The 57,246-nt window shown below is 38.1% G+C and carries 62 protein-coding genes (1 of these 62 only partly in view); 38 read left to right on the top strand and 24 right to left on the bottom strand.

The features are described 5' to 3' along the window. Together HB912_RS08955 and HB912_RS08950 are read left to right on the top strand one after the other, a co-directional pair. Nucleotides 1-648 carry the 3' portion of an alpha/beta hydrolase gene (locus tag HB912_RS08955; protein ID WP_185373923.1) on the top strand. Its footprint begins 96 nt before the window's first position, so only the last 648 of its 744 coding nucleotides appear in the window; the start codon falls outside the window, past its left edge; the stop codon is at nt 646-648. Nucleotides 649-906: 258 nt separating this feature from the next. Further along, the gene (locus HB912_RS08950; RefSeq protein ID WP_185373921.1) at nt 907-1,686 is read left to right on the top strand and encodes a carbonic anhydrase; all 780 of its coding nucleotides are present in this window, start codon (nt 907-909) and stop codon (nt 1,684-1,686) included. 59 nt (nt 1,687-1,745) lie between these two features. Here the strand turns inward: HB912_RS08950 and HB912_RS08945 are convergent, their stop codons facing one another. Continuing rightward, the gene (locus HB912_RS08945) at nt 1,746-2,711 is read right to left on the bottom strand and encodes a cation diffusion facilitator family transporter (RefSeq protein ID WP_185373919.1); all 966 of its coding nucleotides are present in this window, start codon (nt 2,709-2,711) and stop codon (nt 1,746-1,748) included. A gap of 216 nt (nt 2,712-2,927) precedes the next feature. On the opposite strand from HB912_RS08945, the gene HB912_RS08940 reads away from it, so the two are divergent. From HB912_RS08940 to HB912_RS08925, 4 genes are all read left to right on the top strand, one after another. Continuing rightward, the gene (locus tag HB912_RS08940) at nt 2,928-3,152 is read left to right on the top strand and encodes a DUF896 domain-containing protein (protein ID WP_185373917.1); all 225 of its coding nucleotides are present in this window, start codon (nt 2,928-2,930) and stop codon (nt 3,150-3,152) included. Nucleotides 3,153-3,294: 142 nt separating this feature from the next. Continuing rightward, complete coding sequence (locus HB912_RS08935; RefSeq protein WP_185373915.1) at nt 3,295-4,230, top strand: ribose-phosphate diphosphokinase; 936 nt, start codon at nt 3,295-3,297, stop codon at nt 4,228-4,230. A gap of 20 nt (nt 4,231-4,250) precedes the next feature. Next, nucleotides 4,251-5,009, top strand: coding sequence for a tyrosine-protein phosphatase (locus tag HB912_RS08930; RefSeq protein ID WP_036073049.1), 759 nt, complete (start codon nt 4,251-4,253; stop codon nt 5,007-5,009). Nucleotides 5,010-5,102: 93 nt separating this feature from the next. Next, entirely contained in the window at nt 5,103-5,948 is an 846-nt protein-coding gene (locus HB912_RS08925) for a DUF72 domain-containing protein (protein ID WP_185373913.1), read from the top strand. A gap of 55 nt (nt 5,949-6,003) precedes the next feature. Here HB912_RS08925 and HB912_RS08920 read toward each other — a convergent pair whose 3' ends face one another. Together HB912_RS08920 and HB912_RS08915 are read right to left on the bottom strand one after the other, a co-directional pair. Then, a complete protein-coding gene (locus HB912_RS08920) occupies nt 6,004-6,375 on the bottom strand; it encodes a DUF1634 domain-containing protein (protein ID WP_185373911.1) in 372 nt (123 codons plus the stop codon). After that, a complete protein-coding gene (locus HB912_RS08915; protein ID WP_036073044.1) occupies nt 6,376-7,215 on the bottom strand; it encodes a sulfite exporter TauE/SafE family protein in 840 nt (279 codons plus the stop codon). A gap of 147 nt (nt 7,216-7,362) precedes the next feature. Here HB912_RS08915 and HB912_RS08910 point away from each other — a divergent pair, with 147 nt between their 5' ends. The 4 genes from HB912_RS08910 to HB912_RS08895 are packed head-to-tail and all read left to right on the top strand — an operon-like array spanning nt 7,363 to nt 11,153. After that, nucleotides 7,363-8,748, top strand: coding sequence for a bifunctional metallophosphatase/5'-nucleotidase (locus tag HB912_RS08910; RefSeq protein ID WP_185373909.1), 1,386 nt, complete (start codon nt 7,363-7,365; stop codon nt 8,746-8,748). Further along, on the top strand, nt 8,745-9,044 hold the full coding sequence (locus HB912_RS08905; RefSeq protein WP_185373907.1) for a YutD family protein: 300 nt from the start codon (nt 8,745-8,747) through the stop codon (nt 9,042-9,044). The genes HB912_RS08910 and HB912_RS08905 overlap by 4 nt, the downstream gene beginning before the upstream one ends. A gap of 2 nt (nt 9,045-9,046) precedes the next feature. Then, nucleotides 9,047-9,811, top strand: coding sequence for a TIGR01457 family HAD-type hydrolase (locus HB912_RS08900; RefSeq protein WP_185373905.1), 765 nt, complete (start codon nt 9,047-9,049; stop codon nt 9,809-9,811). A gap of 55 nt (nt 9,812-9,866) precedes the next feature. Beyond that, nucleotides 9,867-11,153 (top strand): CNNM domain-containing protein, encoded by a 1,287-nt coding sequence (locus HB912_RS08895; protein WP_185373903.1) that lies wholly within the window; start codon nt 9,867-9,869, stop codon nt 11,151-11,153. 39 nt (nt 11,154-11,192) lie between these two features. Here the strand turns inward: HB912_RS08895 and HB912_RS08890 are convergent, their stop codons facing one another. The 3 genes from HB912_RS08890 to HB912_RS08880 form a co-directional block, all read right to left on the bottom strand. After that, a complete protein-coding gene (locus HB912_RS08890) occupies nt 11,193-11,771 on the bottom strand; it encodes an LOG family protein (RefSeq protein ID WP_185373901.1) in 579 nt (192 codons plus the stop codon). Nucleotides 11,772-11,791: 20 nt separating this feature from the next. Next, nucleotides 11,792-12,292 carry a phosphatidylglycerophosphatase A family protein gene (locus HB912_RS08885; protein WP_185373899.1) on the bottom strand — a complete coding sequence of 167 codons (501 nt, stop codon included), beginning with the start codon at nt 12,290-12,292 and terminating at the stop codon, nt 11,792-11,794. A 73-nt stretch (nt 12,293-12,365) separates the two neighbouring features. After that, complete coding sequence (locus HB912_RS08880) at nt 12,366-12,602, bottom strand: NifU family protein (protein WP_036073031.1); 237 nt, start codon at nt 12,600-12,602, stop codon at nt 12,366-12,368. 170 nt (nt 12,603-12,772) lie between these two features. Between HB912_RS08880 and HB912_RS08875 the strand changes: the two genes are divergently transcribed. The 3 genes from HB912_RS08875 to HB912_RS08865 all read left to right on the top strand — a co-directional run bounded on the left by HB912_RS08875 (nt 12,773) and on the right by HB912_RS08865 (nt 16,870). Then, entirely contained in the window at nt 12,773-13,102 is a 330-nt protein-coding gene (locus tag HB912_RS08875; RefSeq protein WP_036073029.1) for a YuzD family protein, read from the top strand. A 49-nt stretch (nt 13,103-13,151) separates the two neighbouring features. Next, nucleotides 13,152-13,385, top strand: coding sequence for a YuzB family protein (locus HB912_RS08870; RefSeq protein WP_036073026.1), 234 nt, complete (start codon nt 13,152-13,154; stop codon nt 13,383-13,385). Between the two features lie 281 nt (nt 13,386-13,666). Beyond that, nucleotides 13,667-16,870: an Ig-like domain-containing protein gene (locus tag HB912_RS08865; protein WP_185373897.1), complete on the top strand. Its 3,204-nt coding sequence runs from the start codon at nt 13,667-13,669 to the stop codon at nt 16,868-16,870. Between the two features lie 88 nt (nt 16,871-16,958). On the opposite strand, the gene HB912_RS08860 is transcribed toward HB912_RS08865, so the two are convergent. Next, nucleotides 16,959-17,708 (bottom strand): LytR/AlgR family response regulator transcription factor, encoded by a 750-nt coding sequence (locus HB912_RS08860; protein ID WP_185373895.1) that lies wholly within the window; start codon nt 17,706-17,708, stop codon nt 16,959-16,961. Nucleotides 17,709-18,038: 330 nt separating this feature from the next. Here HB912_RS08860 and HB912_RS08855 point away from each other — a divergent pair, with 330 nt between their 5' ends. Genes HB912_RS08855 through HB912_RS08785 form a run of 15 tightly spaced genes read left to right on the top strand, consistent with a single transcriptional unit; the run spans nt 18,039 to nt 32,244 of the window. Beyond that, on the top strand, nt 18,039-18,689 hold the full coding sequence (locus HB912_RS08855; RefSeq protein WP_185373893.1) for a Crp/Fnr family transcriptional regulator: 651 nt from the start codon (nt 18,039-18,041) through the stop codon (nt 18,687-18,689). 13 nt (nt 18,690-18,702) lie between these two features. After that, on the top strand, nt 18,703-19,131 hold the full coding sequence (locus HB912_RS08850; RefSeq protein WP_185373891.1) for a DUF4352 domain-containing protein: 429 nt from the start codon (nt 18,703-18,705) through the stop codon (nt 19,129-19,131). A gap of 29 nt (nt 19,132-19,160) precedes the next feature. Beyond that, nucleotides 19,161-20,411 (top strand): glycosyltransferase family 4 protein, encoded by a 1,251-nt coding sequence (locus HB912_RS08845; RefSeq protein ID WP_185373889.1) that lies wholly within the window; start codon nt 19,161-19,163, stop codon nt 20,409-20,411. Further along, nucleotides 20,408-21,721: a UDP-glucose dehydrogenase family protein gene (locus HB912_RS08840; RefSeq protein ID WP_185373887.1), complete on the top strand. Its 1,314-nt coding sequence runs from the start codon at nt 20,408-20,410 to the stop codon at nt 21,719-21,721. The genes HB912_RS08845 and HB912_RS08840 overlap by 4 nt, the downstream gene beginning before the upstream one ends. Before the next feature lie 12 nt (nt 21,722-21,733). Further along, nucleotides 21,734-22,336, top strand: coding sequence for a sugar transferase (locus tag HB912_RS08835; RefSeq protein WP_036073016.1), 603 nt, complete (start codon nt 21,734-21,736; stop codon nt 22,334-22,336). Continuing rightward, a complete protein-coding gene (locus HB912_RS08830) occupies nt 22,302-23,000 on the top strand; it encodes an acetyltransferase (protein ID WP_185373885.1) in 699 nt (232 codons plus the stop codon). Before HB912_RS08835 ends, HB912_RS08830 begins: the two co-directional genes overlap by 35 nt. Nucleotides 23,001-23,020: 20 nt before the next feature. Further along, nucleotides 23,021-24,535 (top strand): murein biosynthesis integral membrane protein MurJ, encoded by a 1,515-nt coding sequence (gene murJ / locus HB912_RS08825; protein WP_185373883.1) that lies wholly within the window; start codon nt 23,021-23,023, stop codon nt 24,533-24,535. A gap of 13 nt (nt 24,536-24,548) precedes the next feature. Then, nucleotides 24,549-25,823 carry a glycosyltransferase gene (locus HB912_RS08820; protein WP_244964466.1) on the top strand — a complete coding sequence of 425 codons (1,275 nt, stop codon included), beginning with the start codon at nt 24,549-24,551 and terminating at the stop codon, nt 25,821-25,823. A 6-nt stretch (nt 25,824-25,829) separates the two neighbouring features. Further along, nucleotides 25,830-26,999 carry a glycosyltransferase gene (locus tag HB912_RS08815; protein WP_185373882.1) on the top strand — a complete coding sequence of 390 codons (1,170 nt, stop codon included), beginning with the start codon at nt 25,830-25,832 and terminating at the stop codon, nt 26,997-26,999. Beyond that, nucleotides 26,992-27,657 (top strand): YveK family protein, encoded by a 666-nt coding sequence (locus HB912_RS08810; protein ID WP_185373880.1) that lies wholly within the window; start codon nt 26,992-26,994, stop codon nt 27,655-27,657. Before HB912_RS08815 ends, HB912_RS08810 begins: the two co-directional genes overlap by 8 nt. A gap of 15 nt (nt 27,658-27,672) precedes the next feature. After that, entirely contained in the window at nt 27,673-28,338 is a 666-nt protein-coding gene (locus HB912_RS08805; protein ID WP_185373878.1) for a polysaccharide biosynthesis tyrosine autokinase, read from the top strand. Continuing rightward, the gene (locus tag HB912_RS08800; protein WP_185373876.1) at nt 28,328-29,695 is read left to right on the top strand and encodes an O-antigen ligase family protein; all 1,368 of its coding nucleotides are present in this window, start codon (nt 28,328-28,330) and stop codon (nt 29,693-29,695) included. The genes HB912_RS08805 and HB912_RS08800 overlap by 11 nt, the downstream gene beginning before the upstream one ends. Next, nucleotides 29,676-30,431: a Two component regulator three Y domain-containing protein gene (locus tag HB912_RS08795; RefSeq protein ID WP_185373874.1), complete on the top strand. Its 756-nt coding sequence runs from the start codon at nt 29,676-29,678 to the stop codon at nt 30,429-30,431. The genes HB912_RS08800 and HB912_RS08795 overlap by 20 nt, the downstream gene beginning before the upstream one ends. 8 nt (nt 30,432-30,439) lie before the next feature. Further along, entirely contained in the window at nt 30,440-31,207 is a 768-nt protein-coding gene (locus tag HB912_RS08790) for a DUF6270 domain-containing protein (protein WP_185373872.1), read from the top strand. After that, entirely contained in the window at nt 31,204-32,244 is a 1,041-nt protein-coding gene (locus HB912_RS08785; protein WP_185373870.1) for a CgeB family protein, read from the top strand. The genes HB912_RS08790 and HB912_RS08785 overlap by 4 nt, the downstream gene beginning before the upstream one ends. A 51-nt stretch (nt 32,245-32,295) precedes the next feature. Here HB912_RS08785 and HB912_RS08780 read toward each other — a convergent pair whose 3' ends face one another. Together HB912_RS08780 and HB912_RS08775 are read right to left on the bottom strand one after the other, a co-directional pair. Further along, nucleotides 32,296-32,916 carry an SDR family oxidoreductase gene (locus tag HB912_RS08780; RefSeq protein WP_185373868.1) on the bottom strand — a complete coding sequence of 207 codons (621 nt, stop codon included), beginning with the start codon at nt 32,914-32,916 and terminating at the stop codon, nt 32,296-32,298. 476 nt (nt 32,917-33,392) lie between these two features. Next, nucleotides 33,393-34,388 (bottom strand): NAD(P)/FAD-dependent oxidoreductase, encoded by a 996-nt coding sequence (locus HB912_RS08775; RefSeq protein ID WP_036072997.1) that lies wholly within the window; start codon nt 34,386-34,388, stop codon nt 33,393-33,395. 438 nt (nt 34,389-34,826) lie between these two features. Between HB912_RS08775 and HB912_RS08770 the strand changes: the two genes are divergently transcribed. Then, entirely contained in the window at nt 34,827-36,038 is a 1,212-nt protein-coding gene (locus tag HB912_RS08770) for an NAD(P)/FAD-dependent oxidoreductase (protein WP_185373866.1), read from the top strand. Nucleotides 36,039-36,149: 111 nt separating this feature from the next. On the opposite strand, the gene HB912_RS08765 is transcribed toward HB912_RS08770, so the two are convergent. The 3 genes from HB912_RS08765 to HB912_RS08755 all read right to left on the bottom strand — a co-directional run bounded on the left by HB912_RS08765 (nt 36,150) and on the right by HB912_RS08755 (nt 38,172). Then, nucleotides 36,150-37,010: a PhzF family phenazine biosynthesis protein gene (locus HB912_RS08765; protein ID WP_185373864.1), complete on the bottom strand. Its 861-nt coding sequence runs from the start codon at nt 37,008-37,010 to the stop codon at nt 36,150-36,152. Nucleotides 37,011-37,170: 160 nt separating this feature from the next. Then, nucleotides 37,171-37,611, bottom strand: a complete 441-nt coding sequence (locus HB912_RS08760) for a hypothetical protein (protein WP_185373862.1) — start codon at nt 37,609-37,611, stop codon at nt 37,171-37,173. Nucleotides 37,612-37,692: 81 nt separating this feature from the next. Then, complete coding sequence (locus HB912_RS08755) at nt 37,693-38,172, bottom strand: divergent PAP2 family protein (protein WP_425324771.1); 480 nt, start codon at nt 38,170-38,172, stop codon at nt 37,693-37,695. 104 nt (nt 38,173-38,276) lie between these two features. Between HB912_RS08755 and menI the strand changes: the two genes are divergently transcribed. Beyond that, nucleotides 38,277-38,651, top strand: a complete 375-nt coding sequence (gene menI, locus HB912_RS08750; protein WP_185373858.1) for a 1,4-dihydroxy-2-naphthoyl-CoA hydrolase MenI — start codon at nt 38,277-38,279, stop codon at nt 38,649-38,651. 40 nt (nt 38,652-38,691) lie between these two features. Here the strand turns inward: menI and mnhG are convergent, their stop codons facing one another. From mnhG to HB912_RS08710, 8 genes are all read right to left on the bottom strand, one after another. After that, nucleotides 38,692-39,273 carry a monovalent cation/H(+) antiporter subunit G gene (gene mnhG / locus HB912_RS08745; protein ID WP_036072989.1) on the bottom strand — a complete coding sequence of 194 codons (582 nt, stop codon included), beginning with the start codon at nt 39,271-39,273 and terminating at the stop codon, nt 38,692-38,694. Next, nucleotides 39,257-39,544 carry a Na(+)/H(+) antiporter subunit F1 gene (locus HB912_RS08740; protein WP_036072987.1) on the bottom strand — a complete coding sequence of 96 codons (288 nt, stop codon included), beginning with the start codon at nt 39,542-39,544 and terminating at the stop codon, nt 39,257-39,259. Before HB912_RS08740 ends, mnhG begins: the two co-directional genes overlap by 17 nt. After that, complete coding sequence (locus HB912_RS08735; protein ID WP_185373856.1) at nt 39,541-40,020, bottom strand: Na+/H+ antiporter subunit E; 480 nt, start codon at nt 40,018-40,020, stop codon at nt 39,541-39,543. Before HB912_RS08735 ends, HB912_RS08740 begins: the two co-directional genes overlap by 4 nt. A 4-nt stretch (nt 40,021-40,024) precedes the next feature. After that, on the bottom strand, nt 40,025-41,509 hold the full coding sequence (locus HB912_RS08730; protein ID WP_185374144.1) for a Na+/H+ antiporter subunit D: 1,485 nt from the start codon (nt 41,507-41,509) through the stop codon (nt 40,025-40,027). Beyond that, entirely contained in the window at nt 41,502-41,849 is a 348-nt protein-coding gene (locus HB912_RS08725; protein ID WP_036072981.1) for a Na(+)/H(+) antiporter subunit C, read from the bottom strand. The genes HB912_RS08730 and HB912_RS08725 overlap by 8 nt, the downstream gene beginning before the upstream one ends. Nucleotide 41,850: 1 nt before the next feature. Further along, entirely contained in the window at nt 41,851-42,273 is a 423-nt protein-coding gene (locus tag HB912_RS08720; protein ID WP_036072978.1) for a Na(+)/H(+) antiporter subunit B, read from the bottom strand. Continuing rightward, nucleotides 42,260-44,674, bottom strand: a complete 2,415-nt coding sequence (locus tag HB912_RS08715) for a Na+/H+ antiporter subunit A (RefSeq protein ID WP_185373854.1) — start codon at nt 44,672-44,674, stop codon at nt 42,260-42,262. The genes HB912_RS08720 and HB912_RS08715 overlap by 14 nt, the downstream gene beginning before the upstream one ends. A gap of 168 nt (nt 44,675-44,842) precedes the next feature. After that, on the bottom strand, nt 44,843-46,051 hold the full coding sequence (locus HB912_RS08710) for a lmo2377 family MFS transporter (RefSeq protein WP_185373853.1): 1,209 nt from the start codon (nt 46,049-46,051) through the stop codon (nt 44,843-44,845). A gap of 227 nt (nt 46,052-46,278) precedes the next feature. On the opposite strand from HB912_RS08710, the gene HB912_RS08705 reads away from it, so the two are divergent. Beyond that, complete coding sequence (locus HB912_RS08705; RefSeq protein ID WP_036072971.1) at nt 46,279-46,866, top strand: peptidylprolyl isomerase; 588 nt, start codon at nt 46,279-46,281, stop codon at nt 46,864-46,866. Between the two features lie 40 nt (nt 46,867-46,906). Here the strand turns inward: HB912_RS08705 and HB912_RS08700 are convergent, their stop codons facing one another. Continuing rightward, on the bottom strand, nt 46,907-48,262 hold the full coding sequence (locus HB912_RS08700; RefSeq protein ID WP_185373851.1) for an aspartate kinase: 1,356 nt from the start codon (nt 48,260-48,262) through the stop codon (nt 46,907-46,909). Between the two features lie 215 nt (nt 48,263-48,477). Here HB912_RS08700 and HB912_RS08695 point away from each other — a divergent pair, with 215 nt between their 5' ends. Next, nucleotides 48,478-48,789, top strand: a complete 312-nt coding sequence (locus tag HB912_RS08695; RefSeq protein ID WP_036072966.1) for a PTS sugar transporter subunit IIB — start codon at nt 48,478-48,480, stop codon at nt 48,787-48,789. A gap of 110 nt (nt 48,790-48,899) precedes the next feature. Here HB912_RS08695 and HB912_RS08690 read toward each other — a convergent pair whose 3' ends face one another. From HB912_RS08690 to HB912_RS08680, 3 genes are all read right to left on the bottom strand, one after another. Next, on the bottom strand, nt 48,900-49,580 hold the full coding sequence (locus HB912_RS08690) for an ABC transporter ATP-binding protein (RefSeq protein WP_185373849.1): 681 nt from the start codon (nt 49,578-49,580) through the stop codon (nt 48,900-48,902). Then, nucleotides 49,580-50,683 carry an ABC transporter permease gene (locus tag HB912_RS08685; protein ID WP_185373847.1) on the bottom strand — a complete coding sequence of 368 codons (1,104 nt, stop codon included), beginning with the start codon at nt 50,681-50,683 and terminating at the stop codon, nt 49,580-49,582. The genes HB912_RS08690 and HB912_RS08685 overlap by 1 nt, the downstream gene beginning before the upstream one ends. A gap of 169 nt (nt 50,684-50,852) precedes the next feature. After that, nucleotides 50,853-52,022 carry a MalY/PatB family protein gene (locus tag HB912_RS08680; RefSeq protein WP_185373845.1) on the bottom strand — a complete coding sequence of 390 codons (1,170 nt, stop codon included), beginning with the start codon at nt 52,020-52,022 and terminating at the stop codon, nt 50,853-50,855. 164 nt (nt 52,023-52,186) lie between these two features. On the opposite strand from HB912_RS08680, the gene yugI reads away from it, so the two are divergent. The 6 genes from yugI (at nt 52,187) to HB912_RS08645 (ending at nt 57,080) form a co-directional block, all read left to right on the top strand. Further along, complete coding sequence (yugI, locus tag HB912_RS08675) at nt 52,187-52,537, top strand: S1 domain-containing post-transcriptional regulator GSP13 (protein WP_185373843.1); 351 nt, start codon at nt 52,187-52,189, stop codon at nt 52,535-52,537. 451 nt (nt 52,538-52,988) lie between these two features. Further along, entirely contained in the window at nt 52,989-53,231 is a 243-nt protein-coding gene (locus HB912_RS13395; RefSeq protein WP_185373841.1) for a cysteine peptidase family C39 domain-containing protein, read from the top strand. Between the two features lie 107 nt (nt 53,232-53,338). Continuing rightward, nucleotides 53,339-53,638 (top strand): bacteriocin immunity family protein, encoded by a 300-nt coding sequence (locus HB912_RS08660; RefSeq protein WP_185373839.1) that lies wholly within the window; start codon nt 53,339-53,341, stop codon nt 53,636-53,638. A gap of 767 nt (nt 53,639-54,405) precedes the next feature. Continuing rightward, entirely contained in the window at nt 54,406-54,831 is a 426-nt protein-coding gene (locus tag HB912_RS08655) for an NUDIX hydrolase (RefSeq protein ID WP_036072953.1), read from the top strand. Between the two features lie 72 nt (nt 54,832-54,903). Next, nucleotides 54,904-56,256 (top strand): glucose-6-phosphate isomerase, encoded by a 1,353-nt coding sequence (locus HB912_RS08650; protein ID WP_185373837.1) that lies wholly within the window; start codon nt 54,904-54,906, stop codon nt 56,254-56,256. Nucleotides 56,257-56,321: 65 nt separating this feature from the next. Next, complete coding sequence (locus tag HB912_RS08645) at nt 56,322-57,080, top strand: DeoR/GlpR family DNA-binding transcription regulator (RefSeq protein WP_036072951.1); 759 nt, start codon at nt 56,322-56,324, stop codon at nt 57,078-57,080. Nucleotides 57,081-57,246 lie beyond the last annotated feature (166 nt).

Genomic DNA, 57,246 nt, shown 5'->3' with positions numbered 1-57,246 from the left:
GGCGAACATTTAGCTGAAAATGGCTATACGGTTTATGCGCCGAACTTTCGAGGTCACGGAGATGAGCCGGCGCTGTTTTTGAAGACAACGCCTGATATGTGGTACGAAGATGCGGTTTCAGGTTACACTTTTTTAGAAAAAGAAGGATATCATGAGATTGCTATTGTTGGTGTCGCGATGGGTGGCGTTTTCGCTCTTCGAATGGCGGAGTCTTTTTCGCCAAAAGCGATCGTTCCTTTATGCGCGAACGTAAACAAAAAAATGCGTTACATCCCAGTTGGAAAATATTTGATGAAGCAGTTGCGTAAAGAAGGCATTTCAGGTGATGAAGCGGAAGCGATGCTGAAAAGCTATGAACCTGAAATCAACACAATGGCAAATGCGCGATCGGATTTTTATAAGCAGGTTGCAAAAGATATTGAAAAAATCAAAGTTCCAACAATGATTGGCCAAGGTTGCCAAGATGAGGAAATTGAAGCGGATGACGCAAATTATATTTTTAAACACATTCATACGCCAGATAAACAGCTTTGTTTCTACCAAAGTAGCGGACATGATATCGTGAATGATGGAGAAAAAGATATTTTGGAAGAAGACGTGGTTTATTTCTTGGACGATTTGAACTGGTTTGAAGAAGAGGTTATTTAATTAAGATTTGAAGCATTAGCCGATGGATGGCTAGTGCTTTTTTTGTTTCTTGAAAGGTAATTCAAGTAAACAAGTTGAGAAAAATGATAGATATAGGCAATTTTTTTGATTATAAGCAAATTATTTGCTTCATGTCAAGTGTTAGTTTATATGCAAAAGCGATAGTTTTTTCTTTTTTTTTAATATTTTATCCATAGCTTTTTTAATATCTAAGCGGTATAGTATTGACGCAATAATAAATTTTGAGGAGGAAATATTTTGAAAAAAGCAACACTTGTAGCAGCGTCTGTTCTTTCGTTTTCGCTTCTTTTTGCAGGTTGTTCAAATGATGATACTGCAAAAAAATCAAGCGCAAATAATGAAAACAAAACAGAAAAGAAAGCCAAGGCAAAATCTGAGGACCATCTTGATTATAATGATCAAAAAGGATGGGAGTTCGAAGCGGGGGATTCACAATCTCCGATTAATATTGAAACGGCAAAAACGGAACAAATGAAAGATGAGGGAAAAATCGAACTGAATTACAGCAAAACAGTTGTGGATGAGGTGGATAATGGCCATAGCATACAAGTTGATGACACTGGTTCGGCTGTTATTGACGGACGGAAATTTGATTTAGAGCAATTTCATTTCCATGCTAAAAGTGAGCATACTGTAAATGATAAGCATTATCCGATTGAAGTACATTTTGTGAATCAAGCGCAAGATGGACGGTTAGCAGTTATTGCCGTTTTCTTTAAGGAAGGAAAAGAGAATGCTGCTTTTCAAACAGTTTTAGATAATATCAAGGCTGGTGAGAAAGCAGATGTAGCAGATGAAGTCAATGCTACTCAAATGATCCCAGCTAATAAAACCTATTACCATTACATTGGTTCCCTCACAACGCCGCCACTTTCTGAAAATGTAGAATGGTATGTCATGAAAAATCCAGTTGAAGTCTCGAAAGCGCAGATTGTAGCATTTAATAAATACTATGATTCAAATAATCGTAAGATACAACCGCTTAATGGACGAACAGTCTTGGAGCATATTGAATAAATGAAAAAAGCCATGACTGCAAAGCAGTCATGGCTTTTTTGGAGGGTGGAGATGATAAGTTAGCGACCATCACCATATTGCCAGTCAAGTGTATTGTCAACTTCGTCAAAAGTGATGACAACATCAGAAACTCCTTTGATTTTAAGAACATCATCTTCAATTCTATCTCGAATGTCATCAATTTCAGCGAGTGTTAAAGTGGTATCCAGCTCCACTTCGGCATCGACATGGAAAGTATCGCCTTCTTTGATAACGGTCAAAACTTGAATATCTCGTACATCTGGGTCTGACATAATCCTTTGTCCGACTTGGAGGTTCATGCCTTCATCAGATTTTCCAATTGCCCCACCTGCATTATCAAGGAAAACTTCACCAACGACGATGAACATGAGAAGACCAATCAAGATTGAAGCGATTCCTTCTGCTTGATGGAAAGGCGTAAAGTGGGAAATAACAACAGCAATCGCAGCAAGTAAACCGCCAGCGGTTGCAACGGAATCTTCCATAAAAACGAGTTTTGTCGCTGCTTTAGCCGATTTTAAATTACGCACGGCAGCAGGAATGATCTTAAATCCAGAGGCTTCTTCACCAGACTCGGCAACAATTTCTCGCATGGCTTTTAAAAGAACTGTAGATTCAAGTGCCGTACAAGCAAGTAAAACGATCAAATTGATCAGAAAACCAGTAGATTCGGCTGGATGAAAAATATGGGATATCCCTTCTTTTACTGTCTCATAGGCCATAATGCCGACGACAATGACCGCAAAGAGCAATACGAGATTAACAATTCGACCAAAGCCTTTTGGAAACTTTTTTGTAGGTCGCTTTTTACTAAGCGCAGAGCCTGTGAACACAAAGAGTTGGTTCGCCGCATCTCCCAAGCTGTGAAGCGTTTCAGCAAACATGGCAACGTTTCCTGTAAAAAAATAAGTTATTCCTTTGACGAGTGAGACGATTCCATTTACAATAGCCGCGGTGAGAGCAGAGGTGTTTCCGTGCTTGAGTAGTTGAAAAAACTCTTTCAAGTTCATTCCTTCTTTCGACTGGTTTTAAATCATATTTTTTATTTTAGCACGAAAAGTCACCAGACTAAAATTTTATGAAATAAATTACAAGAATAACGCTAAATTTTATTATTTCTGCTTAAAAAGCCTTAAGTAAACTGGTTTGACTTTTTTTGACCAATGTGTTATGATTTCCGTAGTTACTTACAAATAGTAACTAATAAGAGGAGGGATCACATGAAAGAACTGTTGGCAAAAATCAATAACTATGCTGCAAAGCAAAAGAAAGGCGAGCTAACGGCGAGCGAAAAAGAGCATCAAGCTGAACTTCGCAAAGAATATTGTGCGATGATTCGCGGAACTGTTCAAGACAATTTGCATCATGTGACCATCATTGATCCGCTTGGCGATGATGTGACACCGCAAAAGTTAAAAGATATAAAAGCCGAATTAAATGCTTAAATGAAAATAAATGTGTGGTAAAGGACTCTCTAACAGGTTTTAGAGAGTCTTTTTTAAAACTTATAACCAAACTCATTGCGGCGAGCTGTTTCGTTTTATATAATAGAGCTAGATGAATTGTTACATTTGAAAGGAGATCAAAATGTCGAATGAAATGAGGCTTTTTTCAGTAACGAATGAACGCCCGCTTGCACAAAAGATTTCTGAAAAACTAGATGTACCACTTTGCGAAGTTGATCTGCAAAAATTCAGCGATGGCGAAGTGAAGGTAAACATTGGTAGAAGTGTCCGGGGGATGAACTGTTACGTTGTTCAATCAATGGATGCCAATGTAAATGAACGGATTATGGAAATGCTTATTATGGTTGATGCACTAAAGCGTGCTTCTGCCGCTTCTATCACACTTGTGATTCCATATTATGGTTATTCGAGACAAGACCGAAAAGCCAGAAGCCGTGAACCGATTACGGCAAAATTGATTGCAAATCTTTTGCAGGAAGCAGGTGCAACAAGACTCATTTCAGTAGACTTGCATGCAGCCCAAATTCAGGGATTTTTCGATATCCCAATTGATCATGTTTCGGCTGTTCCACTTCTTTCTGATCATCTTGAAGAAAAATATAGTAACGAAGATGTTGTTGTCGTTGCTCCAGATCATAGCGGGGTTGTTCGTGCGCGCCGAGTAGCTGACAAACTTCATGCTCCGATTGCGATTTTGAACCGGAAACCACGTCCGAATGAACGGGAAATTTCATCCGTCATTGGTGAAGTAAAAGGAAAGCTTGCAATTGTCGTAGATGACATTATTGACACGGCTTACCGGGCAACCACTTCTTGCGATAAGTTGCTTGAAGAGGGGGCAGAAAAAGTTGTGATGTGCGCAACACATGCCGTTTTGGCAGGCCAGGCAGCAGAGCGGCTGAATGAATCGAGAATTAGTGAAATTGTGCTGACCGATTCGATTGATATATCAGAAGGAAAATTGGATGATAAATTAACAATGATTACCATCAGTGATTTACTTGCGCAGGCCATTAGAGGCGTGCAGGAAAATAAATCGCTTCATCCGCTTTTTTAAGGTGAAGGAGGTTTTACAAAATGATTGATATTCACTGCCATCTTTTAAATGGAATCGATGATGGTCCCAAAGAATTAGTAGACAGCTTGATAATGGCAAGACAAGCTGTTGATCAAGGCTATACAGATGTCATTGCAACGCCACATCACTTGAAAGGGCGTTTCTCGAATCCAGGTGATGAGGTCAGAAAACGGGTAGAAGATTTAAATACCAAACTCGTGGAGGAAAATATTCCGCTAGTTGTCCATCCAGGGCAGGAAGTGCGTCTCCATGGCGAAATGCTTGAGAATCTGGCAAATGGGTCTGTATTAACGCTTGCGGACTCCAAATATATTTTAATTGAATTTCCAACAGAATCTGTGCCGTTTTTCGCACAAGAATTGTTTTTTAATTTGCAGATGAAGGGGTATATTCCGATTATTGCTCACCCCGAGCGAAATGTGGAAATTCGAAAAAATTATGAAGTATTGTACAGGCTTGTAGAAGGCGGTGCGCTGGCGCAACTGACTTGGGGAAGCTTTGCTGGTGTACTGGGCAAGAAAATTAAAAAGTTCAGCGACCAGCTACTTGAAGCGAACCTCGTACATTTTATGGCGACAGACGCCCATTTTTACGAAGGGCGCTCAATGGAAGTAGACCAAGCGGTACAAAGCTTAAAACAAAACATTGGGGTAGAACAAGCGGATTTGCTTTTAGAAAATGCGAGACTTGTTTTGCAAAATGAGCAAATTGATTTTGATGAGCCGACAGAAATAAAGAAACGATTTTTCTTATTCTAGAAAAGAGAACGGATTTTTCCGTTCTCTTTTTTTGAGTCGCTTTTTAAGATGCGCTATAATGAAGAAAAGGTTTGCAAGGAAGGTGGGAAAACGATGATCACAATTGGACTAACGGGCTGGAGCGATCATGATACGTTGCAGTTGTCTTCTAAGCATAAACTTGCCGATTACGCGGCTCATTTTCCACTTGTTGAAGTGGATACAAGTTTTTATGCGATCCCTTCTCCGAAAACGACAGCCAATTGGGCAAGTGGCACGCCAGATGTGTTTCGGTTTGTGGTGAAAGCATTCCAAGCGATGACGATGCATAAAGAATGGAAAGATTATTATGATTCAGAAATAGAAATGTACCGTTGCTATATGGATGCGATTGCGCCAATTAGTGAATCGGGGAAACTCAAAGCGATTTTATTTCAATTTCCGCCATTTTTTAATTGTACAAAAGAAAATGTTCAGTATTTGCGGCATGTGAAAGAGCAGATGGGCGATTTGCCAGTTTCGATTGAATTTCGGAATAGTAGCTGGTATAGTGATACAAATTATGAAAAAACGCTAGCGCTACTGACTGAACTTGGATTCATTCACGTGGTTGTCGATGAGCCGCAAATTGGAACACGGAGTGTTCCAATTGTGCTCCGGGCGACGAATCCCGACGTGACGCTTGTGCGACTTCATGGCCGCAATCAATATGGCTGGATGAAAGCGAATAGTCCTGAATGGCGGGAAGTGCGTACGCTGTATCGCTATAATGCGGAAGAAATCGCGGAATGGGCCGATTATATCAAGCATCTCGGAGAGCATTCAAAAGAAATTGTAGTGATTTTTAATAATAACAGCGGCGGGGATGCGGCTGACAATGCGAAGGCACTTCAGAAAGAATTAGAGATTCATTTTGATGGTCTAGCTCCCATGCAAATGGATTTGTTTTCGGAGTTTTAAATGATTAGAAAAAGCCAGGTGGAAAGTAGCTCCATCTGGCTTTTCTATGCTATACTCACCCTTTTCCAATTAAAAAACTAATGACGAGAATGACGAGGACGATGCCTGTGATACCGACGTAAAGGTAATCTTTTTCTTTAAGAAAGGTAAAGAGCGAGACGACTACACGGAAAACAGGTGTTAAAATGAGGCAAAATAGTCCGAACATGATCACGGCAAAGGGTTTAAGTTTGACGAGTCCCGAGAAAATGCTTGCGAGTGTAGTCGGGTAAGTAGTTCCGGGATAGCCACTTGAGCCGGTTGCGATATAAAGAATGAGACCGAGGATGATGATGGCTGCGCTCACGATGACGCCAATGCGAAGTAAGCCGCCAACTACGGCTTCGACTTGATACATTTCTTTATCTTTGCTTTTTTTAGTGTTCATTTAAACCCACCCCAATCCTTCAAGAATCATTTGTAAGGCAACGTAGAGCAAGACGGGGATGAAGACGAGGCGGATGACTTTGCTTTTTAAGCGCTGCATCACTTTTGTACCTAATGTTGCGCCAATTAAGACGCCGATTGCAACGGGAGCAGCGATTGTTGGGTCAATGTCGCCTTTAAAGAGATAGACGGTTGCGCTTGCCGCAGCCGTAACGCCCATCATGAGATTGCTTGTGGCACTTGAGACTTTGAGCGGAAGTTTCATGAAGACGTCCAGTGCCATGACTTTGAACGCGCCGCTTCCAATACCAAGAAGTCCGCTTGCGATTCCTGCCCCGTACATCACTCCGAACCCTGCTGGCACGTTAGCGACTTCGTAGGGGACTTCTTTGCGTAATGCTTTGTCATAGTAACTGTCGTGAAGTTTAAGTTTGGTTGCGATTGGGTCAGGTTTGACGTTTTGTGGGAATTCTGAACCGACTTTTTTAATCATATTAAAGGCGGAATAAAGGAGTAAGAGCCCGAAAATTATGTAGAGTGCTGTTGCGGAAAGTAGTCCGCCAATGAAAGCACCAGTGATTGCCCCGAGCGTTGTCGCGATTTCAAGAAACATTCCGGCCCGAAGATTCGTGATCCGGTCTCTAATGTAGGCGATTGCTGAGCCACTACTTGTTGCGATAACGGAGATAATGCTGGCCCCAATCGCATACTGGATGTCGATGCCGAAAATAAGGGTTAGGGCTGGCGTCATGATGATGCCTCCACCAAGTCCAAGAATGGAGCCAATGATACCCGCGAATATGGCAATCAAGAGGATTTCAAGTGTTTGTGTGATATCCAAGAATTGATCACTTCCTTCTCTCTATTTGTCTTTTTATCATACGCCAAAAAGAACGACTTGAAAAGTAGAATTTGACTTTGTTGCGTGTCAAAATGGAAATTTTAAGCTACAATAGAGAAAGTAAATGCTTTTTTAGGGGATGCTTTTATGAAACAGTTAACAATTTGGCATACAAATGACATCCATAGCCATTTGGAACATTGGCCAAGAATATCTTCTTTTTTAAAAGCAAAGAAGAAGCGGGCACAAGAAACGGGAGAAAATGTTTTGTTTTTCGATATTGGCGATTTTTTAGACCGCGTTCATCCACTTACGGAAGGAACTGCTGGTAAAGCGAATGTTGAACTTCTAAATGAGCTGCCCTTTGATGCTGTAACCATTGGAAATAATGAAGGTACAACGCTTTCGCATAACGGATTAGAAACGCTCTATGATCGAGCCAAGTTTCCTGTCGTCTGTGCGAACATTTATGGAAATCCAGAACGAACGAAGCGAACAGACTGGGCAGTTCCGGGCGTTTATAAATACGAAGCGGGTTTGAAAATTGCTGTTTTAGGTGCAACCGCAGCATTTAGAGAGTATTATGAATCGCTTGGTTGGGGAATCGAAGAACCCATACAGGCGTTAAGACGAGAACTAGCGGGGCTTGATGCTGATACCGATTTGATCATTCTACTTTCACATTTGGGTTTGCAGTTTGATGAGCAAATCGCTGTTGAGTTACCTGAGATTGATGTCGTTTTAGGCGGACACACACACCATTTGCTTGAGACGGGCAAACAAGTTGGCAAAACACTGCTCGCGGCGGCTGGAAGATGGGGCGAATACGTTGGTGAAGTGACGCTCACTTGGAATGATGCTTGTGAATTAAGCGAGAAAAAAGCAAGGGTTCATGAGACGTCTAAGTTAGCCCCGCCGAAAGATGAAGCTGAACAAATTCAGGGCTTTTTTCAAAAAGGAAAAGAAGAGCTTTCTGATGTAATTGTGCACTTGCCAGAAAAAATTGAAACGAACTGGTTTGGCGACTCTAGCATCGCAGAGATCTTATACGCGGCCGCGACAGAATGGGCGGAAGGAGATGCTTTCCTGACGAATGCGGGCATTTTTATGACAGATATTGGACCGGGAGATGTGACAGCCTTTGATGTGCACCAGCTCTTGCCGCATCCGCTCAATTTAATTGCCGTAACGCTTTCTGGAAGCGAACTTGAAGTGTTGATCCATGAGATTATTCGTAAGCGAGATGAGCTTAAGGAACTGCCACTTCGAGGTTTTGGTTTTCGCGGCGAGGTATTTGGTTCTGTGCTTATGAAACGTGCTAGCTTTGATACGATTCACGGGATTCCACTTTGGGATGGCGAGCCGATTTCAGCCTTTCGAAAATACCGAATTGTGACGCATGATACGTTTGTGTTTGCGCCATTTTTCCCGATTATTAAACAAAGTAGTGAAAAGGAAGTTTATACACCGGAGCTTTTACGAGATATTTTTGCATGGAAGCTGAAACAACTGTACGGGGAGGAAAAAGAATGATTACGATTCAAGGTCAGGAATACGAGTTGATGGAAGACTATCGCGAGTGTTTTGATGAAGAAAAACTGAATGAGCGTTTTAGTGATATCTTATTGCGGTATGATTATATTGTAGGCGATTTTGGGTATGAACAGCTTCGTTTGAAGGGCTTTTTTGAGGATCAAAACAAAAAAGCAGCTTACGACAATAAAATTAGCACATTAAAGGAATATTTATATGAATACTGTAACTTTGGCTGTTCTTATTTTGTTTTAAAGAAAGTAAAACAAGCAGGAAAGAAAGAGAAGGGCGAGTAATTTTGAAAAAGTATCAAGCGTATTTTATTGATTTAGATGGAACAATGTATCATGGGGATCGCGTTATCCCGGAAGCAATTGCGTTTATCCAGAAGTTAAATGAACTTGAGATCCCGCATTTATTTGTCACAAATAATTCTACGAAGACGGGCGAACAAGTTGCGCAAAAGTTAAACAAGATGGGGATTATGGCACGGCCGGAGGACGTTTTTACGTCTTCAGATGCAACGGTTTCCTATATGCTCGAGCAAAATCAAGTGAAAACAGTGTACCCAATCGGTGAAGTGGGACTAAAACAGGTTCTTGCAGAAAATGGTTTTGAAGTTGAAGAGGAAAATCCACAATATGTGGTTGTTGGTATGGATATGCAGCTGACTTATGAGAAATTAGCGAAAGCAGTGCTTGCGATTCGGCGCGGGGCAACGTTTGTTTCGACAAATGCTGATGCAGCGATTCCAACAGAGCGAGGGTTACTTCCTGGAAATGGTTCGATTACAGCGCTTGTCTCGGTGGCAAGTGAAACGAAGCCTGTTGTGATCGGAAAACCCGAGCGTGTGATTATGGATCAGGCTCTTGCTCGTTTGGGGGTAACGAAAGACGAAGCGATTATGGTGGGCGATAATTATGAAACAGACATTTCTGCAGGAATTCATTCCGGAATGGATACGTTGCTCGTTTTGACTGGTTTTACAACTCGTCCGGCCTTGCAGCAAAAAACGGTTCAACCAACTTATGTTGTAAATGATTTAACAGAATGGGAATTTTAGAAAGCACTTGTGAGGTGCTTTCTTTGTTCTAGTTTGTAAGAAGGAAGGGAAGAAAGTGGAAATATTGAATGATCTTTTTGTTGTCGTGTTGATTATCGGGACTGCTTTTTTCGTGGCTTCTGAATTTGCGATCGTTGCCATTCGGAAACCTACTGTGAAAAGTCTTGTTGAATCAGGCGATAAGCGAGCTCATTACGTCCAAAAAATCACCGCCAATATGAATGATTACCTTGCTGCTTGTCAGCTTGGAAATACGCTTGCCGCTCTCGCGATGGGGTGGGTCGGCGAAGATACAATGCGCGGTTGGTTGGAGCCAGTCTTTGCACTTCTTCCGCTTCCAGCTTCAGTGGAAGGTCCCGTTTCCATTTTTGTTTCCTTTATTTTGATCACTTTCTTAAATGTCGTTTTAGGAGAGCTTGCACCAAAAACATTGACGATTCAAAGTACGGAAAAAGTCGCCTTACTGATTGCTCGGCCGTTAGTTTATTGGTATTATTTTACGTTTCCTCTCAACTGGATACTCAATCATTCAGCTAATTTCATTACGCGACTATTTGGCGCGAAAGAAAATGTGGATACGGATCAGATGACGCCGACGGAGCTGAAAATTATTTTTGAAGATAGTTACAAACAAGGACTTTTAAATCCGCAAGAATTTAAATACATGAAAAATATTTTTAAATTAGGCGATGTTCCAGCGCAAGAAGTAATGATTCCGCGAATGGAAGTGATCGCAATTGATGAAACTGCGACGGTGCTCGACTTGCTAAAACTTACTTCCAAGCACACGTATCATATTTTTCCAGTGACGACAGATCATGATAAAGATAAAATCGTAGGAATTTTGCAAGTCAGCAGTGTTATGGCGGGGCTTGGAGTGGACCAAACGATTTTAAATCAGTCCATCAAACCATTTGTTCGTACAGGAATGGAAGTTTTTGAGGGAACGATTTTGGAAGAATTAATTGTAAAAATGCAGGAAAAAGGGGAATCGTTTGTAATTTTGACGGATGAATACGGCGGGACTTCAGGCATCACGACAATTGAAGATATTATGGAGATTATTGTGGGCGATTTAGAAGAAGTTTCCGGTCCAAAAGGAATTCGTAAAATCGGGAAAAATCACTTTGTTATTTCAGGAAGCGAGCCACTTGTGAGTGTGGAAGAAGTACTGGGATTTGAACTGGAAAGTGCGGGTGTACATACGCTATCTGGCTGGCTATTTTTGCAAAACTTCAATATTGATACAGGAGATGTAGTTGAGCAAGATGGCTGGACTTTCAAGGTTCAGTCGATGAATAAAAACTCCGTTCGCCAAGTAGAAGTGAAGAAAATACGGTGATCGAAAAAGCAGTGGAGCCTCCCGGGCTCCACTGCTTTTTCAGTCAGTTTTTCTTTTTTGATAAGTTTTGGGCTTGTTTGGTTTAAAGTTCGCGATAAAGTCTTCTATTTCAGGAAGCGAATCGCTGAATAAAAACTGCTCCCGAGCCGCTTCCGTCAAAAAGTCTGCTGTAACCATTTCGTCAAAAAAAGAGCGAAGCGGCTCATAATACCCATCCACGTTATAAAGGATGCACGGATTTTTATGCACGCCGATTCTACCAAGAGAGATCACTTCACTAATTTCTTCGAGCGTCCCTGGGCCGCCAGGTAGGGCGATATAAGCGTCCGCAAGCTCCATCATCGTTTTCTTGCGCTCATACATGTCTTTTGTTTGAATGAGTCTTGTAAGCCCGCGGTGTGCGATTTCGCGTTTCTCAAGAAATGTAGGCATCACCCCGTAAGCTGCAGCCCCGTGAGAAAGTACTGTATCCGCCACGACACCCATCAAGCCAACATTCCCGCCCCCATAAACGAGTGTGTATTCATTTTCTCCAATCCAGTTACCGATTTTTTCAGCACTTTCTTGATAAATTTTCTTCGCGCCAAAAGCCGATCCACAATAAACCGCAATTTTCATATTCAGAATTCCCTCCTTGTTTACTGCACAATATCGTCGTGATAGCTATGTGCGAGTCGACTAGCTGCTGCAGCGGCAATAGCGCCCACGATATCATCCAGAAAGGTGTGAACATTGACGCCATCGTGCTCATTTAATTTAGCTAAAATTCCTGGTTTAACTTTGTCAATGTAACCATAATTTGTGAAGCCAATGGATCCATAGACATTGACGATGGACAAGGCCAAAATTTCGTCCACCCCGTATAAGCCCTCATCTTCAGAAATAATATTTTGAAGGGGCTGTTCAAGATCACCCTTTTCTGCCATTACATCTAGTTGAATGCCAGTTAAAATCGCATTTTGAACTTCTCTTTTACGAAGCACATGTTCCACATTTTTCCGGCAGACTTCAAGTTTCAGTTCAGGATGATATTGCTTTTGCAAGAAAAGAACAAGATCCGCGATATCATCTATTGAAACGCCACGTTCTTTTAGCCAACTACGTGCTTTTTTTTCTAAAATACTTTGTTTTTCAACCATCAAAAAACCTCCTCTAAGGCGAACCTTTCAATTAAAAATAACGCGACGAACTTCGCCGCGTCTCTTATGCTAATTAATAAACCTGAACAACTTCTTTAAAACCGAATATTTTTTCAGCGAGTGTCAGCTCAATCCCCATTTTTAAAGTCATATCTGAGCTTGGACATGAAACACAAGCACCAAGCAAGCGGATTTTTACGATACCGTCTGGCGTCACCTCGATAAGTTCATAATCGCCGCCGTCACGCAGTAAATATGGCCGAAACTTCTTCAGCGCTTTGTCCACTGAATCAAAACTGATTTCTTCCATACAAAACGGACTCCTTTAAATAGAATATAACTCATTATAACACAGCTTTCAGTCATTGTGAAAAAGACGAACCTGTTCTGCAAGAATAAAATTCCTGTGAGTGACTACACAAACAATAAACTCGATTTTTCAATTGATATTGGTTACAATGGGCTTGAGGTGAGGAAGCGATGGAAAAACAAGTAAAATTGTATGTCTATGGTTCCACAGTAATCTGTGCAAGTTGTGTTGGTGCACCGTCTTCCAAAGAAACTGAAGAATGGCTCCGAGCTGCAATTGGACGGAAATTTGCGGATCAGCCATTTGAAGTTGAGTATGTCGATATTTACGATCCCGAGCAAACGAATCCTGAGGTTCGTGAATTAGCAAGAAAAATTGTTGACGAGGATTATATGTATCCCGTTGTGGCAGTAGATGGCGAAATTATTGCGGAAGGGAATCCGCGGCTTAAAGATATCTATCAAGTGATGACTGACCGAGGTTACGAGGCAACGATGTAAGAATAGCTAAGCACGCGTACCTTTCCGAAGATTAGAAGGGAAGTAAGAAATGAATCCAATTGTGGAATTCTGCGTCAATAATCTGGCGAGCGGTTCGCAGGAAGCTTTTGATAAGTTGAATGAAGATCCAAATCTTGACGTGGTGGAATACGATTGTCTGACGTATTGCGATTTATGCGCGATGAGTTTATTCGCACTTGTCGATGGTGAAGTGGTACGTGGGGAAACGCCAGATGAACTCGTGAAAAATATTTATCAATTTATTGAGGAAAATCCGATTTGAATAACAAAGTTGGATAGGAGAATCTCACATAAATGGTTGACCAGTTATTAAATTTCATGACTGGTCTTTTTTTGTAGAAATTTACTAATAAAATTTTTGTCATTATCGTGAAAAATGAGAAAAAAAAAATCTAAATTGTAGTCAAGTAAACAAAAAAAGTTAAAAAAAAATATTTCGTATGCTGTAAGATTAGTATTAGAATAGTGAATAGTTAATGAAGGGAAGAAAGGAGAGTAAAAAAATTCACTATACAAAATATTTGCGTAATATAGGAGGAAAAAATGAAAAACAAAGAAATTTTAAAAAAAGGTGCAGTGGCTCTTATTGCGTTTAATGTGATTGCTTCAACATCTGTGACATCATTGTTATCCACAACTGCAAGTGCAGCTACAACAACTGAAAAAACAACTGCAAGTGCGCGTTCAACTGTTGTAACGCCAGTAAATTTACTCAAGAATCCCGGCTTTACACCAAACGCACTAGGGTTTGATGATTGGACCCCCGCTTATGATGATACAGTAATTACGGGCGGAATGAGCAAGGACAATTCGGGTTATTTTATTTTTGGAATAAATAAAGCTACTGTGGGGTCCGAATCTGGCGGCTTGCGTTTTTGGTCTGCTGGAGGAAAAGGAACACTTACACAAAAAGTGCATGTGATTAAAGGAGAGACCTATCGTTTAAGTGCTGTCGTAAAAGATGTTGGTGGATTCTTAGATGCAGGTGCAGACTTTTATTATAAAGTTGGAACTGAAGAAACCCGTGTGGCGGCCAAGAATGTTGGAGATCTTAACTATGATTATACTGCCACTGAAACAGGAGATATCGATGTAACTGTTGGGATGCTAAGAGGTGGGAATTTTCTTGGTACAAATTCAGCAGCTATGTCGCTAACAAACCTAGAGTTTAAGAATACGGATGTAACGCCACCAGCTGCACCGACCATTAATCCCATCTACACAGATGCAAATCTTGCTACTGGTAAAGCAGAGCCAAATTCGACAGTTATTTTAACAACTGAAGATGGAGAGAGTGTTAAAGGAAGTGTAGATGCGGATGGTAATTATTCTGTCCAACTCCCTCGTCAAATTATGGGACATATTGTTACAGTTGCAAACCAAGATATTGCAGGAAACATTAGTGATTCGACAACTTCTTTACCTGTAAGACAAGGAGAATTAAGCGAGCCAGTAATTAATAAAGTGACTAATGCAAGTACAACCGTTAGTGGAGAAGCGGATTTAGCTGTTAATGTTAATGTCAAAGTGATCAAAGAAGATGGTACAGAAAAAGCTTATGTAGGAAATACAGATACTAAGGGACATTTCTCAATAGAAATTGCTAAACCTGAATATGGAGATAAAGTACAGGCTGTGACTTCTGGGAATGGTAAAGTGAGCCCTACAGGTGAAGTAACAGTCAGCGATGCAATTAAGCCATCGGCTCCTATCGTTGAGGATCTTTATACAGATACAGTTGAACTTAAAGGTCAAGGAACTGCGGGAAATAAAATACAAGTGACATTACCATCAGGTGCTTTAGATCCAGTTTCAGTTGCTGCTGATGGCTCATTTAAGATTGCTATTCCAGCACAGGAAGAGGGAGCAGAGATTAGTATAGCTCAAATCAAACCTTCTGGATTAAAAGGCGATGCAACGGTTAAAACAGTACAGCCTGGTGATTTACCACAACCAATTATTAAAGAAGTAACGGATCAATCTACAAAAATTGAAGGTACTGCAACGCCAAATGCTGATTTTAGAATTATTGTAAAGGATAAAGAGGGAACAGCAGTTTCAAATCCATATATTGGAACAGTAGATTCAACAGGTAAATTCTCAATCCTAGTAGATAAATTGTCTTCTGACTATACCATTACAATGACTTTAACAAAAGGTGATCAAGTAAGTAAGCCAAAAGTTATTGAAGTGAAAGATGTAACAGCACCAGAAGCACCAGTAGTCAATGCAATTTCAGCAGATGATAAAGTAATTACAGGTACTGGTGAAGCAGGAGCAAAAGCTATTGCGAAAGTGAATGATCAAGAAATTGGACACGCAACAGTTGGGGCTAATGGACAATTCCAAATTGCGATTCAACCACAAGCTGAAAATGCTGTTGTGAGCGTTGTTCTTGAAGATGCAGCGAAAAACACATCGGCTGCTGTAAGTAAAACTGTTACACGTTCTACTAAATTTGATTTAACGGTTCCAGAAACATTAAATGTTGGTACAAGTACATTCAGTGGTACATTTGGTGCAGGCATTTCGAAAGTACGTCTTTTTGTGAATGGTGTAGTTGTTTCTCAAGCTGCGACATCAAATGGAACTTATACATTTGAAAATGTAGATAAATTTGTCGTTTCTGCAACAGATAAAGTAGAAGTTGTAGGGGTTGACAGCAAGTATGCAACGGTGAAACGAGTAGAGGTCAATGTAAAGGGTAACCTAACCAAGGTCTTGACACCAGATACGTATGGCTATGGAACGAGCAAATTGACAGGTAAATATGAGGATAGTGCTTATAAAATCCGTCTGTTTGTTAATGGAGAAATTAAAGCTCAGGCGACAATGGATTCTGCAACACATACGTTTACATTTAACAATGCAGCAAGTTTAATTACAAGTCCAACAGATAAAGTAGAAGTTGTTGCAGTAAATAAACAATATGCGGAAATCTACCGTACGGATGTTACAGTTGAAAATTCTGCAGCGAATACACTTACTGTACAGCCGTATGAAATGGGAAGTACTACATTAACAGGAACATACGGAACAGGAATTTCGAAGGTACGTTTAGTTGTTGATGGAAAAATTGTTTCCCAAGCAATCAACGATAATGGCACATACACATTCAATAATGTGGATAAGTTAATCACGTCAAATCAAGCGAAAGTGGAAGTTGTGGCTGTTAACTCTATTTATCAAGAAATTGGCCGTAAGGATGTTCAGCTAAAAGGTGTATTATATACGTTAACTGCAAATGCTTATAATGCAGGTGATCAAATGCTGAGCGGGACGTACGGTGAAGGGATTTCAAAAGTTCGTTTGTTTGTGAATGGTGTTGTTAAGGCTCAAGCGAGCATGGATGAAGCGGCACACACGTATACATTTAATAATGCGTCAAGTTTTATTTTAAGTCCAAATGATACAGTAGAACTTGTAGCGGTTAATTCACAATATAAAGAAGTGAAGAGAATGACTATCAATGTCATTAATGCAGCTGAATTAAATGGACTTGTAGTGAATGAAGGTAATTACAAGTTAGGTACGGATACTTTAAGCGGCACATATGGTACTTTAGGAGTTAAAGTTAGACTGTTTGTAAATGGAGTAGTAAAAAAACAAGCTAACACTGCTGATGGTGAGTTTACGTTTAATAATTTAAAAGCATTAAATATTGCTTCAGGAGATAAAGTAGAACTAGTACTTGTCAATTCTCTTTATCAAGAAATTAACCGTATCTCAGTTGATGTGGTTGAATAAAAAATAATATCTGGATAAACAAAGAAAGGAAGAATTTGAGACGGAAATCGAAAATTCTTCCTTTTTGTTTAATTTTCAGTTGAAACTTTTAACCTGTTAGATGGTTAAGCAATTTGTTAATGATTTTTTTACTAGCATATAATTCATAACCATAATTAAAATGAATAATACCGAGTTTCCGATCAATTGAAGTAATTTCATCCGTATTAATAATAAAAGATTTTAAATTTGTGTAGAAATTGTTTTCATCAAATAATAATTTTAGTGCACTAATTTGATAACGGACACTGTGTGTATGGTTCTTTAGATGAATCAATGAATAATTTTTACTACCAGCTAAAGTTTGGATAAAGATAATATCCTTCTTAGGCAAAAAAAGCTGTTCAGAACCATTTTTTAATATGATATTATCCGTGAATGCATGCTTTTCTATTTGTTGAATTTTTTCAAAGATTAGTTGAATTTGCTCGGCAATACTGTCAAGATTGTCAGGATCCTTAATGAGGTAGCCTGAGGGGAGGATATGGCGATTGACGATTTCTAAGCTCTTATCTTGATGAAAAGTGATGAAGTAAATATAACATTGATGGTTTTTTTTTCGAATCTTTTCAGCAATATCAATCCCGGATAGTGCTTCATTTAAATCAATATCAAGAAAATAAATATCATTATCCATGATGACATGTGTATCCATTTGATTTACGAAATTGTAAATATCAAAAGTTGTATGCATCCTGTATCGAATGTTAAGTTTTTCAGCAGAAGTTATGACACTTTGCTCAATAAACTCTCTGTGTAGAAAATTGTCTTCAACCAAGTAAATATTAACTTTACTCATTCCTTTCCCAAAAGTACTAAAATTGTAAATCAAAGGAGTAAAAAAAGAGAACTGTTATTTTACAATGTATTTATACCATGCTTAATGGTAAAAAACAACCTAACAAGTTCTTAAGATTAAGAGAGTTGTCTGTTCTGAAAGAAAACGATTAAAAGGGAAATATGAAATTTTGAGAATTCAAAATTGATTTTTAATGGTAGTTTTACCCTTCACTTAGTCTAGAAGTGGCATTTTTGTGAAGAGATTTATCTTTTTGTAGTTTTTGTTACACTTCGAACTATTCTTTCATAAATAGCTTTTAGATATACTAATTATAGGAGGATAATAGTTATGGATTTTTTAAGTTTACATGAAAAAGTCACAGAGCATAATAATTTCTCGCATTTTTTGTTAAATAAATTTGAGTATAAAGAAATTGACTTAGGCAAAAGGGCAACGTATAGTGTTGAATCCAATGAATTTATTATTATAATGGGTGGGTTATTAGTTAAAGAAAACTGTAACCGGATATCGAAAATACGCCAGTATAGTTTTGATTTAGAAGGAGATTTTATTTTCAACTTAGAAGACGATGAGACATGCTATTTAGATAATATTAAAGACTGTCGCATTGCAGTGCTCGATAAAAATATAATTTTTGATATGTTGGAAAAAGATGGTCTACTTGTTCACTTGTTTTTAGAGAAATATTTGAAGGCAGAGGAAGATATGGATTTTCTAAAGCTTCATTTTTTAAATTCAAATAAACGAATCATCCATAGTATGTTGCAAATTTCTAGACTTAATCAACAAGCTTTTAAGTTGCCTCATTTGATATTTCCAAAAGAAATCAAGCTGACTAATTTAGCTAAATATTGTAATTGTAACAGAGTTACAGTATCAAGATTATTGAGTAAGTTAAAAAATGAAAACTACATTTTCGTAGAAGAAGAAGGGTTAATGATCCCAGAAGAAAGTATTAGTGATTTATTAGATATGTAAAAGGAGCGATTTTATGAAGAAGATAGGACTAATAGTAAGTCTAATGTTCATGCTGGTTATTTTGGTAGCTTGTGGGGGGCATACGCAATCAAAAAATATAGAAAGTAAAAAAACAAAGTCATGGGAAATTACACCTACTGAAATTGAAGTGAAAGAAAGTTCAAAAAAAGGAAAAAATGAACTCGTAATTTCGTATAAAGCAAAAAATATTTCCAAAAAAGAGCAAGGGATTGTTGCAGCAGATTTCTTCTTGTCAGATAATGATGAACATTATTTTTATGCGAAAGGTAGCCTGAAAAATATTAATGAAGTTGTGAAGCCAGGAAAAGAGGTAGAAGGAAAAGGATATTATATTATTTCCAAGGATTTGAAAAATGCTGATTTAATATACAGCCCAGTTAATACAAAGGAACGAGCAATTTGGAAAAATCTAACATTTTAAAATATACATGAAAAGGGCGGGTTGAATAAATGAATATCCTATATTTGCATCAATACTTTGCTACCTTATCTTCATCCACTTCCATTAGAAGTTTTGTTTTTACGAAGAGGCTTGTTGAGAGTGGACATAAAGTTACAGTTATCACAACCGATGCATTTATGAAACAAGAACAACCATACAAAATAGTAGAAGATGTAAAGTATTATAACATCAGAGGTATAGAAATATTAGCTATTGATAGTTGTTACAGTAATTTTCTGAATAAAAAAGAACGAATAAAAGAATTTTTGGAATTCATGAAAAAGTCAGAGAGTATTGGTGGGAAATTAAGTGGTATTGATTTGATATTTGCTACATCAACACCTCTAACAATAGGTATTCCAGCCATGAAATTAAGTAAGAAATTAGATGCCCCATTTGTTTTTGAAGTACGCGATTTGTGGCCAGAAGCTCCAATTCAAATGGGTTATATAAATTTTAAACCTCTCCAACATTTTCTACGTCTTGTAGAAAAGCGAATCTATAAAAAAGCAGAACATGTAGTTTGCTTATCGCCAGGTATGGCAGATGGAGTATGCTCGAGAGGTATTGCGGAAGAAAAAGTTACGGTTATTCCCAATTTAGCAGATTTGGAACTTTTTTCAGAAGAAAATATCGATCAAGAATTTAAGCAGGAGATTGTAGAGGAGTTTGGTCTTAAAGATAAATTCATTGTTACTCATATTGGAGCAATGGGAGTAGCAAATGGCTTACATTATTTATTAAATGCAGCAGAGCATATCCAAAATCGAGGTATTCAAGAAATTAAATTTCTCATTGTAGGGAGTGGGAAAACGAAACCATCACTTGTTGCTGAAAGTAAGAGGAGGAATTTACAAAATATAATATTTATTGACAGTATTGAAAAAAGTGATGTTCCTACCTATTTAGACTTGGCAAATATTACAATCACAAGTTTTTTACCAAAACCGATTTTAGCTACAAATTCTCCAAATAAATTTTTTGATGCTTTAGCAGCTGGAAAACCAATTATCGTCAATTCAAATGGTTGGACAAAAAATATCGTTGAAGAACAAGAGATTGGCTACTATGTTGATGCAGAAAAACCAGAACAGCTAGCCGAATTGTTAATCGAACTAAAGGATAAAAAAGAGTATTTGAAAAGTTTAAAAGAAAAAATAAAAAATCTAGCTAAAATGCAGTATAGTGCTGATGGAGCAGTTGCTAATTTAGCTAAGATTTTTGGACGAGTTACTAAGGAATGGAGTGGGAAAAGATGAATATTTCTATTGTTGGTACAGGCTACGTTGGCCTAGTAACAGGTGTGGGGTTAGCAGAAATTGGTCATCATGTTACTTGTATCGATATTGATGAAGAAAAGATAAGGAAATTAAAACGGGGGATTTCGCCTATTTATGAACCAGGTATTGAATCTTTAATTTTAAAAAATATTTCTGAAGGAAGATTAGACTTTACTGCCTCTTTTGCCGAAGGTGCTCGTTTGGCTGATGTTGTTTATCTTGCTGTTGGGACACCCACTGGAATCGATGGACAAATTGATATGACCTATTTTAATAAAGCAGCGAGTGAAATTGCTGAAGTGATTATTCATCCAACGGTAGTAGTTATTAAAAGCACAGTGCCAGTCGGAACAAATGCTTCTTTGCAAAAACTGATGGATAAAAAAGCGAAGCATAAAGTATCGGTTGTTTCAAATCCAGAATTTTTGCGAGAAGGTATGGCACTTCGCGATTTATTTGAAGGAGATCGAATTGTAATTGGGGCAGAGAATGAAGAGTCAATCCAAATAATGGAAAGAATCAATTCTCCATTCAATATTCCAGTGGTTGCAACAAGCTCTAAAAGTGCAGAACTCATTAAATATGCATCGAATGCATTTTTAGCTACAAAAATTAGTTTTATCAATGAAATTGCTAATCTATGCGATCGTGTGGGTGCAGATATTCAGGAAGTGAGCTTTGGAATGGGGCTCGATAAACGGATTGGTAGTCAATTTTTACAGGCTGGGATTGGTTACGGCGGTTCTTGTTTTCCTAAAGACACGTTAGGATTACTGCAAATTGCGAAAGAATCAGACATGGATTTTCCGCTTTTACAAGAAGTTATTCAAACGAATTCTAGACAGCAAAAAATTCTTGTTAAAAAGTTGTTAGCAAAGCTCGACACGGTTAAAGGAAAGAAAATCGCGATTCTCGGGATTGCATTTAAACCAAACACGGATGATGTTCGAGAAGCGCCCGCGTTAAAAATTATGGGAGAGCTATCAAATCAAGGTGCGATTATTTACGCCTATGATCCAGTTGTAAAAAAACATAGTAGTGCTTTGCCACAAAATATTAGGGTAGTAGATACGATTGAGGATGCGCTCAATCAAGCGGATGCAGCACTTATTGTAACAGAATGGGAAGAAATTAAAGCACTACAAGCAAAAGAATTTAAAAAATGGATGAAACACCCGGTTGTATTTGATGGTAGGAATTGTTTTGATCCAGACGAGATGCTTCGACTGGAGGTCAATTATCAATCAATTGGACGCGGAGGAGAGCAAAAAGTATTGATTTTAAAATAAAGGAGAGGAATTATGAGAGGCAAAACTTATTTATGGGTGAAGGCGATAGTAGACCGTATAATGGCTGTAGCTTTTTTAGTAGTTCTAGCAATACCGCTTATTTTTCTCACTTTATTTTTAGCTTGTTACTACCGAGGAAATCCATTTTATACTTGTGAACGAGCAGGGCTTGCGGGACGCTCATTTAGACAATATAAGTTTAAGTCTATGTACGATGATGTTTTGGGGGAAGAAAGCGGAGAAAAACAACGCATTAGCCCTGTTGGACAAATTTTAAGAGAGTGGAGCATTGACGAAATCCCGCAACTTATAAATATTTTAAAGGGAGATATTAGTTTTATTGGGCCACGTCCGCTTACAAGTGATTATATGGCTTTGTATACGGAGGATGAAAAAAGACGGCTTGAGGTGAAGCCAGGCCTTACTGGTTTAGCACAAGTGAATGGACGGAATACAATTAGTTGGAAAAAGAAATTTATGTTAGACGTTCAATATGTAAATTCTATTTCATTTTGGATAGATATCAAAATTCTATTTCGAACCATTCGAGTTGTCCTTTTAAGGGAGGGGATTGATCAAAATGAAACCATTACAGCAGAACGATTCAAAGGATAAAAAAAATCTTGTAATTATCGGATGTGGGTCACAGGGGAGAATGCTAAAAAATATGATCGAACAGTATGATCTTGGTTACCGATTTTTAGGTTTTTTAGATGATCAAATTGAATTTCCTTCTAAAAAAGGGGAAACATTTGAAGCTCCCTTAGAGTATAGCGAATTCTTGCTTCAAGAGGAAATCTATTTTGTTCTAGCTATTGGAAAAGTTGAAGATCGGTTTCAGATAGTTAGGAGATTGCCTGCTATTCCCTTAGAACGCTACGCGACAATTATTCATCCACATGCTTATGTTGACCAAACAGCGGAAATTGGTGCAGGAACATATATTTCAGCAAATGCAGCGATTATGCACGGGGTTAAAGTAGGACATCATACGAGTGTTTTGACAGGAAGCATCATTGAATACGAATCCCAAATTGGCTCTTTTGTGAATATTTCGCCAAACGCTACTTTATGTGGGAATGTTAATGTGAATGATGTATCTTTTATTGGTGCAGGCTCTTCCATTATTCAGGGGCTTACAGTCGGGAAGAGAAGCTTAGTTGGAGCAGGTGCGACAGTTATCCATGATATAGCTCCCGATTCTCTTGCGATTGGAACGCCAGCGGTAGCCAAATCTCGCAAAAAAGAACTGGATTTATTCAATGCTTATAATATCTAAACGGGAAGATTGTGATTAATTTGCCGAAAGCCAAAGTAATACATGTTTTTTACAGTGTAATTGTTTTCACAGTAGGCATTCAGATTTTATCGATGTTGCGAACAGCATTGCTCGCAAAGCAATTTGGTGTTTCAAGCGAGATGGATGCTTTTAATCTTGCCAACTTAATGATGGTAGCAATTGTCAATATTGGAGGAGCCGCTATTCCCACAGTTGTTATTCCATTTTTGACAAATATATCGGATGAACGAATACCAGAAGCAAGAAGAGTATTGAATTCCTACCTTGTAACAATTCTATCTGTAAGCGCGTTTTTCTTGTTACTTGTTTATCTAATTGGCTTTATCAGTATGGAGTACTTTCAATGGAAGGTAGACAAACCATTTTATTATATGACCTATTTACTAACCTTCATTATGGGGGTTGGGCAATTATTTAGAATGTACTCATGGCTTCAGATCTCAAATTTAGAGGTTGAAGGGAAATTTATTTGGATCAAAGTAGCAGGATTTGTTGCAGCGCTTTCCAACTTGTTATTTCTTCTAATTTATAGCTCACAATTAACTATATATCAAATTGCTATTTCTGTGGCCATTTCATTTTTGATTGAGGCAGTACTACTTGCATGTTCTAACCGAAAATGGGCATTCAATTTTTCGTTTTCTTTTCGTTCAGAGGAATATAGGCGTTTAATACGTCTCACCCTTCCGTCTCTATTTGGTTCTATTCTTTATCAAGTAACAATCTTACTACCTAATCTATTAGGAAGTTATTTTGGGACAGGTTACATTTCTATGATGACCTATGCGAATCAAATTGTAAGCATTTTTCAAGTATTGTTGGTCACGAATCTGTTATCCATGATTTATCCGAATCTGAGCAGAAATTTTCAACAGTCTATCCAAGTTGGAAAAACGAAATTTGTTCAGTATTTGAAGTTACTAGTTTTATTAATTCTCCCTGTTGTTGCTGGAATGCTCGTATTAGGACAAGAAGTTATTAGTCTATTATTTGAACGGGGAAGTTTTGATAGTACATCAAGCGTTCATGTCTTTCAATTTCTTTTTTTCTTAATGCTGAGCCTTCCATTTATAGCATTTAAAGAATTAACTTTTAAGATATTTTACAGCTTGGGAGATACAGTTACTCCTGTTGTAAATAGTACGTTAGCAATCATTTTCCAAGTTTTGTTTTTACTCGTAGGTGTCTTAAAAATGGGTGTTATTACACTAATGATTTCCCCATTAGTTGTAGCCTTGTTTGCACTTTTTCTAGCAGTTATTGTATTAGCCAAAAAAATGTCTTTCAAATATGAATTTATCGTAATTGCCAAGGAGACAGGGAAAGTTGCTCTAAATGCTGTCATCATGGCATGTATTGTATATATTGCGAAAGGAATGATTGTTTTTTCATCAGAGATTATCAATTTAGGAATTTATGTAATTATTGGTGTGATCACCTACGGATTACTCACAACGATCACGGATTTTAAATTTGTTCGAAAGTTTTTGCTAGGAAAAGGAAAAATGGAGTAAAGGAGAGGGATAAATGATTGCAAATGAAAGAGAAGATTTATATATTTCGGAAAATAAAGTGGAAAAACCGATGAAAGTATTGTTTTTTATTTCCAGCTTTCCAAAGCTCTCAGAGACTTTTATTTTAAATCAAATAACTGGACTGATTGATCATGGAGTTGATGTAGAGATTCTCGCTTGGAATAAAGCAAAAAATAAGAAGGATCATCAATCTGTTTTAGAGTATAATCTGCTTTCGAAAACAACGTTTCTTGATATTCCATCAAAAAAAGGAATACGAATTTTAAAGGCTACTATATTGTTTATGAAATTGTTTTTCAGGAATAAAAAAGTAGCATTAGAAACTTTGAAGTGGAGAAAATACGGACAAATGTCTTCGTCATTGCGTTTGCTATATAGTGCCCCTTATTTTCTTTCACGCAAACAGGCAGATGCTGTCGTAATTCATTATGGTCCCAATGGAAATATCGCCAATTTTTATAGAAAGTTAGGGCTTCTGGATGAACGGGCAATGGTTTTTTTTCACGGTCAAGATATTACCTCTTTTGTGAAAAAATGGGGGAAGATGGTCTATAATGATTTATTCGCTAGTGATATAAAATTGTTGCCTATTAGTTCTTATTTTGCCGAGAAACTACAAAACTATGGTGCGAGCAGAGAAAATATTGCTGTTCATCATATGGGTATCAATACTGATGAATTTAATTATCAACCTTCACTAAAACAAAATTCGCTCCGATTTTTGACAATTGGAAGATTAACGGAGAAGAAAGGGATGGAGACGGTTATTCATACGATGGCACTTTTAAAAAGCCGTTTATCTGTACCATTTCATTTGGATATATTAGGTGATGGAGAACTGAAAAAAGAATTGCTCAAACTGATTGATGAGTTGCAGGTTAATGATGTTGTAACACTTCATGGAGCACAAACTCAAACAGTTGTCAAAGAGACTGTTGAAAAGGCTACTGTAGTTATTCAGTTAAGTAAAAAAGCTCAAAATGGAGACATGGAAGGGATTCCAATGGTATTGATGGAGGCGATGTCACGGGGGAAAATGGTGATTTCTACTTATCACAGCGGTATACCAGAGTTGATTAAAAATGGTGAAAACGGATTTTTAGTGCCAGAAGATGATCCTAAAGAGGCCGCAAATAGCATCATGACTCTCTTACAATTGGAACAGTCAGAATGGAATGAGATGTCACTAGCAGCGCGTAACACAATTGTTTGTGATTTCAACTTAGAAACATGGAATAATTCTTTATTAAAAAAATGTAAAGGATGAAGAGCATTGAAAAAAAGAGATGAGAAGCGGATTTTCATGTGTAGCTCAGTACATGTTTGGTCCGATACAAGAATTTATTTTAAAGAGGCAAAATCACTTGCCGATAAAGGGTTTCAAGTTGAATTTTATGCGTTAGACTTTGAAGGAGAAAAAGAAAACATTCCTAATTTAGAAATGCACTATTTACCAGCGCTTTCTCGAAAAGAACGATACCGGCATATGCGGGTTTTATTAAAGGCATTTGAGGAATCAGAAGCGAAAAATTTTCACTTTCATGATCCAGAACTTTTGCTCTTAGCAAAAAAAATCAAAAAAAAATATGGAAATAAAGTGAAAACGGTTTATGATATGCACGAGCATCTACCTGCAGCCCTTTTAACGAAGCAGTGGATTCCTCGTTTCTGCCGTCCCTTTGTATCTAAATTTGTAGAAGTAGTTGAAAAATATTATTTAAAATGGGTTGACGCTGTGATCTATGCAGAGGTTTCCTATAAGCAAAATTACGCAATGAATCAAGCAACTAAAACTGTCGACGTACTGAATTACCCAGTCATGCCACCAGAAATCCAAGAAATAAATCCAGAAAAATTCACACTAATATACGTAGGAGTTTTAACAGAACAAAGAGGACTTTTCAATATGTTAGAGCTTGCTAAAGCTTTGCGGAAAAAGGGCTGTCATGATTTTAAGTTGAAATTAATTGGGCCGATTTTTACTAATGAAGAAAAAATTGTGGATTTTATTTTAAGGAATAAACTTGAAAATCATATTGAGCAACTTGATCGGATGCAGTATAAAGATATTTGGCGTCACTATTATCAAAGTCATATTGGGCTATGTTTATTACATCCTACTCCAAACAACTTGAATTCACATTCCACAAAGCTATTTGAGTATATGGCAGCAAAACTACCTGTAATTGCCTCCAATTTTCCAGATTTTACACGAATTTTGGCTGAAGCAGATTGCGGGTATACAGTTGATCCTTTTGATCCAGAAGGGGCAGCAGATCTTGTAATGAAACTCAAAGAAGACAAACATAGGAGTCAAGAGATGGGAGAGAAAGGCTTCCGAGCATTTGAACAACTATACAGCTGGCAGCATGAATCTGAAAAATTAGTTGGATTGTATGAAGATTTCGAAAAAAAGAAAATAAGGTTGGGGATTTATGAATAAAAAAAATATGACTGTGGGAATCTTACTTCAAACCATTAAAAAAAACATATTATGGCTCGTTTTGATTATCTTAGTAGCACAAATGAGTGTATGGGTGTACCAAAATTATATTCATATTGATGAATATCAAGCAGAAACCTCTCTCTTAATTAATGTAGAGCAAGAAGAAAATGTGCTTTATACACAAGAAGGCATTCGTAATAATATTCAGCTTATTACAACTTATTCTTCAGTTTTAAAGAGCAGTAAAATCATGAGTTTAGTTAATACAGAAGAAAAAATTGCTGGGAAAGACGGTAAGGGACTTAGTAAGCAATTGGCAATTAGCTCTGATCAAAATTCACTAGTGTTTCACATCACATATACAGATCAAAAACGTGAACAAGCAGAACGAGTCAGTCAGGCATATGTGGAAACAGTTGAAAAAGAAATTCCCAAGCTATTTAAAGGGAGCACAGTTATTATATTGGAAAAACCAAGCGTTCACTTAGTTAGCCAAGGATTTTCTATGAATTTAATAGCTTTGTTTGTCAGCCTTATTCTGGCGACCCTCTTTATTTTATTGAAGGCATTTATGGACAGAACAATTAAGTCACAGGACCAAATCACGCAATTGAATATCACTTATCTAGGGGATGTTCCCGAAATTAAGGAATAAGGAGCTGAGTAATACGTGGAAAAAAACTTAGAGATGGATCAACAATCTTTGAATCGAATCCTTCAAGAAAAATTTTCGGCAATTCAAACCAATATTCAGTATATGCATAGTCAAGATGATATATTTCGGACCATTGCCATCACTTCTTCGAATAAAGGAGAAGGAAAAACTTTTTTTAGTATAAATTTCGCCAAAACGACTGCTAACTTCAAGCAAAAAGTATTATTAATTGATGCAGATTTTTATTCTCCAAGTCTGACAAAACAATTTAGACTAAGAGGAGGAGCCGGACTTTCTAATGTTTTGACAGGACGTTCAAACTTTCATGATGCAATTTATCATGCTACAGAGTACTTGGATATTTTAGCGATTGGGACTATTCCACCGAATCCACTTGAATTACTACGGGTTCAAGGTGTGGAAAGTGTTATACAGGAAGCATTAGAGACTGACTATGAATGTATCATCTTCGATTGTCCACCAATTAATTTGTTTACAGATTCTAGGCTTGTCGCTTCTTCATGTGATTTAGGCATCCTAGTTGTCAATAGTAATAAAACTAGAGAAGAAGAACTTTCTAACGCGAAAAAATTATTAGATAACTCAGGGGTTAAAGCTGTTGGAGCTGTATTAAATAACGTTAAATATAATAAAAAGAAATATGATTACTATGGTTATTAAAAAAACTTTATTTGGAGCTTTATTTATTTTAATAAGCATCATTTGTGCGATTTATCCACTTATTATTTTGCCGGTTCTTCTGATTGGACTTTGCATTTTTATTATGGATGTTCAACTAAGATGCATCACTCAATTTTTATTTATCATCGTCGTTATTGCTGCAATATTTGGCCCCTATTTGAGTATCCCGGGGTTTGGAGGATTGTTTTTATTCCGAGCAGCACTTCTTCTCCATTTTGTTCTTTTCTTATTTGAAAAGAAAGATTGGGCATGGCTTTCGAAACTTAAGGTTCCGTTTCTTGCATTTAGTTTATGGATCTTGTTTTCTATAATCACATTGATTTGGAGCCAAGATATGCAATTAAGTTTACGGGCTATTTATTTTCAACTGGAAAGTTTGTATCTAATTTTTATTATTGTGTACTACGTAAGGCAAGTGAAACATTTGAAAAAATTGTTTTTTTGGATTATGCCACCATTTCTCTTATCCATTGGAGTAGGGTGTTATGAAATGTTGACAGGAAATCATCTATGGTACTCGAGTTTGAGCGAAAATGGGTACCCAGATTACCGTCCGACTGGGCTTCTTACCAATACGAATGATTTTAGTTCTTACTTGTCCATCTACTTCCCAATTTTTGTTTATTTACTACTTAAAAAAAATTCATGGTGGCGTTGGCTAATTGTTTTAAGTAGTACAGCTATCTTATTTTCTTTGGTGGTGGCAAGTGAATCACGAACAGGACTTTTTGCATGTGGAGTTACGCTACTTTTAATCATCATCAAGTTATTTTCAAAGCAAATGGTAGGTATTCTGCTATTTATTAGCACGAATTTAATAGGTATCTATCTGCTTTTCATGAAACTTATTGAAAAACAGGAATTTAGTTATTTAGTTGGAAAAGAGACATCAACAGACCAGCGAATGCTTATTTATGAAACAGCTTTAAACGTAGCAAAGGACAGTCACTTTTTTGGAGTAGGCATTGGCGTCGTTCCAAACTATATCTTCCAAGCGCTCTACGGAACGGTTAATATTCCTATCCAAATGCAGCAGACGATGAGTGCCCATAATTTTTGGCTGGCCACTTTAGCGGATGTTGGAATCCTAGGTTTATGTTGTGTGTTATTTTTCTTCTCATGGTTATTCTTTTTTGCAGTTAAATTGTTTGTAAGCAAAAAGGGGTTGCTTGCAGGGGTACCTTTATGTATTCTTATGGCTTTTATTGCTATTTCAATTGGCAGCAGTAGCATTTTTGAAATGCGCGTCGTATGGCTTGGCATTGGGATAGCTCTAGCAATCATTCATCTGAATTTGAGGGGAGAGGAAGAGGAATATGAAGAAAAAATTTATTAGTCTGTATTTTAAAATGATTAGTAGAAAATATCGCTCAAGAGATAATATCGTACAATACACATTCAAAAAGAGGCGAAAACACGACCAATTGATTATCGTCTTTAGTGCATTTTCACGTCCTGGGATCCCTGCAACCTATAATTATATAACTACTACAAAAGATATTGCGGCTGATCGTCTCTTTATTTTAGATGATTTTGGGCATAATAAGCAAGGTGGCTATTATTTATTTCACGAAGGTTCCAATAATCCTGAGAAAATAGTCACCGAGCTCATAAATAAGATACGAGCAAAAAAAAACTATCAGCAAATTATCTGTGTTGGAACGAGCAAAGGAGGCTATGCGGCGATGTATTTTGGCTTGAAAATAGAAGCAAACGCCATTATCTCTGGAGCACCACAGTACTTTTTAGGAAATTACTTAACGGATATTCCTGAAAAAAAAGAGACATTTGAAGGGATGGTGGGGAAAGACAAGGCTTACTCCGTTTCCGATTTAAACCGATTACTCAAGGATAAAATTTATGAGAAAAAGGGACTTCAGACACAATTTTATCTACATTTCTCTACGAAGGAGCATACGTATAAGGAACATATTGTAGATTTGATTAAAGATTTAAAAGCAGGTGGCTATCCTCTAAATTTAGACGAACATGAGTATTTGAGACATCAAGAAGTTGCCACTTATTTCCCACCGTTTTTACAGAGAAGCCTAAAAAAGTTAGCAAAGGAGTGAAACGCATTATGGTTCAAAAAATCGCAGTATTAGGCACTTGCTTCAGTCGGAACTTCTTAAATTCGAGTGATTATTTTAATCCTGAATATAAAAAGCATTATTCCGTCTCCTTTACACAGTTTCATTCTTCCATGATTACGCTTATAACCGAGCCGTTTTTCTTTAATATTGATCACTATGAAGATATTCCACCTGAAAAAAAGAAGTTTGTTGTGGCCGATTTTGAAAAACATTTTTTTCAAGAATTAAAACAAAAGACACCAGACTTTTTAATTATAGATTTATACACGGATGCGCTTAAAAAAATAGCGTTTATAAAGGCTAACCAAGCAGTAACCATTTCTCCAATTATTGAGCAAAGCCGAATTCGACAGGATTTGCCCATCAAAAAATTAGTGAGCCAAGAAAACTGGCAACAATTTTTAGAGGAATGGATTCGTGCCGTACAGTTATTTAAAGAAAAAATTTCGCCTTATTTAGCTGAGGAACAACTTATTTTAAATCAAGCTGAGCTAACAACAAGTTACTTTGATGCAAGGGGAGAAAAAGTGGCCTATAAAAACCTTTCACAACTCATGCAGTACAATCAACTATGGTGGGAACTAGACCAGCACTTTTTAAAAATATTTCCGAAAGCCAATGTGATCAGTATGCGAGGAGAAGCTTACATTGGAGATGCTCGCTATCCATTTGGACATTCTGTTGCGCATTATCAGTCTGACTACTATAAAAAACTATATTCAAAATTTAATCATGTTATAAGAGGTGAATCATGAACCAAAGAACCATATTATGTGTAGGGGCTACCTTTCCAGGTGCTAATAGTCAATCTTTTTTCGATGGCTTTCGAGCGCTTGGTTTTCAAGTAATCACTATTTCAACGGACTATTATTTTTATAATTATACTTATGCAGAACGAGCGTACATGAGAATGATGAATAAACCTTATTCGCGGAAATATCAACAATTTAATGAAAGAATTATGGATGCGTTAAAGAAAGTAACTCCTTCCATTCTTTTTGTAGTGAAAGGACTGTGGGTGAATTCAGAAACGATTCATTATGCCAAAAAATTGGGTGTTAAAACTATTCATTTTCATCCGGATTTTCTGTTTGATGATCATTACCATACATCAAAGGTATTAAATGATGCCATTACTCAATATGATCTAGTTGTTACGCCAAAAATAACAGAGCTAATAAAATACAAAAAATATGGCTGTGCCAATGTGATGCAAATTCAATATGCTTATGATCCCTCTATTCACCATCCTGTTGAAATGACCGAACTTGAACAAAATCATTATGGAGCACTGTTAACGTTTGTTGGCAGAATGGAAAAGAAACGATCGGAGTGGCTTGAGGAAATTGCGAAAAAAGGGTATGATGTCAAAGTTTGGGGAACAAATTGGAATAAACTATCCAAAGATAATTTTTTGCATAATGTCTGTACCTACGAAGGTGTATATATGCAAAACATGGCGAAAGTATTTGGAGCAAGTAAAATTTCGTTAGGGTTTTTAACCCATTTATCCAATGAGCAGCACACAGCGCGTACTTTTGAGATTCCAGCCAGTGGAGGGTTCCTCTTAGCCGAACGGACAGTTGAACATAAAGAACTGTTTATTGAAGGACAAGAAGCTGATTTCTTTTCAGATACAGAAGAGTTGCTTGCTAAAATTGATTTTTATTCTAAGCGACTAGATATCGTTGAAATAATTAGACAAAAAGGATATGAAAAGGTGAAGAAGTTATCTGCGACCTATAAACAAAGAGCCATTGAAATCTTAACCTTTTTGGACCATTACTGTTAGAATAAACAAAAAGCATCCTCCAAATTATTAAAGGATGCTTTTTAAGCACTACTAGAGATAATCTTTAATCGGGATATCGCCATTAGCAAATGTATAGATTCTTTTATAGGTCTTTTCTTCTGGTAAAACAGCAGCGACAAAAGTAGCAACATCAGAACGGGTAATGCTCGACTTGTCAAAAGCAGTAACGTCAGAAACTTTCCCGGTAGGATCATCATCTGAAAGCGTAGTCGGACGCAAGATGGTGTACTCGAGTCCACTGTTTATAAGAGCATCATCCGCTCGGCCTTTTGCCTCGAGATAAGTTTCAAGCGATTTTGGTCCCTTTTCAGGCTCGCCAGCAAAAAGAGAACTAATGATTACAAATCGTTTTACACCGTATTCTTTTGCAGTTTCTATCGCCTTTATCGCACCAAATTGATCAACTGCAATAGTTTTATCTGCCCCGGTGTGACCACCAGATCCAGCTGCAAATATAACCGCATCAATTTCATCATAAGCATAGCTGAAATCTTTTTCCAAGTCCCCAATAATAGGATATCCACCTAAGCTTTCTAATTCTGGCATTTGTTCAGCTTTCCTCACCATGGCTCGTACAAAATTGGTTGGGCTAAGTAAACGGACGATTTTTTTACCAATTTGGCCGTTAGCACCGATAACTAATACTTTCATTTTTTTCCTCCTTCCTTCATATAAGGAACAATATACTTTTCCCGAATTTTTTTATTTAAAAACGTAAAAAATAACAGATTATTTCGATTACTATTCTAAAAATATAAATAAAGCGCTTACAAAAGTCGTTTATGACCTAGAATGGACTTTTTACGACATTTTTCGTTATACTACCACAAATTGTGATAATATCTAGTTATAGAAAGATGGATAAATAGATGAGGTGATGAAGAGATGCTAAGGAGGATCAAGCAAGGGTTACTTCAAAACAAGAAGCAAAAAGAAGAGAATGCTTCACTTGAACGGGAATTGCAAGAACTTAGAGCCCGGATGCACCGCATTCAACAACAGATTTACAGTGATAAAGAGAGACGCTTAATAAAGCCAGAGAATAGATGAAAAGTAAAACCAAACCATGATAGAGTCTTTAACGGAAAAAAAGGACTTGGCACTTGCCAAGTCCTTTTTAAGTTGTGTTAAGAAAATAGGGATGTAGAATGCATCGGCTGTGCTCTTGTACCAGGATCAATGAAAGCGACTGCGTTGTTTACAGCGGTTGGAGCTTCACCAAAACCAGTTGCAATAAGTTTGACTTTCCCGTCATACGTACAAATGTCACCTGCACAGTAAATACCGGGTATCGAACTTTCCATTTTTGAATTGACGACAATCGAATTTCGTTCTATTTCAAGGTTCCAGTTTTTAATTGGACCAAGAGAGGAAACAAAACCATAATTGACAATAAAATCATCAATAGCCAGTTCTTTTTCTTGCTCGCCTTTTACTTCATTTAAGATGACCTTTTCAATACCTGCGTCATTTCCAACTAACGCGGTGGGAATGAAAGGAGTCAAAATTTCAACACTTGAGTTTTGCAAGCGTTCAACGCTATGTTCATGAGCGCGAAAAGCCGCTCGTCTATGAACAATCGCAACTGAGTTTGCAATCGGTTCGAGCATTAAAGCCCAATCAACAGCGGAGTCGCCACCACCACATACGGCAACATTACGTCCCTTAAAGCGATTTAAATCATTGATAAAGTAATGCAAGTTTTGCTCTTCATATTGTACAGCGTCATCTAGTTGCAGTTTACGTGGTTCGAAGGCACCGTTTCCGGCGGTAATGATAATCGTTTTACTGTAATGAGTATCTCGATCCGTTGAAATCTCAAAAGTCCCATCTGCCTCTTTTTCAATCGAAGTAACGGTTTCTCCAAGACAGATTTCTGGTGAAAATGGATTCATTTGTTCAATTAAATTATTCACCAGTTCCTGCGCTCGAACTTTTGGGAAGCCAGGAATATCATAAATATACTTTTCGGGGTAGAGTGTGGAGAGCTGTCCCCCAAGCTGTGGTAAACTTTCAATGATTTTAACGCTGACGTTTCTCATGCCACCATAAAACGCCGCAAAAAGTCCAACTGGACCGCCTCCGACGATCGTGATATCGTAAATTTTAGTATTTTTATCCAACTATGTTCCCCTCCAATTGCAAAGGATATTATGCACCAACATAATACATCTATTCTAGCACAAACTCTTTTGAAAAGATGATAGTTTATCTTAAAATTAGAAAGAAAATAAGTTATTATTTTCACAATCTTTTTATAACATAACAAAGAAAGAGTTTTTGGATTGATTAACTGTTTGTTAAAAATGTAACAAAATAGTCGAAATGATTAGTTAGCGGCTTTTCTACTCACAAAAAAACCAGACCATTAAAATTCCTTTGGAATATAGTGTTTTATGGCTTGAAATCTATCTAAAAAACGTCTATCATTATAATTATAAGTGGTATTTTTCACGCAGGGTAGATGTATCAGCGCAGGACTCTACGCTTACTGTCCAAAAGGAATCATTTGCATAGTAGTTTGTGAAAAAAATATAAAGGGAAAGTAGATGTGATTACAGATGAGTAAACCAAAAGTTGTCATTTTAGGCGCAGGTTACGGTGGACTAAAGACGCTTAGAAAACTACAGCAGGCAAATGCTGAAGCTGAAATCGTTCTTGTGAACAAAAATGACTATCACCAAGAAACAACTTGGCTACACGAAGCAGCAGCAGGAACACTAGAACCAGAAAAATTGGTTTATCCAATTTCAAAAGTTGTAGATTCCAATAAAACAACTTTCATTCAAGATGAAGTAGTTAAGATTAATAAAGATGAAAAAACCGTAACATTGAAAAACCAAGGAGATATTTCTTATGATTATCTTTTAGTGGGACTTGGTTCGGAAGCTGAGACTTTCGGTATTAAAGGTTTAAAAGAATATGCACTTACGATTACAAGCATTCCATCTGTTAAAGAAATTCGTGCGCATATCGAAGAACAATTTTCAAAATGGAAAACAGAACAAAAAGATGAACTGCTTACAATCATTGTTGGTGGCGCTGGGTTTACTGGTATTGAGTTCCTAGGTGAATTAACCAATCGGATTCCTGAACTCGTTAAAAAATACGATGTTCCGCGTGAAAAAGTTCGGATTATTTGTTTAGAAGCTGCACCAAAAGTATTACCACAATTTGACCAATCTCTTGTAGATTATGGTGTTGGCGTACTTGAAGATCGCGGCGTGGAATTCCTTGTAGGTAAACCTGTTAAGGAAGCCACTCCAGATGGTGTTCGTTACGCAGAAAGTGAAACTGAAGAAAAAGAAATCAAAGCAGGAACTATTATTTGGGCTGCAGGTGTTCGCGGTAGCAGTGTAATTGATGCTTCTGGTTTTGAAGCAGGTCGTGGACGTGTTAAAGTAAACCACAATTTGACGGTTCCTGGAAATGAAGAAATTTTAATCATTGGTGACTGTTCACTAATTATTAATCCGGCAAATGATCGTCCGTATCCGACAACAGCACAAATTGCGATGCAACAAGCAGATGTTGCTGCAATTAATTTGGCTAAACTTATCAAAGGTGAAAGCGATCTTGTTGACTTCGAATATCATGAAAAAGGAACAGTTTGCTCGTTAGGTGATAATGATGCAATTGGTGTAGTCTTTGGTAAAAATATTAAAGGCTATCCAGCTTCTTTCATGAAGAAAGTCATTGATGACCGCGCGCTACTATTGATCGGTGGCATGGGTACGATGATGAGTAAAGGGAAATTCAAATTCTATAAATAAACACTTAAAAAACACCTTGTTCAATCGAACAAGGTGTTTTTTTGTCTAGTTTTGAATAAGATGTGGAAATAAAAAATGAAAGTTTTTTCTCAGAATATTTCTTATGGTCATTCAAATGGAGTCTATATTTAAATATTTCGTTTCGCAATAGTAACCTCTTCCGCCGACATACACTTTTTCTATTTCCTTTTCAGCTGTAATGGACAATTTAACTAGTATCTCAGAAGGCGAATTTAACGCATATCCTTGTTCAAATACATAAGATTCTTGTTGCAAGTAGCGGTGCTTGTAAAGATAACAGGCTAATGCACCATTTGAAGTCCCAGTGGCTGCTTCTTCATTGATGTCATATAGCGGGGCGAAATTTCTAGTTGTAATTCGGTTGTCACCGAGTGTATATAAATGCATACCGACAACGTCATAATGCTGACTAATTTCTTTTATTTTTTCAAAATTAGGTTGTAATGCTTCTATCTGTGCAACGTTTTTTATAGGAATTAAAATGTCTTTTAATCCAGTAGAAACAATTTGAATAGGGTATTTATCATCGATAGATTCAATATCCATACACTCGCTGAAACTATTTTTGGATATAGTTTCATAGAAAGCTGGCTTATTTTGCTCCATAAATAAAATATCCTCTTTTATCGTGATAGTAAGAACACCGCTATTTGTTTCCATTGTATAATGAGTTCTCGAAAGCTTATTGAAATGAAGGAGTATTGCGAAAGAGCCGATTGTGGCGTGACCGCAAAGATCAACTTCTTCTTTTGGGGTGAAAAACTCCAATTTATAGTCAGCTATTTTAGATTCTGATATAAAAGCAGTTTCTGCATAACCTAGCTGTTTGGCTATTGCCATTTTTTGAGGGATAGATAGTGCATATGAATCCTCAATAAACACAACACCCGCTTTATTTCCCCCTTTTTTATCTTTGCTAAATGCACTGGCAACATAAACTGGTATTTTCATAGGCTATCTCCCTTCCTCGCATATGTCAATTGTAGCATACATAGAAAGTACGGTGTATGAATACCGTTGGAAAACGGGTCAAGTCGATTTTAGCTACTAAACTCTATCTAGAAACAAAAACACTTTCCAATAAAGGAAAGTGTTTCAATAAAAATAAGCATTAAAAACGTGTAGAACTTGGTTCAAGCGTATATCCCTTGTAGAGCTCGAGCGCAGATGAAGTTTCGATTCTCCGCAGTTCGAGGAGGGTTGTAAAAATTTCTTTTACAGAACAATTCAAGTTTTTCTTGTCGTGATGAATCGTAATGAATTCCATCAGAGCTGTATAAAAATCAAAGTGACTTACTAGCATATCTTCGAAATCAATATTCATGTCGCGTCTGTCTTCACCGATATTCCGAACGGAGGCGGTGATATCTTCAGTAGAACATTTTTTTAGAGATTGAACGAATAAACGCTTAGCTTCAGAGTATTGCGCATTCAAATAGCCGGGAATGTACTTTCGCTCCTGATATTCTTTTGATTTAACATAATAAGTGCTAAACCAGTAATTAATGAGTTCGTCTGAATGTTCTTCTAAAAAACGAATAACGAATGTCACAAGATTCACTTCCTTTTCGTTTATAAAACTATTGTAGCATGTTCGGAAAACAAAGTGTGTGACAGTTTGGTGAATAATAAATTAAAAGCTACCCATTAACCAAGCTACTAAGAGCCCGATGCCAATCCCTGTAATAGCACCAAAAAACACTTCCATCGGTTTATGGCCGAGAAGTTCTTTCAAATGTTTTTGTTTTTCTGCTTGTTCAGGAGCAGTGAGGCCCTTTGCATGTTCCACAAATTCTTGGAAGTCAGAAACAAGTTTATTGAGGACAGCCGCTTGCTCGCCGGCTTGTCGTCTTACACCAGTCGCATCAAACATTACTATAATGCCAAACACGACCGCGATGGCAAAGTACGGAGAATCAAATCCGTGTTCGATCGCAAGGGTTGTCATAAGAGCTGTTACTGCTGCTGAGTGAGAACTTGGCATTCCACCGGTTGAGAACATCAAGCCCCATTCTACTTTACGTGAAATCATTAGCCGAATTGGTACTTTCACAAATTGCGCAAATAAAATTGCTACGATCGACGCCACGAGTGGCACATTTTCAAACACCATCAAAATCGCCCCAGTCTACTACATATATTCTCTTCTTATATTACCACATAAAAGCCCGCAAAAAACCGAGTTTTCGGATATAATAGAAACAAAGAGGTGAAAACATGGATTTTGGAGAACATATTGGAATTAAACAAGTAACTGTTTCAAAAGAACGAGTGGAACTGGCGCTTGAAATAACAGATCAGGTCAAACAACCTTTTGGCTACTTACATGGTGGTGTTTCTGTTGCGCTTGCAGAACATGCAGCCAGTCTCGGAGCGGGAGAAAATGTTGCAAAAAACCAGTTGATTTTCGGACAAGAAATTAATGCGAATCATATAAAAAGTGTGGAACAAGGATTCGTTCATGTGGAAGCGACGCCGATACATATTGGACGTTCTACACAAGTCTGGCAAGTTTGGATTACAAATGATGCAGAAGAACTTATCTGCATTAGTCGCTGCACGATCGCTGTTCGCACAAAACGCACAAAATGATAAAATAAAAGCTGGAGCGGGGGAGCCGCATCCAGCTTTTTTATTCATCATCTTTCTTACTTTTCTCGTCATCTTCTTCAATGATTTGGTTTTCTGAGTCATCCGACTCCTCGTTAATTGCGGTTTCATCTTGTTCACGCTCTTGATCTTCATCTCGCTCGCGCTGATCAATTTGTTCCTCGCGAAGTTCCCAGTCGAGCCGGTCTTCAAGCTCTTCTTTTTCTTGGCGAGCTTTCTCGATTTGCTCTTGGCGAATAATCAAGTTACGACGTTTTTTGATATCGTCTTTCTTAACAGAACGTAACTGGTCACGAATTCGAATGGCAAGCGGGACCCCAGTGTCATACGCGGCACGATTGATTAAGTGTGAAGCAACGGGTGTAGTGAGATAGATAAAGAGAATAGCAAGCAGAACACGCGGATGGAAACCTTCGCCTGAATGAAGGAAAAATCCGACCGTCGCAAATAAAATCAGGCTGACGCCAAACGTGTTGCTAATACCAGCTGCATGTGTTCGTGTGTAAACGTCAGGTAAGCGAATAACGCCAATTGCTGCTAGAATGCTTAGGAGTCCACCGAGTAGGATCATGATAGCTACAATGATCTCAATTATCACGTTCACGATCGATCACCTTTCCTTTCTCAATGAACTTGGAGAATGAAACTGTTCCAATGAAAGCGAGTAGCGCGATCAAAAGAATGACATCGAGATAGGCATTGGTCCTGTAAAACATCGAAAGTAGCGCTACGATGGCCACTAAGTTCATCCCAATGGAATCAAGAGCGATAACTTTATCGGAAGTTGTTGGCCCTTTTAAAATTCGATACAAGTAGAGAAAAGTGGAGATCGAATAAAGCAAAAGACCAATTGATAAGGCAATTTTGATAATCATCCGTGGAACACCTCCATGATTGCACCTTCATACGATTTTCGAATGGTAGCAATTTCTTCTTCAATATTCGGTACGTGAAGAGAGTGGACATAAATCGTTTTATAGTCATCTGAAATATCAATCGAAAGCGTACCAGGCGTAAGTGTGATCATAAGTGCCAGCATCGTAACTTCCCAGTCCGTCTCAAGAAGCGTATCATATCGGAAGATTCCTGGCCGAATATTCATATCCTTTTTAAGCACAATCCGGCTGACATGAATCGTTGAAAGCACCAAATCGTGGAAAAAATTATAAAGCAATTTCACGAGCGCTAGAAGTCGAAAGATATAAAATGTAGATCCAAGAAAGCGCCGCATGAAGAATAATAATACAATTCCGATGAAAAAGCCGATCACAAAGGTTCCGAATGTAAACGACGATTCAAGAAACATCCAGAGGCAAGCTAGAATTACATTGATAATTAACTGAAATGCCATTTCATCACTCCTTTATCACGGCATCGATATAGACTTTTGGATCAACAATCGGATTAACAGCATCTTCAATGAACGGGAATACCGCGTTAGAGAATAAACCGTAAAGCACCGAAAGCGAAAGTAGAATAATGACCGGAAGCATCATTTTTCGGTAAGGGATCGTAAGCGTAAATGTCCCCGATTTTTCTCCCCAGAACCCGCGGGTGAAGACTTTGATGAGCGACATCAACACGAACAGGCTTGAAAGTAAGATCAAGATGCCCCCTACGATTTCATGTGCACTAAAAGCACTTTCTACAATCAACAGTTTCCCAAAGAAGCCGCTTAGTGGAGGAATCCCAGTAAGTGCTATGATGGCAATAAAGAATGCCCATCCAAGCCCGGGTTTCTCGGTCATTAGTCCACTAAATTTCTTAACGGATGACGTGCCGGTAATTGCCATAATGATGCCAACGATTAGGAATAAAACAGCCTTAATCAGCATATCGTGTATCAAATAATAGACGGCGCCCATCACGGATTCACGAGACATGATCGAGATGCTGAATAGAATCACACCAATGGCAATCAAGATATTGTAAATAACAATCGTTTTTAAATCATAATAGCTAATAGCACCAATCACCCCAAGCACAATCGTAATCAGGGCCAGTATACCAAGTAGTGGCATCACGAAAGTAGTTTCTTTGGTGAAAAACAAGCTAAATGTCCGAACAATGGCATAAACTCCAACTTTTGTTAACAAACCTCCAAATAGAGCGAGAACTGGAATTGGCGGTGCAAAATAAGAACCAGGTAACCAGAAATAAAGTGGAAATAGTCCAGCCTTTAGTCCAAAAACGAATAGGAAAAGCACAGCAACAACACTTAACATCCCGGTATTCTGACCGTGGAGAGCGTCAATTTTTTGTGAAATGTCCGCCATGTTGAGTGTACCAATCATCGAGTAAAGCATGCCGATTGCGACAACGAAAAAGCCCGACCCAACAACGTTAATCAATAAATATTTGATCGTTGCTTTAAGCTGGATTTTTGTTCCGCCGATAACAAGCAGGACGTAAGAAGCCATTAGCATCACTTCGAAGAATACAAATAAGTTGAAAATATCACCTGTGAGGAAGGAGCCATTTACCCCGACGATCATAAACAAAACGGCCGGGTAATAAAGAAATTTCTCACGTGCTTTACCGATTGAGTAAAACGAATAAACAATGACGCAAGCAAGAATGATGCTCGTCGTTAAGACAAGCAAACTCGCGAACATGTCACCTACGATGGTAATTCCAAATGGAGCCTTCCAATTACTAACGTTAACCGTTGTAATTCCATTTGTACGCACATGGAAAACTAAGAACCCGGCAGCAACAATCAGGATAAGACTACCAGTAAGGGCGACAATTCGTTGCAAAATAATTTTCTTCGGTAAAAGCATCAAGAAAATTGCAAACAAAAATGGAATTAAAATAGGTACTAAAACAATATTATTCATCATCGGCTTCATGTCCTCTCGTTTTGGATATGCTCTCACTGTCAAGCTCCTGATAAGCTCGATATGCAAGGACTAAAAAGAAGGCGGTGACGCCGAAACTGATGACGATAGCTGTTAAGATAAGCGCCTGCGGCAAAGGATCATTATAAAGTGAAGTGGCTTTGATCCCAAGAATCGGGACATTTCCACGTTTGATCCCACCCATCGTCAAAACAAATAAATTGACGCCGTGACTGAGAATAGCAGTTCCAATAATGATTCGTAGTAAGCTTTTCGATAAAATCAAGTAAACCGCCGCTGCGAACATGAATCCGATCAGGATAGACATTAGTAATTCCATATTAATCACTCTCCCCAATCGACTGAATGATTGTAAGCGTTACGCCAACGACGACAAGATAAACGCCTAAGTCAAACAAAGTAGCTGTATGCAAAGAAACCTTTCCAAGCACAGGTAAATGTACATACGTATAAACATGCATTAGAAACGGCTTGCCAAGAAAAATACCGATAAAGCCCGTCCCTACAGCAAATAGCAAACCAACTCCAGTAATAATAAGTGTGTTGATATTGAGCATGCTCTTCACCGTTTTAATATCATACGCAAGGAGGGTGAGCGTAATCGCCCCTGCACTTGTAAGCCCGGCTACGAAACCGCCGCCAGGATTATAGTGCCCAGCGAAAAACAAATGCAGTGAAAATAAAAAGATAATGAAGGCTGCTACTTTCGTGACATTTCTGAGCAGAACGTCATTCGTTTTCATTTTTCTTCCTCCTTTTCGTTAATCTTAGTTTGATCATACCGAAGATACCAATCGAGGCAATAGCGAGTACTGCTGTTTCAAAGAGGGTATCAAAACCACGGAAGTCGACTAGAATGACATTTACGATATTTTTCCCAGCGGCTTCTTTGTAAACATTATCAATATAATACTTCGAAATCGAGTCATAAAAAGTAGTGTCATAAGCCGACAAAGCGATAAGTGTTACAGTGACCCCAACGCCAATGCTGAGCAATGTTTTTGTAGAAAACAGCTTTGGTTTTTCCTCGATATTACTGAACTGTGGCAAGTGATAAAACACGAGCAGATACAGAACAACCGAAATAGTCTCGATCACAAGTTGCGTAAGCGCTAAGTCTGGCGCACTTGCGATGACAAAGAAGATACTAATCGTGTATCCCATTGCCCCAAGTAGAATAATCGACGTTATTCGCGACCTTGAAAACACAATCCCAATCAAGGTAACAAAAATAACAGCTGCAAGAACACCGTCAACCAGTGTAATTTGAGTTAAGTTGGCAAAGTCAAAGTTTAGCGAATCAGTGATGAAAAGTGTTCCTAGTACAAGCACAATGAAGGCAAATAGCATGTAGTTTAGATAGGTTCTAAGCCAGCCTGTCATCACATACATCGTTAAGCGATAAGAGCCTTGTTCCAGATAAAACATGCCATTATCATAGGCTTTCCCAATGCGAAGCGCCTTTGGAACTTTGCTTGAGATAAACGGTTTCCAACTGCGCTGTGTCTTGTACAAAAGAATCCCAAACACGATAACACCAATAGTCATGAGTAGCGCTGGCGTGAAGCCATGCCAGAAACTAATATGGATGTGGAAGCTACTTGCGTGAGAAAGCGTTGGTAAGATAGCTTTAACCGCGGGCTCTAAGAGCGGTGCAGCGATTAAATTAGGGAAAAGTCCAACCCCAACAACAAATAGTGCAAGAATACTCGGTGGGACTAACAAACCAAGTGGCGCTTCATGTGGTTTCTTAGGCAGCAAATACGGCTTTGTTTTGCCCGTGAAAGTGCGGAAGAAAATCATCATGCTATAAACAAACGTAAACACGCTTGCAATCCAAGCAACAACTGGTAAAATGATGCCCCAACTTTCTAAGTTGAAAAGATTAAGATGGATAATTTCAGTTAAACTTTCAAAAAACATTTCTTTACTTAAAAATCCGTTAAAAGGCGGGATTCCGGCCATAGCGAACGTTCCGATAAAAGCAATCGTTGCTGTAATCGGCATGATTCGCATCAAGCCACCAAGTCTGCGGATATCTCGAGTTCCCGTTTCGTGATCGACAATCCCCGCAACCATGAAGAGACTCCCTTTAAAGGTGGCATGATTGAACAAGTGGAACATAGCGGCAACAATTGCTGCAACATAAATATTATCGTTCATTGAATCGAAATGAAGACTCGCTGATCCAATTCCAAGAAGTGTCATAATCATTCCAAGTTGACTGATCGTAGAATAAGCCAAAATAGCTTTCAAATCGGTTTTCTTCGTTGCATTAATGGAGCCCCATAGCATCGTTGTGATCCCGACGATGGAAATTACGCTGAACCAAACTCCTGAAACGGCAAAAAGTGGCGTAAACCGAGCGACAATATAAAGACCAGCTTTAACCATGGTAGCGGAATGAAGATAGGCACTGACAGGCGTAGGAGCTTCCATTGCATCAGGCAACCAAATGTGAAAGGGAACCTGAGCGGATTTTGTGAACGCACCTAGAAGGATCAAAATCATCGCAGGGATGAAGAAGACATTTTCAGAAATTGACGAAGCACTGCTTAGAATCTCACGAATTGAAAAGCTATCAGTCATGATGTGGAGCATCAAGAAGCCACCAAGCATCATCAGGCCACCGAAAACTGTAATCATCATTGATTTTCTTGCCCCATAACGAGAGCGTTCGCGGTGGTACCAGTAGCCAATCAATAGGAATGAACTGATCGATGTTAACTCCCAGAATAAATAAAGGACAATTAAATTATCGCTCAAAACAACGCCGAGCATGGCAGTCATAAAGATGAGTAAAAAGGCATAAAAATTATTTAATCGCTCTTTGTTTTTTCCTAAATAAAAAATGGAGTAAAAGACAACGAGTGAACCAATCCCAGTGATGAGGAGTGCAAATAAGAGGCTTAGCCCGTCAAGCACGACTGTGAAATTGATACCGTAGCGTGGAATCCATTCAAGTGTCGCTGTTGTTGCTGTCTGAGCCGTTTTTGGAATGAAAGTTAGAAAATAAATAAAGAGAGCCACGGGAATCGGAAGCGCAAGCCATCCCGTATGTAGTTTCTTAGTCCACCGGTAGAAAAGCGGAATAAGGAGTGCCGCAACAAAGGGCAAAAGAATTGCAACGTGAAGTAAAGACAATAGCAGTTCCTCCTTTTTATATCAATTAACGAAAATCGTTATTTTTTAAAGCAAGTACTTACATTTTCCGTGTTAAAAAAAATACTAGTATTAGTATAGCATATTTTTTTGCAAGAAAAAATGCAGAGAACTCAATATCTTAAAGGAATTCTCTGCAAGTACTGTGACTTAGTCCACATTGAGATGGCGCTTTCGGTCGGAGTGTAGCGCGTAAAGCAAAATGAAAAAAGCGACAAAAAACATGGCACTCATAAAGAGAAATACATTATTGATGCCGATGAAGCCAGAAAGGCTTCCGCCGAGGATAGGGCCGATCACATTGCCAAGGAACCGGGCACTTTGATTGTAACCTAACATTTCGCCCTGCATGGCACCTGGTGCTGCGAGACGAATATAAGCAGTGATGCAAGGAACCATGCCACCAAGTGCAATTCCAAATAGGAAACGGAATAAAATGAAGAGCCAAAGTTCTGTTGTGAAGGCTTGGGGAATGACAAATAATGCTGCAAGAATCAATAAGATATTTAAAATTTTCTCATAGCCATACTGATCACCAAGTTTACCCCATTTTCTTGTCATCACAAGGTTCCCGAATCCAGTGGCTGAAAAGGCAAGTCCAGACATGAAAGCAATATTGCTTGAATGCGTCATTTTTCCAACATAAAGGGCGAGAAGCGGTTGAACACTAAAATTAGCAATTTGAATGAGCGCAGTAATAATCATCACTGTAAGTAAAACCCGCATGTTAAACATTCGTTTTAAAACAGCTCGCCGAGAATAAATCATGGTGTTTATCCCAGTTTGTGCATCTCGATTCTCTTTTAAGCCCAAGGTCACAATGATGGAAGAAAGTAGAATAGCGATACCCGTTATGGTGAATGTATTTGTAAAACCAAAAGCATCAGCCATAGCACCGCCAAAAAGTGGCCCAAATAGCATCCCAGTGACACCGCCCAGTTGGAGCGTTCCGAGGATTTTCCCAGCTTCTTGCTTTGACGTTTGCCGGGCGATAAAGGCATTCGAGATACCGATAAATCCAGTTACAACCCCCATGAAGATCCTGAGAATCAATAAGTAGCCAACAGATTGGGCAAATCCCATCAGGAAGATGCTAACGGACATTCCAAATGAAGTAAAAACCAAAATTTTCTTGTACCCGTATTTATCACCAATTCTTCCCCAAATCGGTGAGAAAATAAAGGCGATAAGAAAGGTTACTCCGAAGATCAGCCCCGCCCATTTTTGTATGTAAGCGGGTGAGTGTTTACCAAAGGTTTCAATGTAAAGGGATAGAAATGGCATGATCATCGTGGTGCTCGCCGACATCAATAAGTTTGCGAGCATTAAAATATATAAATTACGTTTTTCAGTCGACAAAATTGTTCACTCCATTCTTTTTAGTTTAAAAACTAGCCGATTCATATTAGAATTAAGTAGGAATTGAAAAATCAGAGCAGCATGGACTGCGGAAAAAGGAGCACTCATGGTTAAAAAAATTATCATTTGGATTGTGGCAACGTTGCTTGTTTTATACATGGTTGCTGTATTTATCAACTTGCTTATCATCTGGTTTGGAAATTAAAAATAGACAAAGGAGCATAATTATGACATACCCTCAATTATCGAAAGAAATCGCAGAGAATGAAATCCTCGCGGAAATTGTAACAAATCGCGGAACGTTGAAAGCCAAACTTTTCCCAGAAGTCGCACCAAAAACGGTTGAAAACTTTGTAACTCATGCTAAAAATGGCTATTATGACGGTTTGATTTTCCACCGTGTTATCCCTGAATTTATGATTCAAGGCGGAGACCCAAATGGAAACGGAACAGGCGGCGAAAGCATCTGGGGCGAACCGTTTGAAGATGAATTTTCACGTCATGCTTTTAACTTACGTGGCGCTTTATCAATGGCGAATGCTGGTCCTAATACAAACGGAAGCCAATTTTTCATTGTTCAAAAGCCGGATATGCCTGAAGAAATGATTGGTCAAATGGAAGAAGCTGGATTCCCAACTGAAATCATTGAAGCCTATAAAGATGGGGGAACTCCTTGGCTTGACGGTCGTCACACGGTGTTTGGACATGTGATTGAAGGCATGGATGTTGTAGATAACATCGCTTCCGTTCAAACGGCAGCTCAAGATAAACCTGTACATGATGTTGTGATTGAAAAAATCAACATTCAAGAATAATAGTGAAAAGGCGCACCGCAGTCGGTGTGCCTTTTTTTCTTTAATGAGACTTGAAAAATTCTTCGTAAAGTGCACGGATTGCTGTTTTTTCAAATTCTTTTTTGATGCCGAACATAATACTCACCTCAGAAGAACCTTGGTTAATCATTTCGATATTGACCCCCGCGTTAGCGAGCGCCCGACTAGCGCGATAAGTCGTTCCGATGTTGTGCCGCATTGATTCGCCAACGATCATAAGAAGCGTGATATCACGCTCAATATTAACATAATCAGCCTGAAGCTCTTCTGTGAGATTCTTGATTAAAGTTTGCTCAAGCTCTGAATTTAGTTGGTTATCACGCAAAATAACCGTGAGATCATCAATACCTGAAGGCATGTGCTCGAAAGTAAGTTGATATTTTTCCAAAATAGATAACACGCGGCGCCCAAATCCGATTTCTCGGTTCATTAAGTATTTGTTAATATAAATTTGGCTAAAGCCGTTATCGCTTGCAATTCCGACGACTGGACGCGCAACCTGTTCATGAGCTTTGACAATTTTCGTACCACAACAAGTAGGGTTGTTCGTATTTTTGATATGAACAGGAATGCCCGCTTCGAAGGCTGGAAGGAGCGCCTCTTCATGGAAAATGGAAAAACCCGCATAAGATAGCTCGCGCATTTCCCTGTAAGTTAATTCGTGAATTTCTTGAGGGCTATGAACAAACGCAGGATTTACGGTGAACACGGCATCAACATCAGTGAAATTTTCATAAAGAGAAGCTTTCACCCCGTTTGCAAGAATCGCGCCTGTAATATCTGACCCACTGCGAGAAAATGTGCTGATTTCTCCAGATTTTGTATAGCCAAAAAAACCAGGAAAAATAACGAGTTCTTTTGTTTCACGTAAGTTATAAAGGTTCTCGTAAGATTCTTGCAAAACCTGAGCATTCGAATGTTCCGCCGTTACAAATAGCCCAGCTTCCTTCGGGTTGTGATAGCGTGCTGGTATACCTCGCGCATTAAAAAAAGCAGCAACTAATTTGGCGTTGTTGTCTTCACCACTTGCTTTCATTCGGTCCATGAACCGATCAGGATTCGATTTGTCACTTGCGAGAAGCGCCTGAAGATTGGAACGAATCGACTTGATAACCGCGAGCTCGGTTCCAGTATTTGAAGCGATTTCCTGATAGCGGGCAACGATTTGCTCAAATAATTCCGTGGTCTCTTCTTTCAGTAATGCTTTTGTAGCAAGATCAATCAGTAAATCCGTCACTTTGACGTCTTCTTTAAAACGTTTGCCTGGCGCTGAAACAACCACAATTTTTCGGCTAGAATCTGCAGTGATGATTTGGAAAATTTGTTCAAAATTAGCGGCTGAAGCTAGCGAACTCCCACCAAATTTTACTACTTTCATGTCTTCACTCCTGTTCGCAATAGTTCTTTTTTATTATGTCCCTTTTTTCACAAAAGTGCAATTTCTTTTGTTTGAATAAATCAACTTCTTGGAAAATAATGAAATCTTTTTGAAAAAGTATATACTTTTAAGTTCTTTTGCTTGAGAAATGATGCTAGAATAATGTATAATGAAAAGGTAATCATTAAGCGTTTCAATTTGAAAGGAAGATAAAAATGAAAAAGATCGTTTTATTCTGTTCAGCTGGTATGTCTACAAGTTTACTGGTCACAAAAATGAGAGAAGCAGCAGAGAAAAAAGGTGATGAAGCGGATATCGATGCTTATTCCATTTCCGAGCTCAATGAAAAAATTAAAGATGCAGATATTGTTCTTATTGGCCCACAAATTCGCTATGAAGAAGGCAACGTGAAAAAAGCTGTTGATGGCCGTATTCCGGTTGATGTTATCAACATGCAAGATTATGGTACAATGAATGGCGATGCGGTTTATAGTCAAGCTGTAAAATTGATGGATGAACATCAATAAGAAATAGATTTCTAAGCAATAATAATAAAACTAGCAAATGCTCAATTTGCTAGTTTTTTTTATTCAAAAAAGCCACTCCTAAAAGGCAGTGGCTTCATTTTTTGACAGAGTTAACGATCCTTTCGTAATTGACCGTCCTCAATTCGGTAAACATGATCGCACAAATCAAGCATTCGCTCGTCATGAGTAACCATGATGGCAGCGCGTTCCGTTCCTTCTACTTCTTTTCGTAGCAATTCTACAACTTCTCGGCTGCGTTCGCTGTCTAAGCTTGCAGTGGGTTCATCAGCAAGGATGATAGCAGGCGAGTTAATGAGCGCACGTGCGATAGCCACTCGCTGTTTTTCACCGCCTGATAAATCTTTCGGGTAAAACTTGGAACGTGAATCAAGACCAAGTTCGCGAAGTAATTCCAACGCTTTCTTGCCCGCCTTCTCTTTAGAAGTTCCAGCCCGTTCAGCAGAAAAGCTAACTTGGTCCTTCACTTTTAGATAAGGGACGAGATGAGCGGCTTGAAAAATAAATCCGATTTCTCGCAGGCGAAGTGCCGTTTGTTCTTTTTTTGAAAGGCCTGAAATATCTTTTCCGTTCAAGAAAATTTTTCCAGAACTCGGTGAAAGAAGCGCCCCGGCAAGCGAAAGAAAAGTACTTTTGCCAGAACCGCTGGGGCCGACTATCGCAATTAATTCTCCTTGATTTGCCTCGAAATCAGTTGCATGCAAAGCGTGCACAGTATCTGGCCCAGACTTATAATTTTTAGCAACAGCTTCAAATTTTAAAATAGTCGACATTACTCATCACCTCCGCGAATAGCATCTAGTGGATCTACTTTATTGATGCGCCACATCGAAAGTAGTGATCCAATCAAAGCGACAATAAAGAAAATCAAGCTGTAAGTGACGATGGTGCTAAGAGAAAGCTCGAATGGCATTGCATCTGGAAGAACGTTTGGTAATAGCAATGTGATACCCACGCTAATAATGATGCTGATTAGTGAAATAACGACCACTTGAGCAACAATGCTCATCGCGATATAACTAGCTTTCGTTCCAAGTGCCTTGAGGATTCCAAACTGCGTTGTTTTCTGTAGCGTCATAACATAGAAAAATGCTGTAAGAATAAAGCCGCCGATGACAATCAAGAAGTAAATCATCATGTTAAGCGTCATTTGTTCAGCAGAGTATCCGGGGATTTGATCTAGGAAAGCCTTTTGATCAAGCACTTCAAGTGACAACCCGGTAAGCGAAACTTTTTTGTCGCTATTTTCAGGCTTAATCAAGATGGCACTTACTTCCGGCGTTTTTTGGTGATATAAAATAGGATTAATAGCTTGCCAAGTGGGCATGTTGATGTAAACGACTGGCGCATGACTATATTTTTGATTTTCCGTAAAACCAACAATCGTAAGTTCTCGGTTTAAGATGTCATCCATGAGCACGTCGCCAAGTTTAATGCCTTCTTTTTTTAACGAAGTATCGACGACGATTTCATCTGGTTTGCTGACTTCAAGTCCTTTTCCTGATGAAATTTTAGGGTCGAGAAAACTCCCTGGTTGAATGGCGAAAAAAGCAATGCTGAATTTTTTATCATCTTTTTCCCGCTTTAAAGTTTGCATGGATTGTCCAAGTACGGCAGCATCAGCCACGTTTTTTTGTTCCTTCACTTTTGAAAGTTTGCTTTCTTCAAATAAAGAACGAGAAACTTTCCCTTGTGCATCTTTTGCGATGGCATAGTAAGGGACATTGTTATCTGATACAGACGAAGCGTTGTCATAAGCGAGTCCGTTTGCAAGTCCTGATAAGATAAGCGATAAAAGCATAATTAAAACCATGATTCCGGTTACAAGTATGTAGCGGAGTTTCGAGTATCGCATCTCGAGAAGTCCTAAACGCATAAAAAAATTCACTCCTTTAAATTGAAAATCGGCAGCCTAGCTTCCAGTTTTTGTAAAAAATGTTCACTTTAAAGTATAACAAGGAATGCTTAGAAAAAGTAGTGCAATCGCTTGATAACATAAAACGGTTTCCCGTTTTGTTTATCGGGAAACCGCGTGATTAAATATTTTATTTTTGGATCCCTTTAATCAAGCACGTGATTCCGTTTTCTAAAGTAGCTCTTGGACAGGCAATGTTTAAGCGGATAAATCCTTTTCCATTTTCACCAAAATCAGATCCCATTTGAATACCGCAACCAGCGTCAATGATATCTTGATAAATCTTCTCGTCAGACTTAGCGACTTTTCGGACATCCAGCCACATTAAATAGGTAGCTTCTAAATTAGCAACTTCCACTTCTGGCGCATAGCGCTCAAATTGATCTTTGACGTAGTGGTAATTTTCAAGTACGTAAGCTCGCAATTCATCAAGCCAAGCCTCACCTTCGCGATAAGCCGCACAAAGTGCAATTTGACCAAACTCGTTGATTCCTGCAGCATGAACGTATTTCTGCCAAGCTTCGATTTTCTCGCGATATTTTTTATTTGGAACAATCAAATAAGAGACTTTTAAACCTGCGAGATTAAAGGTTTTTGTTGGTGCCATAAGCGTGATGATTTGTTCTTGATATTCGGGACAAGCTTTCATGAGTGGTGTATGTATGAAAGGCTCCATCACAAGGTCGGAGTGGATTTCATCCGAAACAATCAGGACCCCATGACGCTTGCAAAGCTCTACCATTTTTTTTAGCTCATCAGGATGCCAGACTCGCCCACCTGGGTTTTGTGGATTACATAGTAGAAAAAGTTTGATATCTTGATTTTTTAATTTAGCTTCCATATCTGAAAAATCAATTTCAAAACGGTGATTACGAAATTCTAATGGAGTTGTGATAACCTCGCGCTCAAGCTCTTCGCCAGCTACTCGGAAAAATGGCGGATAAATCGGCGAGTGCATTAAAACTTTATCTCCCTTTTCAGTAAGTGAGCGAATTGCGAGCGATATGGAAGGAACGACAGCCTCATTAAAAAGCACATCCGAACGGTCAATTTTAAACCCGTGCCGCTTTTTATTCCAATCAATGAGTGCATCAAGCATTGGTTCTACAGAATTTGTATAACCGAACACCCCGTGATCAATTCGACTTCTAAAAGAATCTAAAACTGGCATTGGAGCTCTAAAATCCATATCAGCAACCCACATTGGGATTACTCCCTCACGACCAAACAATTCCTTTGCGCCATCCCATTTTGCAGAATTTGTGCCAAGACGCGATATAACCTCGTCAAATTGACTCATGTTAAATCCTCCCTTATTTATCGAAATTCTCCTTCCTCATTGTAACATACCCGCGTTTTTTGCAAGAAAAGAATGAATCGAAAAAAGAGAAGAAGATGGCAGGAAAGGCGAACGAGTGTTATAATAATTTTTATCCATTAAATGAGAAAGTAGGTGTTGTTCAGATGAGTAATTTTCAAGCTGGAGATGTTGTGACTGGCAAAGTTGTTGGCATCCAAGGTTATGGAGCCTTTGTTGCGCTCGATGACAAAACACAAGGTCTTGTTCATATTTCCGAAATTACGCATGGCTTTGTTAAAGACATTCATGATTTTCTTGAAATTGGTCAAGAAGTGCAAGTCAAAATACTCGAAATTGATTCAGAGCGAAACAAAATTAGTTTATCAATGCGTGCCCTTGAAAAAACAAAACCAGCACAAAAAACGACATCTAAAAAAGAATCACAAAATGCAGACGAGGGCTTTAACACGCTTCGTGATAAGCTAGAAGAGTGGATCAAAAAAGCAGATCGCTAAACAAGTGATAAACAGGATTTTTCCACCAAGTTCAGTTGAATTGAGGCTTTGATTTCCTGAAAAACGCTTCCCTATTAATCATGGGGGAGTTTATTTTTTTATAATTAGATTTTTATCAATTATGATGTATGTTGCAAAAATTGCATTTCAGTTGATAGAGTGATATTGTAATTGTGTGAATTAAACCAAAATAAAAACTATTTCACATACTACTACATGACTGGAGTTATGTTTTATAAAAAACATGACAAGGTTAGATCCTACAGAGATGGCAAAAGCGATTGGCGGGAAATACTTCGGTAACGGGTATCCTGTAGTAAAAAGAAGTGTTCAGTAGATTGGGGAAAAACCATTGGGATTATTGGTAATAATTCTGCGGCCAATTTGGCGACTGGTGGAGCTGCTGGTTGGAACAAATAAAAATTAATACGAATGCCCGATCATAGTATTTATGGAGGGGTATTTTTTTATAGGTGATCTTTTGAGACAAAAATTAATAACACAATGTAATGAAGTGGATTGCGGAATCGCATGTATGCAGATGATATTAAATAATTATAAATCAAGGGTTTCGATAGAAACTTTGAGGGATATAACAGATACTGATCAAGAAGAAACTGGTGCTTTAGGAATGGTCAGCGGTTTCGGAAAACTAGGTATAAACCGTGAGGCATATAAGCTGATAATACCGTAATGTGATACCATCTTTAATCTGGACAATGGAAGAATAGTATATAGCTGAATTATTGATTTGAGAATAAAGTAATGGCTACAATAAAATAATTTAAGGAGTGGAGTACCATGAGGAAATTAAAATGGTATTCAGGCGGAGATGAGCGAAGTGATCAAGCGATAGTTTTTATTGTTGAGCTGTTGAGTGAATTAAGCAACAATCCAAAAAATGCATCTTTATTAAAGGTATTAGATCATTACAAAAGCGAGTTAGAAAGAAAAGAGTCTGCTGTGCTTTTGATTTTGAGTCGAATGAATATAGATATTTCTGGTGTGATTAGAAAAGGTGAAATTTCTTTAACACAAACTCAATCGAATAAACTTAAGAAGTTGAGGTCTCTATCAAATATCAGATACAGTTACTATTAAAAGGCATCTTTATAAAGCGTGAAAGAGAATCGCTGGGTTTTTAATAAATAATACCTATACCTATTTCAATTGTTTCTTTGTCCGTATTCATATAAGGTAACATAGTGCCTTTTGTAAAAACGTAAGAAAGTGTGGTCAATTCCGAAAAAAGAGGACAGAAACCGTTAAACGAAACTATTTACAAGATAGCTTCTTAGCGATGCTGTTCTTTTTATTTTACATTAAAATTCTTCTTTTGAAGGTGTATTTATGGCATTCTTATTCATAACGCCATGTGGTTTGGAATTGGGAAGTAATATTATTTCATAGGAAGAGAATAGTGTCTATTGAGAAACTATAGGTAAGCTTTTGCAATTAAAAGTAATCACTTTTAAACTATATCTTCTTTTTTTGGGGAGGGAACAAATAGATAAGGAGTAGTAGTTGCGTAAATGAACAGACAGCGGTATGATAAAAACAATACTTTAATGAACCGGTTAGACGAAAGAGTCTATCGCAGGTAAATAGTATTTTTTAAAAGTATAAAACAATTTTCTTGCAAGGTTTCTTATAATAGCACTTAATCGTTTAAATGAATATTAAATTAGGTCATTGTATGAGACGAAGCGAGAATCCGTGCTTCACTTAAGATGTCTGACAATTCTATTTTTAATTAATACTTTGAGTCTAAGATTAAAAGATTTTTTTAAAGTAAATTTTTAGACTATTTATTCTAGTTAGGCTATTAAGAAGAAAATGAATGAATTTGAGTGGAAAGGGAGTGCGCCATGAAAAAGACAATAAAAGTGGAGGGTTTTATTTATAATAGAAAAAGGGATGAAATTCTTGCAGTACGAAAACGAGATTTATCTTGGGGACTTCCAAGTGGTGAAGTAGAACCCGATGAAACAATGGAAGAAGCATTGATACGTGCGATAAAACAAGAAACCAATATTGATATTTCTGTGGCCAATTTGTTGCACTGCTGGGAAAGAAGAACAGCGTGGGAGCATGTTTGCACATTTGTTTTTCGTGCTTTTCCAAAAGGTGATTTTGTAGTTCCAAAGACGGAAGAAATTGCTTTTCGTGTAAAATGGCTATCTGTTGCTCTAGCAGATGATATGCTGCCTCTCGAATATTCCTCGCTTAGCTTTTTACTAGATGCCACAGGAGCACATTATGATCATTGTAACGAGTTTCCAGCAAATCAGTGACTATCCTTGCGAAAGTTGGGTATATGATATAAAGTTAATGCAGAATCTTTTTTAATTTTTGGAGGGAATAAAATGACTCATATTAATTTTGATTATTCCAAAGCGTTGCGTTTTTTTGACGAGCACGAGCTAGACTATCTAGAACCTGCTGTTAAAGTCGCGCATGATATGCTACATAATGGAACTGGTGCGGGAAGCGACTATTTAGGTTGGGTGAACTTGCCGAGCGACTATGACAAAGAAGAATTTGATCGTATTTTGAAAGCAAGCAAGAAAATTCAAAGTGATTCTGAGGTGTTAATCGTTATTGGAATCGGCGGTTCTTATCTTGGAGCTCGCGCAGCTATCGAAACGCTAAACCATTCTTTCTACAATGTATTGGATAAAAAAGATCGCAAAACGCCACAAGTGTTTTTTGCGGGGAATAGCATTAGTTCTTCGTATCTTCATGATTTAATTGAAGTAGTTGGTGACCGTGATTTCTCTGTGAACGTTATTTCGAAATCAGGAACAACAACAGAACCGGCGATTGCTTTCCGAGTGTTTAAAGAAATGCTTGAGAAAAAATATGGGAAAGAAGGCGCGAAATCTCGTATTTATGCAACGACTGATAAAGCGAAAGGCGCGCTAAAAACCCTTGCAGACAGTGAAGGCTATGAAACCTTTGTTGTGCCTGATGATGTTGGTGGACGTTTTTCTGTGCTTACAGCTGTTGGCTTACTTCCGATCGCTGCGAGTGGTGTAGACATTAAAAAAATGATGGACGGCGCAGAAGCTGCAAGCAAAGACTTTGCAAAACCTTCTTTAAAAGAAAATATTGCTTACCAATATGCAGCAGCTCGTAACGTACTTTACCGCAAAGGAAAAGTAACGGAACTTTTGATCAGTTATGAGCCAGGTCTTCAATATTTCAACGAATGGTGGAAACAACTATTCGGAGAAAGTGAAGGGAAAGACAAAAAAGGCATTTACCCATCAAGTGCAAGTTTTTCGACAGATTTGCATTCACTTGGACAATATATCCAAGATGGACGTCGTAACTTATTCGAAACCGTTGTGAAGGTGAAAAACCCGCGGCATGACTTGACTATTAATAAAGAAGAAGTCGACCTAGATGGCCTTAACTATTTAGCAGGCGAAACCGTTGACTTTGTAAACACAAAAGCATTTGAGGGAACACTTCTTGCGCATACAGATGGAGAAGTTCCAAACTTTGTCGTAGAAGTCCCGTCACTTGATCCTTATACATTCGGCTATTTAGTATACTTCTTTGAAAAGGCTGTTGGTATCAGTGGCTATCTGAACGGTGTAAATCCATTTGATCAACCAGGTGTTGAAGCGTATAAAGCTAACATGTTTGCACTTCTTGGAAAACCAGGGTTTGAAGATAAAAAAGCTGAGCTTGAAAAACGGTTGAACGACTAAAAACAAGAGATACAAAGCCTTCAATTTTTTGAGGGCTTTTTTCTTTGAAAGGAGATGGGAACTTTATGCTATCAATAGAGCGAAAAAGAGCGATTGTGCGCTATGTGAAATCAAGGAAAGTGGCTACTGTTTCTGAGCTTGCTAAGCATTTTGATGTACATGAGGCGACGATTCGACGTGACTTAACGGCTTTAGAAAAAGACAAAAAGTTAAAACGCACACACGGCGGAGTTATGCTTGAAGAAAAAGTGGTTTCTGAGCCAGACTGGAGTAAGCGCAGTGAAGTTCGTTATGAAGAAAAGCGCCGCATTGCTACCTATGCGGCTGAAATGGTAGAAGATGGAGATACGATTTTACTAGATGCAGGAACGACAACAGGGTATATTGCGGAAGCATTGAAAGAACGACAAGGGCTGACGATTATCACAAATGACATTCGTGCTGCTTCAATTTTACGTTTTTCAAAATCGAAAATCATCGTAACTGGTGGAGTTATCTATCCAGAAACTTATATTCTAAACGGTATGATTGCGGATGAAACGATTCAAAATATTCATGTGCATAAAGCGTTTGTTACGACGCCAGCATTAGATGTAGACAAGGGATTGATGCATTATGATGAATATTTGGTTTCTGTGAAAAAAGGAATCTTGCATTCAGCTGATGAAGTCATCTTGATTACAGATCATACAAAGTTTGGAAGAATTTCTCTCTTTAAATATGCCGATTTGGATGAAATTTCCTGTATTGTAACTGGAAAGGAGCTTGATCAAGTTTTACTGAAGCAATTTGAAGAAAAGGGTGTTTACATCTATTTAACATAATACGTGCTTAAGTCTGCTTAAAGGTTGAAAAATGAGGGTTTGTAGAGTCGTATATGAATGAAGAAGATTTTTATTCAAAAAAAATTATAAAATCTATTGACGAGAGGCTTAAAAATTGGTATATTAATAAACGTTGCTGATGCGCTAAACGCGCAACGTCAACTCA

The sequence above is a fragment of the Listeria aquatica genome, from assembly GCF_014223975.1.
GTDB lineage: Bacteria > Bacillota > Bacilli > Lactobacillales > Listeriaceae > Listeria > Listeria aquatica.
The sequence above is the reverse complement of the archived record's forward strand: the minus strand, read 5'-3'. Positions and strand labels throughout refer to the sequence as shown.

What these genes read in the sequence shown, in the direction of transcription:
- HB912_RS08940 (WP_185373917.1), top strand. Translation starts at nt 2,928, where the DNA reads ATGAAAGAACTGTTGGCAAAAATCAATAACTATGCTGCAAAGCAAAAG.
- HB912_RS08935 (WP_185373915.1), top strand. Translation starts at nt 3,295, where the DNA reads ATGTCGAATGAAATGAGGCTTTTTTCAGTAACGAATGAACGCCCGCTT.
- HB912_RS08930 (WP_036073049.1), top strand. Translation starts at nt 4,251, where the DNA reads ATGATTGATATTCACTGCCATCTTTTAAATGGAATCGATGATGGTCCC.
- HB912_RS08925 (WP_185373913.1), top strand. Translation starts at nt 5,103, where the DNA reads ATGATCACAATTGGACTAACGGGCTGGAGCGATCATGATACGTTGCAG.
- HB912_RS08920 (WP_185373911.1), bottom strand. Translation starts at nt 6,375, where the DNA reads ATGAACACTAAAAAAAGCAAAGATAAAGAAATGTATCAAGTCGAAGCC.
- HB912_RS08910 (WP_185373909.1), top strand. Translation starts at nt 7,363, where the DNA reads ATGAAACAGTTAACAATTTGGCATACAAATGACATCCATAGCCATTTG.
- HB912_RS08905 (WP_185373907.1), top strand. Translation starts at nt 8,745, where the DNA reads ATGATTACGATTCAAGGTCAGGAATACGAGTTGATGGAAGACTATCGC.
- HB912_RS08890 (WP_185373901.1), bottom strand. Translation starts at nt 11,771, where the DNA reads ATGAAAATTGCGGTTTATTGTGGATCGGCTTTTGGCGCGAAGAAAATT.
- HB912_RS08885 (WP_185373899.1), bottom strand. Translation starts at nt 12,292, where the DNA reads ATGGTTGAAAAACAAAGTATTTTAGAAAAAAAAGCACGTAGTTGGCTA.
- HB912_RS08880 (WP_036073031.1), bottom strand. Translation starts at nt 12,602, where the DNA reads ATGGAAGAAATCAGTTTTGATTCAGTGGACAAAGCGCTGAAGAAGTTT.
- HB912_RS08875 (WP_036073029.1), top strand. Translation starts at nt 12,773, where the DNA reads ATGGAAAAACAAGTAAAATTGTATGTCTATGGTTCCACAGTAATCTGT.
- HB912_RS08870 (WP_036073026.1), top strand. Translation starts at nt 13,152, where the DNA reads ATGAATCCAATTGTGGAATTCTGCGTCAATAATCTGGCGAGCGGTTCG.
- HB912_RS08865 (WP_185373897.1), top strand. Translation starts at nt 13,667, where the DNA reads ATGAAAAACAAAGAAATTTTAAAAAAAGGTGCAGTGGCTCTTATTGCG.
- HB912_RS08860 (WP_185373895.1), bottom strand. Translation starts at nt 17,708, where the DNA reads ATGAGTAAAGTTAATATTTACTTGGTTGAAGACAATTTTCTACACAGA.
- HB912_RS08855 (WP_185373893.1), top strand. Translation starts at nt 18,039, where the DNA reads ATGGATTTTTTAAGTTTACATGAAAAAGTCACAGAGCATAATAATTTC.
- HB912_RS08850 (WP_185373891.1), top strand. Translation starts at nt 18,703, where the DNA reads ATGAAGAAGATAGGACTAATAGTAAGTCTAATGTTCATGCTGGTTATT.
- HB912_RS08845 (WP_185373889.1), top strand. Translation starts at nt 19,161, where the DNA reads ATGAATATCCTATATTTGCATCAATACTTTGCTACCTTATCTTCATCC.
- HB912_RS08840 (WP_185373887.1), top strand. Translation starts at nt 20,408, where the DNA reads ATGAATATTTCTATTGTTGGTACAGGCTACGTTGGCCTAGTAACAGGT.
- HB912_RS08835 (WP_036073016.1), top strand. Translation starts at nt 21,734, where the DNA reads ATGAGAGGCAAAACTTATTTATGGGTGAAGGCGATAGTAGACCGTATA.
- HB912_RS08830 (WP_185373885.1), top strand. Translation starts at nt 22,302, where the DNA reads ATGAAACCATTACAGCAGAACGATTCAAAGGATAAAAAAAATCTTGTA.
- HB912_RS08820 (WP_244964466.1), top strand. Translation starts at nt 24,549, where the DNA reads ATGATTGCAAATGAAAGAGAAGATTTATATATTTCGGAAAATAAAGTG.
- HB912_RS08810 (WP_185373880.1), top strand. Translation starts at nt 26,992, where the DNA reads ATGAATAAAAAAAATATGACTGTGGGAATCTTACTTCAAACCATTAAA.
- HB912_RS08800 (WP_185373876.1), top strand. Translation starts at nt 28,328, where the DNA reads ATGGTTATTAAAAAAACTTTATTTGGAGCTTTATTTATTTTAATAAGC.
- HB912_RS08795 (WP_185373874.1), top strand. Translation starts at nt 29,676, where the DNA reads ATGAAGAAAAAATTTATTAGTCTGTATTTTAAAATGATTAGTAGAAAA.
- HB912_RS08790 (WP_185373872.1), top strand. Translation starts at nt 30,440, where the DNA reads ATGGTTCAAAAAATCGCAGTATTAGGCACTTGCTTCAGTCGGAACTTC.
- HB912_RS08785 (WP_185373870.1), top strand. Translation starts at nt 31,204, where the DNA reads ATGAACCAAAGAACCATATTATGTGTAGGGGCTACCTTTCCAGGTGCT.
- HB912_RS08780 (WP_185373868.1), bottom strand. Translation starts at nt 32,916, where the DNA reads ATGAAAGTATTAGTTATCGGTGCTAACGGCCAAATTGGTAAAAAAATC.
- HB912_RS08770 (WP_185373866.1), top strand. Translation starts at nt 34,827, where the DNA reads ATGAGTAAACCAAAAGTTGTCATTTTAGGCGCAGGTTACGGTGGACTA.
- HB912_RS08765 (WP_185373864.1), bottom strand. Translation starts at nt 37,010, where the DNA reads ATGAAAATACCAGTTTATGTTGCCAGTGCATTTAGCAAAGATAAAAAA.
- HB912_RS08755 (WP_425324771.1), bottom strand. Translation starts at nt 38,172, where the DNA reads ATGGTGTTTGAAAATGTGCCACTCGTGGCGTCGATCGTAGCAATTTTA.
- menI (WP_185373858.1), top strand. Translation starts at nt 38,277, where the DNA reads ATGGATTTTGGAGAACATATTGGAATTAAACAAGTAACTGTTTCAAAA.
- HB912_RS08740 (WP_036072987.1), bottom strand. Translation starts at nt 39,544, where the DNA reads ATGATTATCAAAATTGCCTTATCAATTGGTCTTTTGCTTTATTCGATC.
- HB912_RS08735 (WP_185373856.1), bottom strand. Translation starts at nt 40,020, where the DNA reads ATGGCATTTCAGTTAATTATCAATGTAATTCTAGCTTGCCTCTGGATG.
- HB912_RS08730 (WP_185374144.1), bottom strand. Translation starts at nt 41,509, where the DNA reads ATGAATAATATTGTTTTAGTACCTATTTTAATTCCATTTTTGTTTGCA.
- HB912_RS08725 (WP_036072981.1), bottom strand. Translation starts at nt 41,849, where the DNA reads ATGGAATTACTAATGTCTATCCTGATCGGATTCATGTTCGCAGCGGCG.
- HB912_RS08720 (WP_036072978.1), bottom strand. Translation starts at nt 42,273, where the DNA reads ATGAAAACGAATGACGTTCTGCTCAGAAATGTCACGAAAGTAGCAGCC.
- HB912_RS08705 (WP_036072971.1), top strand. Translation starts at nt 46,279, where the DNA reads ATGACATACCCTCAATTATCGAAAGAAATCGCAGAGAATGAAATCCTC.
- HB912_RS08700 (WP_185373851.1), bottom strand. Translation starts at nt 48,262, where the DNA reads ATGAAAGTAGTAAAATTTGGTGGGAGTTCGCTAGCTTCAGCCGCTAAT.
- HB912_RS08695 (WP_036072966.1), top strand. Translation starts at nt 48,478, where the DNA reads ATGAAAAAGATCGTTTTATTCTGTTCAGCTGGTATGTCTACAAGTTTA.
- HB912_RS08690 (WP_185373849.1), bottom strand. Translation starts at nt 49,580, where the DNA reads ATGTCGACTATTTTAAAATTTGAAGCTGTTGCTAAAAATTATAAGTCT.
- HB912_RS08685 (WP_185373847.1), bottom strand. Translation starts at nt 50,683, where the DNA reads ATGCGTTTAGGACTTCTCGAGATGCGATACTCGAAACTCCGCTACATA.
- HB912_RS08680 (WP_185373845.1), bottom strand. Translation starts at nt 52,022, where the DNA reads ATGAGTCAATTTGACGAGGTTATATCGCGTCTTGGCACAAATTCTGCA.
- yugI (WP_185373843.1), top strand. Translation starts at nt 52,187, where the DNA reads ATGAGTAATTTTCAAGCTGGAGATGTTGTGACTGGCAAAGTTGTTGGC.
- HB912_RS13395 (WP_185373841.1), top strand. Translation starts at nt 52,989, where the DNA reads ATGGAGGGGTATTTTTTTATAGGTGATCTTTTGAGACAAAAATTAATA.
- HB912_RS08660 (WP_185373839.1), top strand. Translation starts at nt 53,339, where the DNA reads ATGAGGAAATTAAAATGGTATTCAGGCGGAGATGAGCGAAGTGATCAA.
- HB912_RS08655 (WP_036072953.1), top strand. Translation starts at nt 54,406, where the DNA reads ATGAAAAAGACAATAAAAGTGGAGGGTTTTATTTATAATAGAAAAAGG.
- HB912_RS08650 (WP_185373837.1), top strand. Translation starts at nt 54,904, where the DNA reads ATGACTCATATTAATTTTGATTATTCCAAAGCGTTGCGTTTTTTTGAC.
- HB912_RS08645 (WP_036072951.1), top strand. Translation starts at nt 56,322, where the DNA reads ATGCTATCAATAGAGCGAAAAAGAGCGATTGTGCGCTATGTGAAATCA.